Raw genomic sequence first — 57,060 nt, 5'->3', positions numbered from 1 at the left:
GCGGTGTCGACCGTGACCGCGGGGCCGGTCAGCGCCAGCTGGTAGGCGATCCGCCCGGACATCACACTGGGCGTGGTGCCGGTCAGCACGTGGCCCTCGACGCTCTGCGGAGCGTCGGCCATGCGCGGCCCGTAGTCGCCGGCCGTCGCGCCGACGAACACGCCCGTACGGCTGCCGCCCAGCGACCGCGGGTCGATGCCGGCCCGCTCCACCGCCTCCCACGCGGTCTCGAGCAGCAGCCGCTGCTGCGGGTCCATCGACAGCGCCTCGCGCGGCGAGATGCCGAAGAAGTCCGCGTCGAACTCCGCGGCCTCGTGCAGGAATCCGCCCTCGCGCACGGCGCTCTTGCCCGAGCGCTCGGGATCGCCGTCGTACAGGTCGGTGTCCCAGCCCCGGTCCGTGGGGAAGCCGGATATCGCGTCACGGCCCTCGCTCACCAGCCGCCACAGGTCCTCGGGCGAGAACACCCCGCCCGGGTAGCGGGCGGCCATCCCGATGATCGCGACGGGCTCGTCCGACGCCGTGACGCTCACGTCCTCCGCCCGCGCCGCCGGCCCGGACTCCGCCAGCCGCGCGCGCAGGTGGTCGACGAGCGCGGCGGGCGTCGGATGGTCGAACAGCAGACCGCTGGAGAGCGAGAGGCCCGTCGCCGCACCGAGGGCGTCCCGCAGTTCCACGGCCATCAGGGAGTCGAAGCCCAGGTCCTTGAACGCGGCCCGGAAGTCGACCCGGCGGCCCGGCGCGTACTCCAGGACCGCGGCCACGTGGGCCGCCACCAGGTCGTCGACGTCGAGGCCGGACCCGCCGGCCGGAGCGGGCGCACCGGCCGCGCGCGGCGCGGCGCCGTCGCGGTCGGCCGCACCGGACGCGAGCGCCGCCGGGACGCCGCGCAGGGTGTGGTCGATCCAGTGCCGCTCACGCTGGAACGGATAGGTGGGCAGGTGCGTGCGCCCGCCCCCGCCGGCCGCGTCGTACACCGCCGGCCAGTCCACCGCCGTACCGCGGACGTACGCCGCCGACAGCGCGGCGAGCGCGGTGCGCACCTCGTCCCGGCCGGCCCGCAGCAGCGACACGGCGCTCACCGCGCCCGGGTCGAGCACGGAGGCGGCCGCCATCGCCGAGCAGACCCCGTCCGGCCCGAGTTCGAGGAAGGTGGTGACCCCCTCGGCCTCCATGGCGCGGGCCGCGTCGAGGAAGCGGACCGGCTCGCGGACCTGGTCCACCCAGTACTCCGGCGAGGACCACTCGTCGGTGACCGGACGGCCGGTGACGGTGGAGACCACCGTCAAGCTCGGGGCACGGAAGGTGAGTTCGCGCAGCACCTCCCGGAACGCGTCCCGCATGGGCTCCATCAGCGGCGAATGGAAGGGGTGGCTGACGTCGAGCCGCTTCGTCCTGCGGCCCTCCCGCGCCGCCTCGCCGGCGACCGCGCGGACGGCCTCCTCCTCACCTGCCACGACCACCGCGCGCGGTCCGTTCACCGCGGCCACGCCGACCCGCTCCCGGTGTCCGTCCAGGAGCGGCTCGACCTCCTCCGGCGACGCCTCGACGGCGACCATCGCGCCGCCGGCGGGCAGCGCCGCCATGAGCCGGCCGCGCGCCGCGACCAGACGCGCCGCGTCGGGCAGCGACAGCACCCCGGCCACATGGGCGGCCGCGACCTCCCCGATCGAATGCCCGGCCAGGACGTCGGCCCGCACGCCGAACGACTCCACCAGCCGGTACAGCGCCACCTCGACCGCGAACAGCGCCGGCTGGGTGCGGTCGGTCCGCTCCAGCCCCTCGCCCGAGGCGATGACCTCGCCCAGCGGCACGTCCAGGAGCGGGTCGAGGTGACGGCACACCTCGTCGAAGGCCTCCCGGAACGCCGGGAACGCCTCGTAGAGCTCCCGGCCCATCCCGGTGCGCTGCGCTCCCTGCCCGGTGAACAGCAGGCCCAGCTTCCCGGGCCGCGCCTCACCGGACACCACGCCGGCCGCGGGCGTCCCCCCGGCCAGCGCGTCCAGGCCCGCGAGCAGCTCCTCGCGGCCCGCGCCCAGGACGACGGCGCGGTGCTCGAACGCGGTGCGCGTCGCGGCCAGGGACCAGCCGACGTCCGCCGGGCGGGCGGCGTCGGCGGCCGCGGCGAACGTACGCAGCTGCCGCGCCTGGGCGCGCAGCGCGGCCGGGGAGCGCCCCGACAGCACCCAGGGGAGCACCGGGTGCGCGGAGCCGTCCCGCACCCGGCCCGGCCCGGTGTCCTCACCGGCGCCGGCCCACTCGCCCAGGACGACATGGCAGTTGGTGCCGCCCATGCCGAACGAGCTCACACCGGCGACCAGCGGCCGCTCCGGCCGCGGCCAGCCGGTCAGCTCCCGCTGCACGGCGAGACCGAGGCGCTCCAGGGGGATGAGCGGATGCGGCGACTCGAAGTTGAGGGAGGGCGGCAGCTGGCGGTGCCGCATGCTCAGCAGCACCTTGAGCAGTCCGACGATGCCCGCCGCGCCTTCGAGATGCCCGATGTTGGTCTTCACCGATCCGACCCGCACCGCCGCATCGGCGTCCACCTGCCCGGCGTCCACCTCCCCGGTGCTCTCCGCCCCGGCGCCCGCCGCCTCGTCGCGCCCGGCGGCGTCCCGTCCTCCGGCGGCGAGCGCGGCGCCCAGAGCGGCGGCCTCGGTCGGATCGCCCACCGGCGTGCCCGTGCCGTGCAGTTCGACGTACTGCAGCTCCCCGGCCGTGACGCCGGCCCGCTCCCACGCCGCGCGCAGCACCCGCTCCTGGGCGTGGGCACTCGGCACCGTCAGGCCGGGGGTGGCGCCGTCGTTGTTGACGGCGCTGCCCCGGATGACCCCGTACACGCGGTCGCCGTCCGCGAGCGCCCTCCGCAGCGGCTTGAGGATCAGCACGGCACCGCCCTCACCGGGCACGAAGCCGTTGGCGCGGGCGTCGAAGGTGTAGCTGCGCCCGTCGGGGGACAGGGCGCCGAACCGCTCCTCCGTGAGGGCGTTCTCGGTGAGGATGTTCAGGTTCACACCCGCGGCGATCGCGGTCTCCGACTCGCCCGACCGCAGACTCTCGCAGGCCAGGTGCACGGCCACCAGCGAAGAGGACTGCGCGGCGTCCACGGTCAGGCTGGGGCCGCGCAGACCCAGGTGGTACGAGACCCGGTTGGCGATCACGCCCCGGTTCAGACCGGTCATGGTGTGCTGGGTGACGGCCGCGGCACCGTGCTGGTACAGCAGGGCGGCGTAGTCGTCGCGCAGCGAGCCGACGAACATCGCGGTGCTGCTGTCCCTGAGACGCTCGGGCAGCACGCCCGCGTCCTCGAGCGCCTCCCATACCAGTTCGAGCACCAGCCGCTGCTGCGGGTCCATGGTGGCGGCCTCCCGCGGCGAGACACCGAAGAAGGCGGCGTCGAACGCGTCGACCGCGTCGATGAACCCACCCCGCCGGCCGGCCCGTTCCGCCTCGGACAGCCCTTCCCAGCGGCCTTCGGGAATCGCGGTCACACCACTGGAACCGCTGCGCAGCAACTCCCAGAAATCAGCGGTGCTGTTCGCCTTCGGGAGTCGGCAGGACATTCCGACAACAGCGATTTCTTCAACCCGCTCGTCGATTTCCACGGAGTCGCGTTCGCCTGCCATCACGATCGGCTGCCCCTTCATTTCTGACCCCATCGGGCCCCGTTGTCCGCACGGCTGTCGAATTCGCCCGTCGCGTGCAATCCATGTGTCGGGCAGTCATGTTAGGGAGATTCCGCACTGGCTCTTCAGCGGCCGGTAACGGCCGGGCAACCCGCCGTCTCGGGCAGGCCACGACCAGGGGATTACCGGACGGTTCGCGGATGGTTCGCGGGCGGTTCCGGTGCTGCGCATAACGTGCTCAGCGGTCGCCGCCGGCAGGCCGCGCGACATCCGTACAGGCCCCAGCTCCCGGAGGTTTTCCCGCATGACCGAGACCACGCACACGACCGTCCACGCCGGTGGGGTGGCCGAGCACCTCGAGAACTTCGTGCGCACCTTCAATTCCGGTGACTTCGACGCGACGAACGCGCTCTACGCGGAGGACGCCATCTCCGTGTGGGAGCCGGGAAATCCGCTCAGCGGGCAGGACCGTAAGGACGCGCTCGAGCAGTTCATCGCGATCCGGCCGGTGCTGAACGCGAAGATCCGCGAATCGTACGTGACGGCCGACACCGCCCTGCTCATCACCGACTGGACCCTCGACGTCCCCAACGAGGACGGCGGCGTGGACCACCTGGAGGGCATCGGCACCGACGTCATGCGGCGCGACCCCGCCGGCAAGTGGCGCTACGTCGTGGACGAGCCCTTCGGCGACCCCCGCAACAAGTAACGCGACGCCGTCCCTTTCCGCCCCTCCGTACCCCCCGCCGATCACAAAGGACCCCTCATGACAACTGGCCAGATAGCCGCAGACGACGTCGTCAAGGCGGTGGCCGACATCGTTCCGGTGCTCCGTGACAACGGCCCGAAGGCCGAGCAGCAGCGCTGGATCCCGGACGAGAACATCGCGCTCCTGGAGAAGGCCGACGTCTTCCGCATCGCGACGCCGGCCCGGTTCGGCGGGCTCGACCTGCCGCTGGCCGACCAGGCGAGGGTCCTCGCGGAGATCTCCCGCGGCTGCCCCTCCACCGGATGGCTCGCGATGGTGTGGGCGTCGAACGCCTGGTGCGCCACGCTGTACCCGGACCGCACCCAGGAGGAGGTCTTCGCCGACCCCTCGGTGCGCATCTCCGGCGGGTTCACCCCCTCGGGAACCCTGACCCCGCACGGCGACGGATATCTGCTCAACGGCAGCTGGCGTTTCAACTCCGGCTGCCGCGGCGCCGACTGGAACATCGCCGCGGCGATCCTGGAGCTCCCTGACGGCACGCACGACGAGGTCGTCGCCATCGTGCCCATGTCCGAGTTCACCGTCGCCGACGACTGGCACACCTCCTCCGCCGAGGCCACCGGCAGCTCCACGACCACGGCGCGGAACGTGGCGGTGCCCGCGCACCGCGTCATCAGCTTCGGCGACGCCATCCTCAACAGCACCGCCGGCCGTACGCAGCAGCCGACGCCCGGCCGAGGCTACGGCCTGTTCAGCTTCGTGGTCGCCGAGTGCGCGGCGACGTTCCTGGGCATGGCGCGCGGCGCGTACGAACTGTTCCTGGAGCGGGTTCCGGGACGGCCGATCACGTACACCTCGTGGACCGACCAGCGCGAGCACCCGCTGACCCAGATCCAGGTCGCCACGGCCGCCAACAAGATCGCCGCCGCCGAGGGCCTCGCCGCGACCTGGTGGCCGCTGCTGCAGGGCCGCGCCGACGCCGGCGAGCAGCCGACCGACGAGGAGAAGGCCCTCGTGCGCGGCCAGAGCGCCTACGTCATCCAGCTGGCCAAGGAGGCGGTGGAGATCCTCTACAACGCCAGCGGTGCCTCGGCCATCCAGCGCAGCGTGCCCATCCAGCGCTTCTTCCGCGACACGCAGGGCTTCTCGCTCCACGCGCTGCTGCTGCTCAGCACCAACCTCGAGGTCCAGGGGCGGGTCCTGCTCGGCCTCGACCCCGACACCCCCCTGCTCTGACCCTCTCACCGCCCTGCACGAGCCGACCCGATTCCCGAGGAAGACATGAACCCTGGCACGGCATCGTTCCCCACTGATCCGGAACGGCGGATCGACCGCCGCGGCGTGCTGAAGGCGGCCGCCGCCACGGCGCTGACCGCCGGGGCCGTCGCGGCCGCGACGCCGGTCGCCGCGGCCTCCGCCGACCGTGCGTCCAGCACGCCGCGCGCGGTCGACGCGGTCGTCATCGGAGCCGGATACGCCGGCGTCACCGCTGCTCGGGAGCTCGCGGCCAGGGGGCTGCGCCCCGTCGTGCTGGAGGCCCGCGACCGGATCGGCGGCCGGACCTGGACCTCGCGGTTCGCCGGTGAGCAGATCGAGCTCGGCGGCGCGTGGGTGAGTGAGCTGCACCCGCACGTCATGACCGAGCTCAAGCGCTACGGGATCAGGACGGTCGCCGGCGGCGGCCCGCCCGAGCGCTCCTTCTACCCGACGCCCGCCGGCCCGCGGGTGTTCGACGCCGAGGAGGCCGGCGCACGGCTCGGCGGCCTGATGACAAAGCTCTTCGAGGGCTCCGAGCAGTACTTCGAGCGGCCGTACGAGCCGCTCTACCGCAAGGACCTCCTGGAGACGGTGGACCGTCTGTCGCTGCGCGACCGGCTGACGCAGCTGCGCCTCTCCGCCCAGGACGAGCTCTGGCTGAGCGGCGTGACCGCCTCGCAGTCCGGCGGCTCCAGCTCCTACGGGGCGCTGACGGCGCTCGCACAGTGGTGGGCCCTGTCGGGCTGGACCATGGCGGGCTGGGACGGCCTGGTCCAATACCGCCCCGAGGGCGGCATGGTCCGGCTCTTGGAGGCGATCCTGGGCGACGCCCACGCCGAGCTGCGGCTCGGTTCCCCGGTGGCCCGCGTCGCCGACGAGGGCCGCCGCGTGGTCGTCACCACCAGGTCGGGGGAGCGGTTCTCCGCCGCCACCGTCGTGGTGGCCGTGCCGGTCAACTCCTGGCGGACCATCGACTTCCGGCCCGGTCTGCCGAAGGTGCACCGGCAGGCGACCACGCAGCGCGTGGGCGTGCCCTACGCCACCAAGCTGTGGGTCCGTCTGGACGGCAGCGTCGGGCGGGTCTACGCGGCCGGGGCCGAGGGCTATCCCTTCTCCACCGTGATCCCCCACACCGAACTGCCCGGCGGCGACCAGTTGGTGATCGCCTTCTCGCACGATCCGCTCCTCGATCCGACCAGCAAGCGGCAGGTCGAGACGGGGCTGCGGCAGCTGATCCCCGACGCGAAGGTGGTGGACCTGGTCTCCCAGGACTGGGGCCGCGACCCCTTCTCGCAGGGCGCCTGGGGCATGCGTCAGCCCGGCCAGCTCCTGACACAGCTGCCCGACATCCAGCAGCCGCAGGGCCGCGTCGCGTTCGCCACCGGTGACATCGCGACCGGCTGGAACGGCGGCTTCATCGACGGCGCCATCGAATCCGGGCTGCTGGCGGCCCAGCAGGCGGCCGACGCGGCCTGACGCGTGGGTGACCGGGCCGCACCCGGTGCGGTCACCCCTCCCGTTCCCACACCAAGGGGGTGAGCCATGAGGGACGAGGCATTCGACTACGTGATCGTGGGCGCCGGCTCGGCGGGCTGTGTTCTCGCCGCCCGGCTCTCCGCGTCACCCGGCACGAGGGTCGCGCTCGTCGAAGCGGGCGGAGAGGACGAGGGCGAGGACTTCACGATCCCCTTCGGAGCGGTGAACCTGCTGGGTTCGCCGAGCGACTGGGGCTACAGCACGGTGGAACAGCCCGGGCTGACGGGCCGCAGCGTGTACTGGCCGCGCGGGAAGGTGCTCGGCGGGTCGTCGTCGACCAACTTCCAGATGTGGGTCCCCGGCCACCGCCGGGACTACGCGGCGTGGGAGGAGGCGGCGGGACCGGACTGGTCCTGGGAGGCGGTCCGCCCGTACTACCGCCGGACGGAACGCTGGAGCGGACGCCCGGAGCAGGGGCGGGCGTACGGAACCGGCGGGCCGCTGTGGATATCACCGCCCCGCGACCCCGATCCGTCGACGGCCCGCTTCCTCGAGGCCTGCGCGGAGCTCGGCCTGCCGCCGATCACCGGCGGTCTGGACGGCACCGACGACGCCGGCGCCACGCTCACGCCGCTCAACCAGCTCCGGGGAGCACGCTGGAGCGCCGCCGACGGCTATCTTCGTCCGGCCCGGGACCGCGAGAACCTGAGCGTGTTCACCGGGGAGACCGTCCACCGGGTCCTCCTGGAAGGCGGCCGGGCCACCGGCGTCCAGCTGTCCGACCGGCGCCTCACGGCCCACCGCGAGGTGATCCTCTGCGCCGGCACGGTGGGTTCCCCCCAGCTCCTGATGCTCTCGGGCATCGGCGACCCCGACGAGCTGCGCGGCGCCGGCGTCGAGCCCCGCGTCGCCCTGAGCGGGGTGGGCCGGAACCTGCACGATCACGTCGGTCTGGACGTCGTCGTGAAGGCGGCCCGACCGATGCGCCTGGCGGACGCGGACACCCCCGCCCACCGGCGGATGTACGAGGAGGACAGGCTCGGCCCGCTCACGTCGAACATGACCGAGGCCGTGGCGTTCCTCCGGGCCGACGGCGCGGACGGTCCGCCCGACCTGGAACTCATCTGGGCCCCGGTCGCCTTCACCGACGACAGCCCGCACGGCACGGACGGGCTCACCGTCGCCGTCGTGCTCCTGCAGCCGGACAGCCGCGGCCGCATCACGCTGAACGACGCCGACCCGTCGGGCCCGCCCCTGATCGACCCCGGCTACCTGACGGCACAGGCCGACCTGGACACCTTCGTGGCCGGAGTCCGCTTCGCCGAAAGGCTCTTCGAGACGCGGGCCCTGCGGCCGCTGGTCGACGGCCCGCCGGACACGCTCGACGCCGCCGCGCCGGCCCGCACCGTACGGGAGCGGGCGCAGACGCTGTTCCACCCGGTAGGCACCTGCCGGATGGGCCGCGCCGACGAGGGCGCGGTGGTCGACAGCCGCCTGAGGGTGCACGGAGTCGAGGGCCTGCGCGTGGCCGACGCCTCCGTCATCCCGCGCGTCACCCGCGGCCACACCCACGCGCCGGCCGTGATGATCGGCGAGCGGGCGGCGGAGTTCGTGATGCGGGACGCCCTTTCCCAGCCGTCGCACGGATCCGTGCGCATCCCACCCCTTCCGGAGGACTGAACAAGTGACGAAGTACGCAGGCAAGAAGGCCGTGATCTCCGGCGGGACGCACGGCATGGGGCTGGCGGTCGCCCAGGCGCTCGTCGCGGCCGGCGCCGAGGTGATCGTCACCGGGCGCGACGAGGCGAACCTGGCCGCCGCGCGGGACCTGCTCGGGGCGGGCGCCCACGCCGTACGGTGCGACGTGACGGACCTGGCCGAGATCGAGGCCCTCGGCGGGGTCGTCGAGGAGCGCCTCGGCGGCGTCGACTTCCTCTTCGTCAACGCAGGTTACGCCAAGCTGGAGCCGTTCGAGCTGGTCACCGAGGCGGTCTACGACCGGATCTTCGCCGTCAACACCAAGGGCGCCTACTTCACCGTGCAGCGGCTGGCCCCGCTGCTGCGCGAGGGGGGCGCGGTCGTCCTCACCACGTCGATCGCCCACCACTCCGGCACCGCCGGCATGAGCGCGTACGCCGGGGCCAAGGCGGCCGTCCGGTCCTTCTCGCAGGTGCTCGCCGCCGAGCTGCTCCCGCGGGGGATCCGGGTCAACACGGTCAGCCCCGGCTTCATCAAGACGCCCACCATGGGTGTCGAGGCCTCGGCGGAGGAGCGCGCCGTCTTCGAGAAGATCGGCGACGAGATCACGCCGATGAAGCGGCACGGGTCGGTCGAGGAGATCTCCCGGGCCGTGCTCTTCCTCGCCTTCGAGGCCACGTTCACCACCGGCACCGAGATCACCGTCGACGGCGGTCTCACCGAAGTGCTGAGTCTGCCCGCCCAGTAGCCGTCGCGGCACCGTCGACGCACACCCGCTTCCGGGGCTGCCCGGCCGGATCACCGGCCGGACGGCCCCGGGCCCCCACCGCTGGCCTTGGAGGGCCGATGACAGAGACCCAGTGCCCCTACCGCATGGACCTTTCGGGCCGTGACGTCCACGGCGAGGCCGAGCTGCTGCGCAAGCGCGGCCGGGCCACCCAGGTGGAGCTCCCCGACGGCGTCGTCGTCTGGAACGTCACCGACTACGCGCTGGCCAAACAGCTGCTGACGGACCCCCGGGTGTCGCGGGACGCCTACCAGCACTGGCCGGCCTGGGAGAACGGGGAGGGGGAGCTGGCCGAGAGCTGGCCGCTGGCGATCTGGGTGGCCGACCGGAACATGATGGCCGCCTACGGGGCGGAGCACACCCGGCTGCGCAAGCTCGTGGCGAAGGCCTTCACCGCCCGGCGCTCGGCCGCGCTCCGGCCGCGCATCGAGGCGATCGCGTCCGAGCTCCTGGACGGCCTCGGGGCGACGCCCGCCGGTGAACCGGTCGACCTGCGCGAGCAGTTCGCCTACCCGCTGCCCACGCGGGTGATCTCCGAGCTCCTCGGCATGCCCGACGACGTACGGGACTCCATGCTCGTCTTCGTGCACAAGATCTTCGACACCCAGGCCTCGACCGAGGAGGCCCGGGCCAACGAGGAGGGGCTGTACGCGCTCCTGGCCGAACTCGTCGCCACCAAGCGGGAGTCACCGGCCGACGACCTGATCACCGGCCTGATCCAGGCACGGGACACGGACGACGGCGCGGGTCTGAGCGAGCGGGAACTCGTCGACACCATCCTGCTGATGTTCACCGCCGGCCACGAGACCACGGTGAACCTGCTCGACCACGCGGTGCACTCGCTGCTGCGCCATCCGGAGCAGCTGGCCCGGGTCCGCGGGGGCGACAGCAGCTGGGAAGACGTCATCGAGGAGACGCTCCGCCTGGAGGCGCCCCTGGCCAACATGCCGCTGCGGTTCGCGGTGGAGACCATCGAACTCGAGGACGTGACGATCCCCGCGGGCGACGCGATGATCATCTCCTTCGCGGGGGCCGGCCGGGATCCCCGGCAGCACGGCGACACCGCGGGCGCGTTCGACATCACGCGGGACACGCGCCGGGACCACCTCGCCTTCGGCCACGGCGTCCACCACTGCCTCGGCGCCCCGCTGGCCCGCCTGGAGGCGTCGATCGCGCTGTCCGCCCTGTTCGACCGCTTCCCCGGGCTCGAACTGGCCGTTCCCCCGCAGGAGATCGTTCCGCTCGGATCCTTCATCTCCAACGGGCACGCGTCGCTGCCCGTCCGGCTCGGCGCGTGAGGTGTCCCGGCGGCGATCCCCGGCGGCTGTCGTCGGGGATCGCCGGGGGAGGCGGGTCCAGGTCGTTTCGCCGCCCGCGCGAGGTCAGGTCAGCTGGGCCAGTACGGCGTCGAGCAGGCCGGGAAAACGCGCGTCGAGGTCCTTGCGCCGCAGGCTGACGTAGCGAGTCCGGCCCTCGATCTCGGTCCAGGTCACCCCTGACTCGCGCAGCACCCGGTAGTGATGGGACATCGTCGTCCGGTGGACGTCGATGCTCTCGCCCACCGCGGAACAGCTGTCCCGGCCCTTGTCCGCCAGCTGGGCCACGATCTGCAGGCGCACCGGGTCCGCGAGCGCGTGAAAGACCTCGACGAGCCTGATCTCCTCGGTCGCCGGCTGCGTCACCTCGCGCATCGCCGGTCCCTCCATGACGTCATGCCGCCACCGTAGCTCACGATTGGATACGTGGACAACCATCCACGTATTTGCTACGTTGCCACTCCCGAAGCCATCCCCACACCCCTCAGCAGCGGAAAGAGTGGATCGTGTACAAGCGGTTATTCCCCCTGGCGCTCGCGACGTTCGCCGTCGGCACCGACGGCTTCGTCATCGCCGGCCTGCTCCCCTCCATCGCCGAAGACCTGAACGTCAGCATTCCCGCGGCGGGCCAGCTGGTGACCGCCTTCGCGCTGACCCTCGCCGTCGCCGCCCCCGTCCTCGGCTGGGCCACCAGCTCCATGGACCGCCGCAAGGCCCTGATGATGGCCCTGATCGTCTTCTCGATCGGCAACATCGTCACGGCGGTCGGCACCACCTACGCCGTCGTCCTGGCCGCCCGCATCATCACCGCGGCCGGCGCGGGCATCATCACCTCCACCTCCTCCAGCGCGGCGGCCGTGATCAGCAAGCCCGAACAGCGTGGCCGGGCCCTGGCCTTCGTGCTCGGCGGTCTCACCCTCTCCAGCGCCATCGGCCTGCCGCTCGGCACCCTCATCGGCAGCAGCGACTGGCACGTGACCCTGTGGGCCGTCGCCGGACTGGGCGTCGTGGCCGCGCTCGGCGTCGCCTTCGCCCTGCCGAAGATCATGCTCCCGGCCACGACCTTCCGGGCCCGCCTGGAGCCCCTCAAGGAGCGCTGGGTGCTCGGCACCCTGGCCGTCACCATGCTGGCCCTCACCGGCGCCTACCTGCTGTACACGTACATCGGGGCGGCCCTCGACGACACGGTCGGCGGCTCCGAGACCACGCTGACCTGGGTGCTCTTCGTCTACGGCATCGGCGTCCTGGCGGGCAACCTGCTGGCCGGACGCCTCTCCGACCGCTACCCGGCCGAGCGGCTGCTGCTGGGCGCCCTGGTCGTCTTCACCATCGTCCTGCTCCTCGCCCGCCCCGCCTTCGGGAACCTCGCCACCGCCTTCGTCTGGGCCGCCGTGTGGGGCGTCCTGGTGGGCGTGCCCACCGTGCTCCAGCAGCACCGCCTCGTCGCCCACGCACCCGCCGCCACGCCGGTGCTGCTCGGCCTGAACTCCTCGGCGATCTACCTCGGCGTCGCCCTGGGCGGTGCGCTCGGCGGACTCTTCCAGAACTGGGTCTCGCCGGTGTGGCTGGGCCTCCCTGCGGCCGGGGTCACCGTCCTGGCGTTCCTGCTCACGCTGGTGAGCGCGCAGAGTCGCAAGCGCGTGGCCGCCAAGGAGCCGGGCCTGGTCGCCGGCTGACCGGCCCTGGGCACCGAGCCGGGCCCCGTCCGGCCCCGAACCCGGCACCCCGGGCGTCGGGCCGGACGGGCCCGGCTCGTCGTCGTCACGGCGCCGGAACCCGTATCGGGCCCGCGCCGGAACCCGTACCCGCCCGGCGCAGGACCGTACCCGGCTCCCCCTCGTACACCCGACGCGACCGCACCCGTCGCCCACATCCCCGGAGGACATCCCTTGACCGAGTTCACCATGACGATCGCCGGCGAGCCGGCGGCGTCGGCGAGCACCTTCGGCGTCGTCGACCCCGCCACCGGCCGCACCTTCGCCCAAGCGCCCGACTGCACCCCCGGACAGCTCGACGCCGCCATGACGGCGGCCTCCAGAGCACAGCCCGCCTGGGGCCGCGACGAGCGCGGCCGCCGCGACGCGTTGCGGGAGGCCGCCGACCTCCTCGAGGCGCACACCGACCGGCTGGCCGAGCTGATCACCGCCGAACAGGGCAAGCCCCTCGACCAGGCGCGCGACGAGGTGACGGCCTCCGCCGTCTGGCTGCGCCACTACGCCGGGATGGAGCTGCCGCACGAGATCGTGCAGGACGACGACCAGGGCCGCGCCGAGATCGTGGCCTGCCCGCTGGGCGTCGTGGCCGCCATCGCTCCATGGAACTTCCCCGTCGTCCTCGCCGTGTGGAAGATCGCCCCCGCCCTGCTCGCCGGCAACACCATGGTCCTCAAGCCCTCCCCGTACACCCCGCTCGCCACCCTGTACATGGGCGAACTCCTCCGTAACTGCCTGCCCGCCGGCGTCCTCAACGTCATCAGCGGACAGGATCCGCTGGGGGCCTCGATGGCGGCCCACCCGATACCGCGGAAGATCAGCTTCACCGGCTCGACCGCGACCGGCCGCCGGGTCGCCGCCACCGCGGCCGGCGATCTCAAGCGCGTCACCCTCGAACTCGGCGGCAACGACCCCGCCATCGTGCTCCCGGACGCCGAACCGGAGGAGTTCGCCGCCCCCATAGTCCAGAGCGCGTTCGTCAACAGCGGCCAGGTCTGCTTCGCCGTCAAGCGGCTCTACGTGCCCGCCCGCCGGCACGACGCCTGGGTGCAGGCCCTGGCCACCGAGGCGGCAGCCCTGCGCGTGGGAGCCGGACACGACGACGGGGTCCAGATGGGACCGCTCAGCAACCGGGCCCAGTTCGAGCGCGTGAGCGCCCTGGTGGACGACGCCCGGAGCCGTGGCGCGCTCGTCGCCACCGGGGGCGCCGCCCTCCCGCGTGAGGGGTACTTCTACGCACCGACCGTCCTGGCTTCGGCCGCCGACGGCATGGCCGTCGTCGACGAGGAGCAGTTCGGCCCCGTCCTGCCCGTCGTTCCGTACGGCGAGCCGTCCGACGCGGCCGCCGCCGCCAACGCCTCCGAGTACGGCCTCACCGCCTCCGTGTGGTCGCCCGACACCGATCGCGCCGATGACCTCGCCCGCTCCCTGGAATGCGGCCAGGTCTCGATCAACGCCCACGGCACGGGCGTGCGCCCCGACCTTCCCTTCGGCGGCTTCAAAGCCAGCGGAATAGGGATGGAGAACGGCCGGTGGGGCCTCGAGGAATTCACCCGGCTCCAGGTCTTCACCCGTCCGCCGAAGGAATGAGAAGAGCCTCCCGCGTCGGCGATTACCGGTCAGTGGATATCGAATGGGCCACCCTCCCTACGATGACCGCATGACCACAGAGAACACCCTGGCAGACCTGGATCTGACCCTCACCGACGACCCCATTCAGCAGAGCGACGTGTTCCTGCGCGCCTTCAACACCCATGACGGCGCCATATTCGACCGGCTTTACCGGGACGACTCCATTTCCAATCTCTCCGGCAAGCCGCTGAGCGGGCCCGAGCGCACCGAGGCGATCACCGAACTGCTCGCCCAGAAGCCGCGCATGAAGGCCACCTACAAGCGCTCGTACACCACGAGCGACACGATGCTCGTCGTCGCCGACTACGAGATCGAGGTCCCGACCCCGGACGGCGGTCACACCACCCTGGTCGGCTCCTGCACGGACGTCATGACCAAGGACGCGGACGGCAGGTGGTTCGTGGCGATCGACCGCCCGGTCAACGCCGAGCCGGCCGCCTGACCGACACCACACCCCCGTCCGGAAACGGAAGAAGAGCCATCGTGCGGAGGTCACACGATGGCTCTTCGTCCGTTTCCCGGTGCCGTTACGACACCTGCTGCCGCACTCCCCGGGCATAGCGCCCCGAGAAGAAGACGAGACCGTCCTGCTGCCCCGATCCCAGGCTCGAACCCAGCACTCCGGCCAGGAAGATCGAGTGGTCACCCGACTCGTACGCCCCGGCGATCTCGCACTCCAGCCAGCCGAGCGCCCCCGAGAGCAGCGGCACGCCCGTCCTCGGCCCGGGGAAGGTGTCGACCCCCTCGAACTGCTCGGGGCCCAGCGGACGGTTCTTGTCGGCGAAATACCGCGCGACCTCCTCCTGGCCGGCCTCCATCACCGACACCCCGAACCGGCCCGCCGCGGTGATCGCACCGTGCATGACGGCGCCGTGGGAGACACAGCACAGAACCGTCGGCGGATCCAGCGACACCGACGTGAACGCGTTCGCGGTCATGCCGTGCATCCGCTCACCGCCCACCGTCAGCACGATGACGCCCGTCGCGAACCGCGACATCACCTCCCGCAGCCCGGCCGGCTGCACCGGAGCGTCGACCAGCCCGGAGGGCGATCGCCTGGAACTCGACATGCCAATTCTCCCGTCAAAAGCCCAATTGTCGTCACCCCAAGCTATTCACCCGCCCCTATCCGTCGGCCATGCCGCGGTCACGGGGCGGTAATCGCGCCGGGCCGAAGGTGATTGACGCGCGATTACCCGAGCCGGAAATCCGGTGAACACGCGTCGCTACGATGGCGGCGCATTCAGCCTTCCGTGAAAGGACCAGCATGACTGCCGGGGAAAACGAACTGGAACTCGCCGAACCGCACCTGCGTCAGGTGCTCGCCTCGGTGGGGCTCGACATCGGATACGAATCGGCCGAAGGGGACGTCCTCCACTGCCGGGACGAGAACGGCCGGCGTATACCCGTCCTCGATCTGGTGGGCGGATTCGGATCACTGATCCTGGGACACAACCACCCGGAAATCAACTCCTACGCCAAGGAACTCCTCGACCTCCACACCCCCGTTCACGCGCAGTTCTCCCGCCACCCGCACGCCAACGAGCTCGCCGCCGCCCTCACGCGGATCGTCCAGCGGGAATTCGGCACCGACGAGCCCTACTACGCGATATTCGCGAACAGCGGCGCCGAGGCGATCGAGATCGCCCTCAAGCACGCCGAGCTCGACCGCTCGGCCCGCCTCGCCGCACTGTCCGCGGACCTCACCGCACACCTCGGCACCGCACGCGAACTGGTCCGCGCCGGAAAGGCGGTCGTCTCCCGGGACGCCTACGGCGCCGCCGGCCTCGCACAGGCCGGCGACCCGGGCCCCGGGGCCGGCGGCGACGCCGCACCCGCGGGCGACTCCCGGACGGGCGCCGAGGCCGCCTTCGAGCGGCTGGCCGCCGCCGTCGAGCGCCGCAACACCGAACTGCTGGCGAAGCCCCCGCTGTTCCTCGCCCCCGAGGGCTCCTTCCACGGCAAGCTGGTCGGCAGCGTCCAGCTCACCCACAACCCCGCCGTCCGCACCCCCTTCGCGTCCCTGGCCGCGCAGGCCCGGTTCGTCCCCCTGGACGACCCCGGCGCCATCCGCAAGACCGTCGAGCAGGAACAGCCGGAGCCCCTGCTCGCCCTCACCGTCGTCGACGGCGTCGTCACCGTCACCGAACGCCCCCTGCCGCTCTTCGCCGCGTTCGTCCTCGAACCCCTGCAGGGCGAAGGCGGAATCCGCCCCGTCACCCGGGAGTTCGCCGAAGAGATCCGCCGCGTCGCCGACGAACTCGGCTGCCCGGTGGTCGTCGACGAGATCCAGAGCGGCATGGGCCGCACCGGCGCCTTCTTCGCCGGCTCCCACATCGGCCTGCACGGCGACTACATCACCCTCGCCAAGAGCCTGGGCGGCGGCCTCGCCAAGATCTCCGCCACGCTCATCCGCGCCTCCCGCTACCGCCAGGAGTTCGAGATCGTCCACAGCTCCACCTTCGCCAAGGACGGCTTCTCCACCCTCATCGCGCTCAAGACCCTCAGCCTCCTCGAGGCCGGCGACGGCGCGGCCTACCGCACCGCCGAGGAGCGGGGCACCCGGCTCAAGACGATGCTGCTCGGCATCCAGGCCGACTACCCCGACGTCGTCAAGGAGGTACGGGGCCGAGGCCTGATGCTCGGCGTCGAGTTCCACGACCAGTCCGGGTCCACGTCCGAGGCCCTCCAGGCCACCGCCCGCGCCGGCTTCTTCGGCTTCACGCTCGCCGGCTACCTCCTGCGGGCCCACCAGGTCCGCGCGTTCCCCACCGCCAGCGCCGTCAACACCCTCCGGCTCGAGCCGTCCATCGGCCTCACCGACGCCCAGATCGACCAGGTGGAGACCGCGTTCAGGGCCGCGTGCGCGCTCCTGCGCGCCCAGGACGGCCACCGCCTCACCCAGGGCTGAGGCCGCCCCACGGGAAAGGACCCTGAGGGAACCGGGACCGACGGTCCCCCCTCAGGGTCCTCTCCGCGTTCACGGCGCGCCGCGGTCACGGCCCGCGCCCCCTCCGGGACGGCGCGGGCCGCACCGCCGCCCTACCCGGCGTACGCGTAGAAACCGCGCCCGGACTTCTTCCCCAGCATGCCGCCCTCCACCATCCGGACCAGCAGGGACGGGGGAGCGTACAGCTGCTCCTTGAACTCCTCGTACAGGCAGCGGGCGATCGACTCCACGACGTCCAGGCCGATGTGGTCCACCAGCCGCAGCGGCCCCATCGGGTGCGAGCACCCCTCCCGCATCCCCTGGTCGATGACGTCGGGGGAGGCGAAGCCGGACTCCACCATGCGGACGGCCGACAGCAGGTACGGGATGAGCAGCGCGTTCACGACGAAGCCCGTCCGGTCGGGGGAGCGGATCGCCTGCTTGCCGAGGACGTCGGTCACGAACCGTTCGACGTGCGAGGCGACCGCCTCGTCGGTGAGCAGCGACGCGGTGACCTCCACGAGGGGGAGGACCGGCGCCGGGCTGAAGAAGTGGACGCCGACGACCCGCTCCGGCCGCGTGGTGCGGCGGGCCAGCCGCATGATCGGTATGGAGGAGGTGTTGGACGCGAGCACGGCCAGCGGATCCTCGACGATCTTGTCCAGGCGCTCGAACAGCTCGGTCTTGGCGACCTCGTCCTCACGGACGGACTCGATCACGAGCTGCCGGTCCGCCAGGTCGTCCAGCTCGGCCGTCAGCGTCACCCGGCCGAGGACGGCTTCCGCCTCGGCCTCGGTCAGCTTCCCCTTGGCGACGGCCCGCCCCAGCGAGCGGGCGATGCGGTCCCGGCCCGCTGCGACGGACTCGGGCCGGGACACGACCACCGTCACCTCCAGACCCGCCTTCGCGCACACCTCGGCGATGCCCGACCCCATCAGGCCGCAGCCGACCACACCGACCCGGCGGATCTCGGGCATGGCGTCGTTCCCTGTCGTGATCATGCGGCAGCTCCCCAGCGAATCAGACCGGCCCCCAGAGACATCCCGCCGCCGAAACCGGCGAGGAGCACGAGGTCGCCGTCATGGATACGTCCCTGTCGGTGCGCGGCGTCGAGGGTCACCGCGACCGACGCGCTCCCCGTGTTCCCGTACCGTTCCAACGTGCGGTGCGTCCGAGCCCGGCCGAGGCCGCACTCCTCGACGAGCCGCGAGAGCATCACGCCGTTGGGCTGGTGCGGCACGAAGTGGTCGATCTCCGCCATGGCGACACCGGAGCGCACGCACAGCTTGTCCAGGAACGCGGGCAGCTCGGCCATCACGAAGTCCCGTACGCCCCGGCCCTCCATGCGGAAGAAGTGAGCGCCCTCCTCCACCGTCGCCGCCGACGCCGGACGCCGGCTGCCGCCGGCCTCGACCCGGATCAGATGGTGGGCGTCGCCGCGCGACCCCAGCTCGAAGTCCAGGAAGCCGAGGCCGGGCCGGACCTCGCCGACCACGGCCGCGCCGGCCCCGTCGCCGAGCAGCACCGCCGTGCGGCGGTCGGAGAAGTCGAGGCTGCGCGAGTACAGGTCGGCGCCGATGACCAGGGCGTGGCTGCCCGGCCGCTGGGCGACCAGCGCCCGTGCCAGCGACAGTGCGTAGACGAACCCGCTGCACACCACGTTGACGTCGAGACAGGCGGCGCCGAACGCGCCCAGCCCACGCTGGACGTGGTACGCCGTCGGGGGCTGCGGCGAATCCGGGGTCGACGTCGACACGATCAGGTAGTCGATCTGTCCGGGCGTCAGACCGGCCTGCTCCAGGGCCGCCGCGGCCGCCCGTACGGCGAGGTCCGACGTCGCCTCGTCCTCGGCCGCGTAGCGCCGGCCGAGGATCTGCGTCCGGCTCTCGATCCACTCCTCGGTGGTGCCCGTCCGGGCGGCCACCTCCGCGTTCGTCACCTCCCGCGCCGGCAGGTAGGACCCCGTCCCGAGGATGCCGATGTCCGCCTCGCCCATCACAGGCCCCGGAGCGGATTCAGGGCGGCGGTGCCGATCTTCTCCCGCAGCACCGGGTCGGTGACGCCCAGCCCCTCGGTCGGGGCCTGGCACAGCACCGCGACCTTGCCGATGTGCTGGTTCGTCTGCACCAGACGGGCCGCCTCACCCACGTCGTCGAGCCCGTAGACGCTCGACATCACCGGATGGATCCGGCCCTGCGCCACGAGCCGGTTCAGCTCGGACTGCTCCTGCAGGTTGGCGGCGTGACTGCCCACGATGCGCTTGGAGTTCATCCAGAGGTAGCGGTTGTCGTAGAGGTGCTGGTAGCCGGTGCTGGACCCGCAGGTCACCACCGTGCCGCCACGGCGTACGACGAACACCGACAGGCCGAAGGTGGCACGCCCCACGTAGTCGAACGCGACGTGCGGGTCCTCGCCCACCTCCCGCCGGATCGCCCGGCCCAGCCGCTTGCCCTGCTCGATGACGTCGTCCGGCGTCTCCGGTTCCGTCAGCCCGAGCTCCTCCCGGTTGACGATCACGTCGCAGCCCAGCGCCTGCAGGGCCTTCGCCTTGCGCTCCGAACCGACCACACCCACGGGTATCCCGCCCGCCTCGCGCACCAGCTGCACCGCGAACGCCCCGAGGCCGCCGGTGGCGCCCCAGATCAGGACGACGTCGCCCAGCTTGATCCGGGCACCCTTGTCGCTGATCAGCATCCGGTACGAGGTGGCGGCGGTGAGCATGACGCTCGCCGACTCCTCCCACGTCAGGTGGGCGGGCTTCGGGAGCACCTGACTGGCCTTCACCACGGCGTAGTGCGCGAGGCCGCCGAAGTTCGTCTCGTATCCCCAGGCGCGCTGCTCGGCGCCGAGCATGGCGTCCGCGTGCGTGGCGGGCTCGTGGTCGTCCACCTGGATGCAGCTGACGACGACGTGGTCGCCCGTCTTCCACCGCGAGACGCCGGCGCCGGCCCGCACCACGACACCGGAGGCGTCGGAGCCCACCACGTGGTGCGGCTGGTCGTGCCGGGCGGCGAATCCGCCCCGGCGGCCGTAGCGCCGCAGGAAGCCGAACGTGGGCAGCGGCTCGAACGTGGCCGACCAGATGGTGTTGTAGTTGATGGAGCTGGCCATCACGGCCACCAGCACCTCGTCCGGCGCGAGCTCCGGCATCGGCACCTTCCCGACCCGAAGCGACCTGCGCACGTCCTTGTCGTCGACGCCCTCGAACATTCCGACGTCCTGGGCCCGCAGATGCGCGGCGGTGTACTCCTGCGGGACATCGCCCCGCGCCACCTCGGTCGCGCCGGACAGGACAGCCTCGGTCAGAGAATCCATCGTGATCCATTCTCGTTTCGATCGGGGCCGACCCGATGCGCGAACGGCCCGAGAAAAGGGGCGAATTCGACGCCGACAACGGAATGGATTCGACGGTTTCCGCATTCTTGAAAGGTCATCCGTAAGGCGACGAAATCGCCCCCACAACCTAACGAGACGACCCCACCGCCCGGTCATCGCCGAACCCGCGGACGCCGGGGAACGCGCGATGACCGCCCTGTTACCGCCGGACAGCTCCGAAGCGCCGTCCGGTGCGGCCGAGGGTCTCAGGCGGCGTGTGCCGCGCCGTGTCCGGAAGCCATGGACGGGAGGGGCAGCCACTGGGCGGGGACGTCGCGCATGACCAGGGCGCAGTCCAGGGTCGCGGTGCCCGGGGGGAAGCGGTCGGGGTCGTCGAAGAAGGACGACGCGGCGGCGCGCACCCGGCCGGCTTCCACGTGCCAGGCGTCGGTGTGGAGTCTCATGCCGTCCAGGTGGCGTCCGGAGCCGGTGGCCGAGAATCCCTTGGCCCCGCTCTGGAAGAAACGGGAGGCCTCGGCGAGATCGGCGAAGAGCTCGCTGCCGCGCAGTTCGTCCGCCGGCTCGACGGTGACGTCCACGCGGGTGCCGCCGTCCCGGGTCGTGAGTGCGACGCGCAGCCGGTCGGGCGTCTCGGCCACGTCGAAGTCGGCCCGGCCGTGCTCGCCGGGGAAGATCCGCCCGCCGGCCCACGTGTTGAGCAGGGAGGCGGTGTCGCGCCGCGGGATGTAGACGCCGGTCTCGACGCCGTCCGGCCCGTCCCATTCGACGGCGATCCGATGCGCCGCGTTCTCGCTGCGCAGCCCGAACGCCTCGGGTGCCCAGGTGGGCCGCACACCTCCCAGGCGCAGCAGGCAGATGCCCGCCACCGCGTGCCCGCGCACGAGTTGCGGGCGCAGCCGGTCCGGGAGGAGACGCGCCGCGACCTCCGGGTCGACGCGGTAGTTCACCAGCAGCCGCCGCTCGATGACACTGGCCAGACGTGGCTGCCTCATGATCCCTCGCTCTGTGCTCCGGGGCGCCACTTGGTGTGGCGCAGGACGATCTGCTCGGGGCAGACGGCGCTGAGGAAGCGGCCGATGGAGGTGGCCAGGCGGTCCTCGGCCAGCGCGTAGAAGATCCGGTTGCCCTCCCGTCGCTCGGTGACCAGTCCGGCTCCCTTGAGCACGCCGAGATGCCGTGAGATGGAGGGCGCGCTGATCGCGAACCTGGCCGCGATCTCGCCGGCCGCGAGCTCACCGCCCCTGAGGTCCTCGAGGATCTGGCGCCGCGTCGGATCGGCGAGCGCCCGGAAGGCCCCCGCCTCGTCCTGAGCTTCTGTCATGCCCGATGTTTAGCACATTAGCTAATTAGCTAACAACCGAGCTTCGCCCCGGGTGCACCACCTGTGACGGTGCCCCGGCGGGTCCGTTCAGGACCTCCGGGGCACCGTCGCCGTTCGGTCGGTCAGCGCAGGTCGAAGCGGTCTAGGTTCATCACCTTGGTCCAGGCAGCCACGAAGTCGCGGACGAACTTCTCGTGGGCGTCCGCGGCGGCGTAGACCTCGGCGAGGGCGCGCAGTTGGGAGTGCGAGCCGAAGACGAGGTCGACGGCGGTGGCCGTGCCCTTCGGCTCTCCCGTCACCCGGTCCCGGCCCTCGAAGACGTTCTCGTCCGACTCCGACGTCTTCCACTCCGTGCCCATGTCGAGCAGGTTCACGAAGAAGTCCGTGGTCAGCGTCTCGGGGCGCTTGGTGAAGACGCCGTGCGGGGAGTTCCGGTAGCCGGCGTTCAGCACCCGCATGCCGCCCACCAGGACCGTCATCTCGGGCGGCGTCAGCGTCAGCAGGTTCGCCCGGTCCAGCAGCAGGGTCTCCGGCGACAGCTTCTCGCCGCCCCGCAGGTAGTTGCGGAAGCCGTCCGCCCGCGGTTCGAGCACGGCGAACGACTCCACGTCGGTCTGCTCCTGCGAGGCGTCCGTACGCCCCGGCGTGAAGGGGACCGTGACGGGGTGTCCGGCGTTCCGGGCCGCCCGCTCGACCGCCGCGCAGCCGCCCAGCACGATCAGGTCGGCGAGCGAGATCTTCTTGCCGCCGGCCTCCGCACCCCCGAAGTCCCGCTGGATCTCCTCCAGCCGCCGCACCGTCTCGGTCACCTCGGGGACGTCGTTGGCCTCCCAGTCCTTCTGCGGCGCCAGCCGGATCCGCGCCCCGTTGGCGCCACCGCGCTTGTCGGTGCCGCGGAAGCTCGCCGCCGCCGCCCAGGCCGTCGTGACCAGCTGCGGGATGCTCAGCCCCGAGTCGAGGATCCGGTCCTTGAGGGCGGCGATGTCCTCGTCCGCGACCAGTTCGTGGTCGACCTCCGGGACCGGGTCCTGCCACAGCTGCGGCTCGGGCACCCACGGGCCGAGGTAACGGGACACCGGGCCCATGTCGCGGTGCAGCAGCTTGTACCAGGCCTTGGCGAACGCCTCGGCGAGCTGGTCGGGGTTCTCGTGGAAGCGCCGGCAGATCGGCCCGTAGACCGGGTCCTCCCGGAGCGCCAGGTCGGTCGTCAGCATCATCGGGGCGTGCCGCTTCGACGGGTCGTGCGCGTCCGGCACGGTGTCCTGCGCCGCGGGGTCGGTGGGCTTCCACTGGTGGGCCCCGGCCGGGCTGGTGGTCAGCTCCCACTCGTACCGGAACAGGTTGTCCAGGTAGCCGTTGTCCCACTTCGTCGGCTCGTTGGTCCACGCGCCCTCGAGCCCGCTGGTGATCGTGTGGACGCCCTTGCCGGTGCCGTACCTGTTGTGCCAGCCCAGACCCTGCTGCTCCAGCGGAGCGGCCTCCGGTTCCGGGCCGACGTGCTGCGGGTCGACGGCGCCGTGGCACTTGCCGAAGGTGTGGCCGCCGACGATGAGCGCGACCGTCTCCTCGTCGTTCATGGCCATCCGCCCGAAGGTCTCCCGGATGTCGCGGGCGGCGGACAGCGGGTCCGGATTGCCGTTCGGGCCCTCCGGGTTGACGTAGATCAGTCCCATCTGCACGGCGCCGAACGGTTTGGCGAGCTCGCGGTCGCCGCTGTAGCGCTCGTCGCCGAGCCAGGTGTCCTCGGGACCCCAGAAGATCTCCTCGGGCTCCCAGATGTCCTCGCGCCCGAAGCCGAAGCCGAACGTCCGGAACCCCATGGACTCCATGGCGCAGTTGCCGGCGAACACCAGGAGGTCGGCCCAGGAGATCTTCCGGCCGTACTTCTGCTTGACCGGCCACAGCAGCCGCCGCGCCTTGTCCAGGCTCGCGTTGTCCGGCCAGCTGTTGAGCGGCGCGAAGCGCTGGGCGCCGCTGCCGCCGCCGCCCCGGCCGTCCGCGATCCGGTACGTGCCGGCGGCGTGCCAGCTCATCCGGATGAACAGCGGTCCGTAGTGGCCGTAGTCGGCGGGCCACCAGTCCTGCGACTTCGTCATCAGCTCGATGACGTCCCGCTTCAGCGCGTCGACGTCGAGGGTGGCGAACTCCGCCGCGTAGTCGAAGTCCTCGTCCATCGGATCGAAACGGGGCGAGTGCTGGGCCAGCACCTGGAGGTCCAGCTGGTTGGGCCACCAGTCCCGGTTGCTCCTGGGGCGGGACGGCGTGGGGGTGGGGGAGGGGATTGCTGGGTTCTCGCTCTCGCTGCCGGACACGTCCGCCCCTTCTTCCTTACTAGGCTTTTCCAACCTTTCGTCCGTATGGTCCCGCACCGTGGCACCGCACGGCGCGAAGAACACGCAGAACGTCGTCGCTCGCGGTGCGGCTCACGGGGCCCACGGAGAGCTGGTCCGGGGCCGTCCCCGGTCATTCCGGGGTCGGCGTCAGGACGACGAAGTCGGCGCTGGACGGGTCGAGACAGACGGCGAGGCGGCCCACGCCCTCGGCGTCGTCCGGGCCCATCTGGACGCTGCCGCCGTTCTCCGTGACCTTGGCGATCGCGGCGTCGCAGTCCACGACGTCGAACACGGGGTGCCAGTACGGGCGGCCGCCCGCGAGGGCGAGGTGCTCCGCGGGAAGCTCCATCAAACCGCCCTGCATGCGCTCCTGGGGCAGACCGGCGGGGGTGATCAGGGTGTACGTGCCTCCGCCGCCGGGCATCTCCATGTCGGAGTACTGCCAGCCGAAGACGCTGCCGTAGAAGTCCCGGGCGGCCGCGGCGTCGGTCGTGTAGAGCTCCGTCCAGGACAGCGAGCCGGGCGCGTCCACCAGGTCGACGCCCTTGTTGCCGCCGGGCTGCCAGACGGCGAACTGGCCTCCCAGCGGGTCGCTGTACTGGGCCATGCGTCCCCACTCCTCGAGGTCCCTCGGCGCGACCCGCACGGTGCCCCCGGCGCGTTCGACGGCCTCGGTCGTGGCGTCCGCGTCGGCGACGCTGTAGTAGATCATCCAGGCGGACCGGGCGCCCTCCTCGGTCAGCTTGCCCAGGCCGGCGACGATCTTGCCGTCCTTGCGGAACATGCCGCCTTCCATGTCCTCCCCGCCGCCGGTCATGGGCTCGTAGTCCCAGCCGAGGACAGCGCCGTAGAAGGCCGCCGCGGCCGGGACGTCGGGAGCACCGAGGTCGAGCCAGCAGGGGGAGCCGGGGGCGAAGTCGGTGGTGATCATGGATAGTCCCTTTCGCAGATCCCGTACCGGCCCAGCCTCCCACCGGGGACGGGCCTGCGCCCCTCGGCCGCGCGGGAGGTCGCGCGGGGCGCCCGCGCGAAGCGGGGGGCAGGGATCAGCGAAGGCCCGCGGTCAGCGGGGGCCGGCGATCAGCGAGGGCGCCAGGGTCAGCGACGGCGCGGGCGGTCAGCGACGGCGCGGGCGGCCCGGCCCGTCCACCGGGCTCCTCGGGGGCAGCCGGTGCAGGACGACTTCTCCGAGTACGCCGTTCGAGACGTCCACGGTCATGTAGGTGCAGTGGGGCTGACGGCGGCGGTCGGTGGGTGAGCCGGGATTGAGCAGGCGCAGCCCGCCGGGGGCCGTGGAGTCCCAGGGGATGTGGCTGTGGCCGAACACGAGGACGTCGAGGTCGGGGAAGCGGCGGGCGCAGCGCTGCTCCCGGCCCGCCGCCGCCCCCGTCTCGTGCACCACCCCGAACAGCAGCCCGCCCAGTTCCGCTCGGGCGACCTCGGTGAGCCTCCGCCTCAGGGCCGGGCCGTCGTTGTTCCCGTACACCCCGATCAGGCGGCGGGCGCGGCCCTCCAGCAGGTCCAGGGCGGCCTCGTCGGTCCAGTCCCCGGCGTGGATGACGGCGTCGGCCCGGTCGACGGCCGCGAGCAACTCCTCCGGCAGCTGCCTGGCACGCGACGGGAGATGGGTGTCCGAGGTCAGCAGCAGCCGCATGACGTCACGATAGGCGCCTTCGGACCGGGCGGCAGGTGGCGGAGGACGGCTGCGGGTGGCACAGGCAGGGCGGAAGGAGGCGGGGGAGGCGGCACGGCGGCGGAAAGATGCCCGGCCCTCGCGCGGCAGGACCGTCAGTGGCGGGGGAGGCGGCAAGGCGGGGGAGGGATGCCCGGCCGTCGTGCGGCAGGAACTTCAGTGGCGGGCGAGCGGCCCCCAGGAGCCCTTCTGCCGCGCGACCTCCTCCTCCGCCTGGGCGATGACCTGCTCGTCGACCCAGCCGAGAGGCCGGACGTCCGTCAGGAGCGGTTCGTTGTCGGGACCCCGGCCCGTCTCCGTGCCGGACAGCAGCCACGGACGGACCTGGCCGTCCCTGATGTGCGGCAGGTGCGAGTAGTCGTACAGGCGGCGCGCCGCCCAGGTGCGCAGGGACCGCTCGCCCCACCAGTCCTCGACGTCCAGCGGGTTCGCGGACAGGCCGGGCAGCTCGACGCCGGTCAGTCCGTCCCGGCTCGTGGGGGCCGAGAGGTCCGTCTGCGGGCCGAGCGACCACCGCAGGTACAGGTGGCGCCGTTTGGCGATCAGTTCGGTCAGCTCGTCCAGGGATCGGATCGTGGTCGCCATCCCGGCCTGGCCCTGGTTCTCGTGCATGTCGGCCGACTACCCCGGTCCTGCCGGACCCACGCGGGGACGAGGGAGCGGCATGAGAAGCGGCGCCTCCCGTCCCGCGACTGAATGCGGGCGGGACGGGTAGCGGCGGGGAATCGGTACGTCCCGACGGACGCGGGGAGGCGCGGCATGGTGACCGGATCGGAGCCGGGGCGGCTGCCGCGTGCCGTCCTCGGCGGCGTGAGCCGTCTCGTCGAGTGGGGAGCCGCCCACCGCGGCGCACCGGCGCTGCATCCCCACGGCGTCAGCTGTGACGCGCTGCTGCGGATACGGCCCGAGGCGGGGCGCCCGTGGGGCGTGCCGTGGCTCGACGGGGGTGCCGACCACCCGGTGCGGATGAGGTGGTCGCGCGCGCTCGGCCTGCCCGGGAGCCTGCCCGACGGCCTGGGCATCGCGCTGCGGGTCCGCGACGCCGGAGGGCCGGACCGCCCCCTGGACCTGCTGTTCACCAGCAGCGGCCGGGGCCGCCGTACCCGGCACCTGCCGCTGCTGCGCCGGGACGCGCTCGGGGGCCCGTACTCGTCCCTGCTCTCCTACCGGGTCGGCGAGCGGACCGTCCTGCTGACCCTGTGGCCCGAACCGGCGCGCACGCGTCTGCCGGGCCGTCCCGAAGCACTACGGCGGGCCCTGGCGGCCGGCCCGATCGCCTTCACCCTCTGCGCGGCCGAGCCCGGCCGCGTCACGCCGCGCCCGCTGGGCACCCTGACCACGGGACCGCCGCAGGCTCCGGCGCCCCAGGACCGCGAGGCGTACGACCCCTACCGGCACCGCCTCCCGGACCTGCACCCGACCGCTCGTCTGAGCCGGCTGCGTGAGGTCGCGTACACGGCCTCCCGGGCGGGGCGGGGAGCCGCCGCCGAGGCCGGGACCGCCGCTCCCGCGGCCGAGGAGCCCGTCACCGGGCGGCGAAGCCCCTGAGGACGGCCTGTTCACGTCGGTGACACCCGAGCGGCGGAGTTTGCGGCCGGAAGGACGGGACAGTCGCGGGGTGCGCCCCGGCGCACGCGGTGCGAGCCGCCGCGACGCACACCTCCCCGCTCCGCACGCCGACCGCCCCGAAAGGTGATCATGATCGAATCCGTGTCCGTCTCCGTGTCCGCGGCCGCCCCCGTGCTGGCGTCCTCCGGATCCAACGCCGTGATCTTCGCGATCGTCATCGGCGCGGTGATCGTCGCCGTACTCCTCGCCGCGTTCTGGTGGGGCAGCCGACGCGTCGCACGGCGGCGCCGTCCTGTCGGCGACCCCACCCAGGCCCACGGCCGCCACCGGCGCGACGACTCCTGGAGCACCCCGGACGAGCCCCGCGGCTGACGGCGCCCGCGGCCAGGACGAGCACCGCGACCGTCGGCCAGGTACCCAGGCCGGCGGCCGTCAGCGCGACGTGCCGACCACTCCACCTCGCCGCTCAGTCGCGCGCTCACTCGCGCGCTCAGTCCCGCGAGGCCTCAGGGTCGCCCGCTCGGCGCCGCGCGTCCTTTGGGGCACTGGGGTCGCCCGCTCGGCGCCGTGCGTCCTCCTGGGCGCTCTCGCTCGGCGTGAGGGCGTCGGTCGCCGGGGTGCGGCCGGGCGAGTCGCCGTCGTCCCGGACGTCCGTCTCCGCCTCCTCGACCTCGTGCAGGACCTCCTCCACGGCGGTGTCGGGGTGCTCCCCGCTCTTGCCGGACTCGTGCTGGTGCCGGGACATCGTGTGCTCCTCCTCGTGGACGTCTCAGGTACGCACTCCCGCTACCCCCGGTCGCGCGCTTCACCCGCGCCGGCGCACCTCCACGACGACCGCCCCCACGGCCGGTCCGCGCGACGTACCGCGGGGCACGCACCCATACTGAGGAGGGACGGCAGCCCGTCCAGGGGTGGGCGGCTACGGGAATCGCGGTGGCGATGCAGCAGGTGCCCTTCGACGAAGTGACCACCAGTGCCGCCCGGGACGCGGGCGGATGGCTGGGGGCGCTGCCGGTCGCCGTGGTCGCCACCAGCGCGGACGGGGCGATCGTCCGCTGGGACCACGCCGCGGAGGACCTGCTCGGCTACACCCCGCACGAGGTGCTCGGCCTGCACATCGCCGATCTGCTCCACCCGGGCGCCGACCGCAGCCTCGGCCGGTCGCTGTGGGAGGGCGCGGCCACCGGCCGAGGGGTCATGGGCACGGTGACCGTCTGGCACAAGGAGGGGCGCCCGCTGGACCTGGAGATCTGGGCGTGCCCGGTCCCGGCCCGGCACCGGGGCGGGACGACGGTGCTGGTGTTCGCCGCCGAGGCGCAGGCCGCACGACGGATCCGCGGTTCCTCGGCGGTGTGGGACGGACTGTTCTCCCGCTCCCCGGTCGGCATCGCGATCCTGGACACCCAGCTGCGGTTCCTCCGCGTCAATCCCGCCCTGGAGGCCATGAACGGCCTCCCGCAGGCCGCTCACATCGGGCGCCGCCTGGTCGAGATCCTGCCCGACGTCAACGCCGCGGAGATGGAGCGCTCGATGCGCCGGGCCCTGGACGAGGGCAGACCCGTCCTGGACTCCCGCCGCACGGGCCGCACGCCGGCCGACCCGGACCGCGACCACGTGTGGTCGGGGTCGTACGTCCGGCTGGAGGACGCCGACGGACGCCCGATCGGCCTGGCCGCCACCCTGATCGACATCACCGCACAGCAGCAGGCGCAGCTCGAGGCCGACGCGAGCAGGCGCCACCTGGCCCTCGTCAACGAGGCCACCCTCAAGATAGGCACCAGCCTGGACCTGGAACGCACGGCACAGGAACTCGCCGACGTCGCCGTGCCCGACCTCGCGGACGCCGTCACCGTCGACGTCCTGGAGACCCTCGCCGCCGGGGGCGACCTCGGCGCCGGCCTGGTCGGCGGCACCACCCTGCGCCGGCTGGCCAAGGCGCCGCTGACCGGATCGCCCATCACCAGCGCCCTCGCCCCGTTGGGCCGCACGCTGATCTTCCCCGCCAACGCGCCCTACACCCGGGCGCTCGGCGCGCGCCGCCCGTTCGTCGTCCCGGAGTTCGACGAGGAGGCCATCGCCCCCGCGGCCGCCCACTCCACCGCCCCCGCAGCGGTGCTCGGCCTGGGGGTGCACTCGTTCATGATGACCCCGCTGCTCGCCCGGGGCGTGGTGCTCGGCCTGGCCACCTTCTACCGGACCCGCCCCATGGGCCCCTTCACCGAAGACGACGTCGCGCTCGCCGGTGAACTGGCGGCCCGCGCCGCGGTGTGTGTCGACAACGCACGCCTCTACCGGCGTGAACACGACACCGCCGCCGTGCTGCAGCGCAGCATGCTGCCGCAGCACATCAGCCCGCCGCCGGGGATCGAGGTCGCCCACCGCTACCTCCCGGCCAGCGACGTGAACGAGGTCGGCGGCGACTGGTACGACGTCATCGCCCTCGACGGCGGCCGGGCCGCCCTCGTCATCGGCGACGTCATGGGCCACGGAACCGCGGCCGCGGCGGTGATGGGCCGGCTCTCCGCGAGCGTCAGGGCCCTCGCCCGGCTGGACCTCTCTCCCGAGGAGTTGCTGTATCAGCTGGAGGAGGCGCTGCACGACCTCGCCGAGCCCATGCTCGCGACGTTCCTGTGCGTCGTCGTCGACCCGGCGACCGGCCTCTGCCGCGTCACCCGGGCAGGACACCCGCCCCCGGCGGCCGTCACCCCCGACGGCGTCGTCCGCCTGCTCGACGTACCGCCGGCCTTGCCGCTGGGCGTCGGTGGAGTCCCCTTCACGACCACCGATCTCACCCTGCCCCAGGGCAGTCTGCTCGTCCTGTACACCGACGGCCTCGTGGAGGCCCGCAACAGCGACATCGACGCGCGCCTCGGCGAACTGACCGAGCTGCTCGCCAAGCCCGTTCCGTCGCTGTCCGCCCTCTGCGACCGGCTGCTCACCCACCTCGTCCCGGCCTCCTCGGACGACGACATCGCTCTCCTCATCGCCCGTGTCGGCAGCGGCACCTGAGCCGCCGTCACCGGCGCGGAGAGGGAGGACTCCCGCACCCGCGTCGGAGGGAGGACGGCGTTCTCCCCACGACGCGGTCGGGTCGGCTCGGGTCGGGTCGGCTCGGGTCGGGTCGGGTTCGGCGTCCGTCAGCCGGCGACGGTGACGACCTGCGAGGCGGCCAGGGTCTCCAGGACCTCCAGCACGTCGCTCGTGGCCGTCTCCGCGTCGATGTCGTACGTCTCGGCGAGCTTCCGGCCGATCTCCGCGACCGTGCGCCTGCCGTCCAGCAGGGTCCAGATCTCGGCGGCGGTCTCGGTCAGTTCGAAGGCCTGGTCCGGGCCCGCGATCAGCATGCCCGTGCGCGTACGGCGGGTGCGCGCGTCCAGGCGGCGGCTCGGCACCGAAGCCTCCGAGAGGGGCGCGGCGGTCTGTTCCGTGGTCATCAGATGGACACCTCCAGGGAGATTCGCTGGCAGATCTCAAGGGCTTCCTCCACCCACGCACGCGGGTTCGAGGGGTCGTAGCGGTGCATGTTCTCGACGGACCAGTACTCCTCGAAGGTGAGCAGTCCGGGCGCCGCGGCGCGGAAGCGGCGGGCCCGCCACTTCGGGTTCAGGCCGTACTCACCCGCCGCGGCGACCAGCGCGTCGACGGCGTGCCCGAACGCGATCTTGGTCGACAGGACCGCGCTCTCCACGTCCCCGGCCTCGAGCTGGCCGATGACGTCCTGGGTGTACGTGTCCGCGTTGTTGAGGGAGCGCGCCACGAGGACGGACCGCATGGCCGACTTCTCCAGCTGCTCCTTGCGCGCCCGCAGCCAGTCGTCGCCGGAGACGGCGGCGGCGTACGACAGGCGCTCCAGGAAGTACAGCTCGTCGGAGGACAGCCGGTTGCCGGCGGCCTTCGAGCCGTCGAGCACCGACCAGTCGACCTTCGCGAGGACCTGGTCGATCTGGGTCTCGCGCCAGTACTCGATGTCCCAGCGCCGCCCGTCGACGTAGCGGATCTCCACCGGGAGGGTGTCGGGTTCCAGGGCGACGTGCCCCTGTTCGGCGGTCGGGCTGCTCCAGTCCTCGTCCGTGATGACGTACACGTCGACGTCGCTGAGCGCGTTGCCCCAGCCGCGCACCAGCGAGCCGCTCAGGTAGACGCAGTGGTGCGAGGAGGGCAGGGCACCCTGGTCGCGCAGTGCCGCGAGGGACACTCCGTGGATCTCTGTCATGGTTCCTTCCTTTCGGCGGGCCGCTCCCGCTGGAGCTCGAAGACGACGGACGGGGCGTTGTTGAGCGCGTGGGCCAGCAGGGCGGGCCAGACGGACCCGGAGGCGGCGACCAGCGCGAGGAGGAGACCGGCGGCGGTGACCTCGGCCAGCAGGGCACGGGAGGAACCACGGCGGTTCTGACCGGCCGGCAGGTGGTGGCGGGCCACGAAGGCGATCGCCGCGAGCAGGCCGAGGGGCCAGGCCGCGCCCCCGGCGCCCGTGCCGCCGGCGGCGGCCGCGGCGAGGACGACTCCTCGGAAGACGACCTCCTCGCCCAGCGGGGAGACGGTGCTCGCCGTCACCCGCGCCAGCGCGTGGGACCGCGGCGTGGGACCGTACACGAAGGCGAGGTCGCCCGAGACGAGCGCCTTGAGGTTCATCCCGCCGGTCAGCACCAGCACCGCCCCCACGGCGACGGCGACCGCGTACCACCACCAGGCGGCCGCCCCGGTGCCCCAGTCGAGGCCGCCGAGGAGGGCCGCGACGCCCGCACCCGCGGGCACGGCGATCCCGCACAGCGTCTCCGCCCAGAAGCTCGGTCCGCTCCGGCCCGCGCGCGGAGTCCGCCAGGGCAGCGCCGCGAGCAGCCCGTCGAGAACGAGGGCCGCCGCGACCCACCGGGCGGCGCCGCCCTGCGCGAACAGCGCCGCGCAGAAGGCCAGGACGCAGGCCGCGGCCGTGGTGCGCTCCCGGTCCAGCGACCACGCGGACCCGTCGAACGATCCGGCGGCGAGCCGGCGCAACGGGGTGCCGCGGGAGCCTGCCACGGCGGTGACGGGGACCGCGCTCACCCGGCTGCCGGCTGCCGCATCGGTGGTCGCCGTAGCGCCGCCGGCGGCTGCGGCTCCGTTGGTTGCCGTAGCGCCCTGGCCGGCTGCCGCTTCGGTGGTCGCCGCAGCCCCGCTGCCCGCCGTCACCCCCGTGGTCCCCCCGGTCTCCGCGGGGCCGGCGCCCCCCGCCGTCACCGGTCGGCGTTCCGGCGCGCTCGTCATGCCGGCTCCGTCACGGGCGCGGCGCCGGTCGCCGCCGCGGCGCCCGTGGCGTCCGCGGCGGCCGGTGTGAGGGTGACGAGCCCGCTGCCGATGACGTCGAGCAGGACGTCCCGTACCGCCTCCAGGGGCCGGCCGGCCCGGTCCAGGACCTCCTTCAGGCGCCGTCCCTCGCCCATCGACCGTACGAAGGCGAGCCACGCGGGATCCTCCTCCTCGTCCAGGACGTACTCCACGGCGCCGTCGACCAGGAGCAGCCAGGGCGTGTCGAGGGCCGCCGCGTGGACGAGCAGGACGTCCTCCCGGAACGCCGGGACGAGGTCCAGGTCGAGCGACGGGCGGGGCGCGACCCGTTCGGCGATCTCCTCGGCCGCCGCGTCCCAGTCCGCGACGGACACCGTCTCGGGAAGCGCGAGCTCCGGCGGACGGAGCGGCGCGGGCCGGAACTCCGCGGCCATCGTCTCCAGCAGGCCCAGATTCACCAGCCGGAGCAGGAACTCCACGTGGGTCGCCTCGGGATCGGCCTCCAGCGCCCGCAGGGTCGCCCGCGCGGCGTCGGCGTCGAGCAACTCGCGGGCGCCCGGCGCCGCGAGGGCCTCCTCCAGGAGGGCGTCGCCGTCGTGGGCGAGCGCCGCGATCACGGTACGGAAGGCGTGCCGACGGCCCTCGCCGTGGAAGAAGGGCACCTTGGGGCGTTCGGCGATGTCGGGGGCGAGGATGCCGGAGGCGGCCGCGCGCAGGATCCGCTTGTCGGTCAGCAGCGGTTCGCGCAGTCCGGCCGGGATCCGCGCCAGGAGTTCGACGATCCGGTGGTCCAGGAAGGGCACCCGGGTCTCCGTGCCGCTGCCGGCCGCCGTCCGGTCCTCGTGCCAGCAGTTGTACTGCTGGAGGTCGCGGTACTTTCCGCGCACGTATCCGGCGTACGGGTCGGCGAACAGACCGGGGACGGCGTCGCCGAGGACGTGGGGCGAGAGCAGGGGCGGGCCGCCGTGCTCCCACCAGGCGCCGAGCGCCGGCCGGGCCTGCAGCGCGCGCCGCCGCGCCATCTGGTCGAGGCCCCCGAGGAAGTCCTGCCAGTCCCCGCCGCCGATGCCCACCGAGTAGCCGCCGTTGAACTCGTCGCTGCCCTGCCCGACCAGAATCACCTTCAGATCGGGGTGGGTGGCGCGGGCGTAGCGGTGGAGCTCGGCCTTGTACCACTGCTCGGGACCGCACAGCGGCGTCTCGGTGAGCCACAGCAGGCGCTTCCACTCCTCGGCGTCCGGGACCCGCTCGGGGCCGAACACGACCTGGTGGTGCGGGAGCCCGAGCCGGCCGGCGACCCGGTGGGCGTGCTCGGCGTCGCCGTTGGCGAGCGTGCTGCCGCTGAGCACGGTGAACGTGTGCACGGGCGAGGTGCGGGCGGCGATCGCCGCCACCAGGGCCGAGTCGATGCCGCCGCTGAGGAACACGCCCACCTCGGCGTCCGCGGCCATGCACTCGGTGACCGAGGACTCCAGCAGCTCGCGGTAGCCGGCGACGAGCGCGGCGGGATCGTGTTCCACCGCGTCCGCGTCCGCTCCGGGCTCGGGCAGGCTCCAGTAGCGGTGCTCGCGGACCTCGCCGCTCGCCGGGACGATCTCGACGAGGGTGCCCGGGGCGACCTGCTCGATGTCCCGGAACCAGCTGGTGGGCGGCGCGTCGGTGAGGACGGGCGTCGCCGACAGGAGGGGGTCGGCGAGCGCGCCGTACCAGTCGACCGAGCGGGGCGTGGCCGGATCGACGAACAGCGCCTTCAGTTCGGAGGCGAAGGCGATCCGCTCGCCGTCGCGGTGGAGGAAGAGGGGCTTGACGCCGAACCGGTCGCGGCCCAGCAGCACCCGGCCGCGCCGCCGGTCCCACAGGGCCAGGGCGAACATGCCGCGGACGTCCTCGAGGAACCGCGTGCCGTGGGCCCGGTAGAGGTGCAGCAGCACCTCGCAGTCCGAGCGGGCGCGCGACCGGACCCCGGGCAGGCGCGCGGCGAGCTCCCGGTGGTTGTAGATCTCCCCGTTGACGACGAGGACGAGGTCGCCGTCCTCGCTGACCAGAGGTTGGGCACCGGTCGCCGGCTCGACGACCGCGAGGCGCCGGAAGGCGAACCCGACCGGGCCGAGCAGGGCGAGGCGCTCGTCGTCGGGACCCCGGTGGGCGAGCACCGCGGCCATGTCACCCAGGACGACGGACGCGCCGGGGGCCAGGTCGGAGCCGTTCGTACGCACGAGTCCGGCGATGCCGCACATGGGAAAACCTCTCTGTCGTGCCAGGGCCTTGCCGTGGGCCGGGTCGAAGGGGCGGGGGCGCGCCTGCCGGGCGCGGGGCGGGCGCCTCAGTCGCCGTCGTCGGCGGTGGCCGTGCGCACCGGGCTGAGCCCCGCGAGGAGGAAGACGAGGAGGGAACCGGCGCTCCCGACGAACAGCGCGGTCTGGGCCGAGGTGGCCCCGGCCAGGAGGCCGCCGCCGAGCCCGCCGAGGACACCGCCGCTGAAGGACGCGGTGCGCAGCGCGCTGCGCAGGCGGCCGAGCATGTCGGCCGGGGTGCGGCTCTGCCGGAGCGTGGTCGCCGCGGTGTTGTAGACCACCTCGCCGGCTCCGATGGAGAAGAAGGCGAAGCCCGCGCAGAGGACCGCGACCGCGCCGTGCCCCCACGGCACGGCGAGCCCGCCGGTGAGGGCGAGGGTGGGGAAGGTCCACAGGCTGGTGCCGAGCGTCTTCCCGCCGAGCCGGCCGACGAGCACCGCGCCCACCACCCCGCCGAGTCCGGCGGCGGCGAAGACCAGGCCGACGGCGGTGGAGTCGAGGCCCCGGTCACGGACGAGGTGGGGGACGAGGGCGGCGAGGACGACGGTCGCGAAGACGTTGTACAGGCAGGACAGGACCGAGAGGTGGAGCAGCAGCCGCTCGCCGCGCAGGAAACGCAGCCCGTCGAGGATGTCCCGGCGCATGGGCCGGCGGGGCTGCCCGTCGGCGGCGCGGGGCCTCGGCTCCTCCCGCACGGGGACGAGGCGCACGCCCAGCGCGCTGACGAGGTAGCCGACCGCGCTGATGGCGAGCGCGACCGGGGCGCCGGTGAACCGGATCAGGGCACCGGCCGCTGCGGGCCCGGCGGCCCGCGCCACCGAATCCGTCCCGTTCAGGCGGGAGTTGCCCCAGGTGAGCAGCGCCCGGGGCAGGACGAGCGGGACGAAGGCGAAGAGGGCCAGGTCGAAGACCATGGTGAGCGCGGCGAGCGCGAAGGAGAGCGCGATGAGCAGCGGCATGCTCAGGACGTCGAGGGCGAGCGTGACCGGGATGAGCGCGAGCAGTGCCGCCCTCGCCAGGCTGGTGGCGACGAGCACCGGCCGGCGCCGTCGGCGGTCCACCCAGGCCCCGGCGTGCAGGCCGAGCAGCAGATAGCAGGCCCCTTCGGTGGCGACCATGGCGCCGACCTGCCAGTCGGGCGCGTTCAGGGTGTTCACGGCGAGGATCGGGACGGCGACGGTGGTGATGCGGGCGCCGACGGCGCTGACCCCCTCGCCGATCCACATGCTGGTGAAGCGGCGCTTGGCGGTGGCGTGTTCGGTGGAGCGCTCGATGGCGGACCCGGCGGATCCGGCGGATCCCGTGGTGTCTGCGGACCCGGCGATGTCGGCGGACCCGGCGGTGCTGGCCGCCTGCCCCGTACCCGTACCCGTACCGCCGCCCGTACGCGTACCCGTCACGGCACCCGTCGTTTCATCGGCGCCCGTCACGGAACCCGTCGTCCCCGCGTCCGTCCCGGCGTCAGCCGTCCCCGCTCCCGTCCCGGCGTCCGCGTTCACGCGAGGCACTCCGTCCGCAGCGGGCCGAAGGCCGTCCGGAGTCCGTCCCGTTCGTCGGGCGCGATGGCGCAGCCGGCGCCGGACGGCACGGCATGAGGTGCGGCGTTCGGCGCGAGGACGGCGCAGGCGAGGTCGGCCACCTCCGTGGCGATCCGGGCCACCGGTGCGGCGGCCGTGACGCCCGTCCAGCCGAGCTCGGCCCCCCAGACGTCCAACCGGTCGGCGATCGCGCGCTGATGGGTGAGGAACGCGGCGCGGCTCGTCGACGGGTCCATGCCGCACTCGTACGGCACCAGGTCGCCCTGCTTGCGCGCCCAGGCGTCCTCCAGCGGGAGGCGCAGGCGGACGGTGACGTCCGGTACCGGCAGGGCCGAGACCACCTCCCGGACCCACGACTCGTCCAGACCGTAGGCGGTCTCGGCCGCCGCGTGCTTCATCCAGTAACCGTCGAGGACGAGCACCTCGTCGCCGGCGGCGGGCCGGCCGGCCTGGAGCGCCATGCCCATGGACCACATGAGGAAGAGGAAACGGGGGACGACCGGCATGTCGGCCACGCGGGAGCGGATGCCGGGTACGTCGTCGGGAAGGAAGGAGGCGGAGGGGAAGTCCGGGCCGGCGACGATGTCCCAGCGATCCACCACACGGGCGCGGTACCCTCGGGCGCGCAGGGTGGAGACGACCGCTCGGGTGACCGTGGACTTGCCTGTCCCGTCGGTACCGGTCAGTGCGAGCAACACGGTGGGGGTTTCCTTTCCGCCTCGGACATGAGCCGGTGCCGTGCCCGGAACACTGGTCGTTTCGGGCACGGCACCCTTGGACTGCTCGCGGTCATACGTCTCAGAGGACGTTCGCGAGGACGGCGCCGAAGCTGACCTTCTTCGCCTGCGGCTTGATGTACTTCTTCATGGTGATCCACCTCCTTTCGTCGGGGAATTTCCGGGTCCGGCTCACTCGGCCGAGTGTCGTGCGGTCCCGAAGTATTTCGCGGGGAGATCGCTGCGATCTCGCTCCGCCGAGAACTCTAGGGGATTCTTCGGGGGCCTGGTCAATGCTTTTTCCGGAGAAATTCGAAGAATTGTCTCCGACTGTTTCCGGGCATGCCGGAAAAGCCTTTGTGCTTTTCGTGCGAGAAAGCTTTTCCGGCGAATGAGGCCGGGGCGGGTCAGCCGGCCGGCGCCGCGACGGCGTCGCGCTGCTCGATCGCCGGGTAGAGCACCTCGACGACATGGCGGTAGTCCTCCGGGAAGTCGCACTCGGAGAACAGCAGCCGGCCGGAGAGCCGCGCCACCCCGAGCCGCCGCAGCCCGAACAGGTACTGCCACACCTCCTCGTGCTCCGACAGCCGCCGGCTGTAGCCGTACGGGGGCGCGGCCGGCGGGTCCCCGACGATCCACCGGGTCAGCGCGGCACAGGCGCGCAGGTCCGCGGCGGCGACATGGATGATCCCCAGGCTCTCGCCGAGCAGTTCCAGCCCGTGGGACACCTCGCCGCCCATGCCCTTGCCGATGAGCGCGGGCGTCCCGTCCGGCGCGCCGTAGACCCGGACCTCCTCGCCGTCGCCGGTGACCCGGTCCACGGTGAACAGCCGGGAGGCGTCGCAGCGCGCGACCACCTGCTCCAGCAGGGCCCGTTCGTACACCACGTCGGCGTCGGTCACGAGCGTGTCGGCGCCGTCGGGATGGTGCCGCAGGACGGCGTCGAGGCCGGCCAGCATGCTGACGCTCGACCCGCTCGGGGCGCCGTCGTCCGCGACCACCACGAGTTCCACCCCGTCGTCCGCGTACGGGGCGAAATGACGGGCCGTCGCCGCGCTCACCACGACGAGCACGCGATCCGCTCCGGTGGCCCGGAACAATGCGACGGCGCGGCCCAGAAAGGTGGGCGATTCCTTTTCCTCCGGGGAGAGCGGCAGCAGCGCTTTCGGTACGGGAGTGAAATCGCCCATACGTCGATTGGCGCCGGCGGCCAGAATGACGACGGACCGGGTCATGTGAGCACCTCGCTCGGTCGGGCGGAATCCAGCGGCCGGCCGGAGCGGACCGCCCAGGACTTCCAGAAATCGTCGAGCCAGGTCAGCACGTCCTGCATGACGTGATGGTCCTGGTGCGGCCGGAGCGCGCCCAGCTGGAAGAACATGACGCCCTCGGACGGCGGGCCGAGGACGGTGATCCGCTCCTCGGTCGTGCCGTCGCCGCGCACCGGGTGGAAGCGGGCCGTCAGGTCGAGCCCGCCCGGCGCGAACGACGAACCGTCGTCGGCGTCGTTCCGCCACAGCCGCACGAGCCCGCCGGCCAGCAGGTTCCGGTAGAGCGGCAGCACGTCACGGTGGGGCGAGAAGGCGTGGACGCGGGCGTCCACCAGGGTGTCGACCAGCGCGACGGAGCCCGTCGCCGGGCCCTCCACGCGGAAGCGTTCGCGTGCGGCGTCCGGTTCCACCCGGGCGCCGGGCCCGGTGCCCACGTCCAGCAGCCCGTGCTCCACGAGCGCCCGCATCTTCTCCATCACCTCCAGGGCGGCGCCGTTCGCGAGCTTGTTGTGGTGGCGCATGTAGCGGTCGAGGAACAGCCGGTGGGAGTCCGGCGTCAGCCCCGCGTGGTCGATCGCCCGGCCGATCACCCCGCGCAGGTCGCGCCACACGCCGTCGGCCGCGGCCTTGTGCGGGTTGTCGAGGTTGCCCTGGGCGGCCCACAGGTGGTCGCGGGCCATGAACTCCAGGACTGCCGCGCGGTACGAGGAACGGTCCCGGTAGGTGCCGGCCGGGACCGGGTCGATCAGGGCCTCCCAGCTGAAGACGTTGCCGTGCGGGGTGGTGTCCAGCAGCCAGGGGGAGGTCCGGTCCCGCAACGCCGCGGCGAGTGCCCCGGGCGTGTCCACCAGGCCCGCCGCCTCGGCGGCGGCCTCGGGTCCGTGGACCACGTGGATCCAGCGCAGCAGGGTGTCGCGCACCGGCCACGGCCGCTCGCCGACCGCCTCGGGGCCCTTCGCCAGGGCGGCCTCCAGACCGTCGGCGATCTCCCGGACCGCCGCGCGCAGCGGGGCGAGCAGCGGCTCGTCGTCCTCGCGCGGCCGGCCGTGGACGAAGTCCCGCCAGGCGGGCTCGGCGCAGGCGGCCAGGTAGGCCGCCGCCCCCGGCCCGTACAGCGTGGCGTAGTGCACGTAGGCCATCTCCAGGACGACGACCGGCAGAACGTGCCGTTCGAAGTCGAGCTGGTGACGGGGGGATCCGTGCAGCCGGGCCGGGACGCCCACGGAGGCGCGGAGCCGGTCCACGGCCTCCTCCGTGAGGAACACCCCGCGGTGCTCCAGCCGTTCCGGATCCCGCTCCTTGTGGTTGTGCGGCCGGGCGTAGGTGAACAGACCGGTGTCGCTGAAGGCCACGACGAGCAGCGGTTCGCGGCCGCTCGGCCGGTAGCGGGTCCGGCCGTCCGGATCCGTGTGGAAGACTCCGCCCCGGCCCTCGGTGAGATGCAGGATCTCGTCGATCGCGGTGAGTCCGAGGCCGGCGCAGCCCACGACCGAGTCCGGCCCCGAGACCGTCGCCGGCAGCGTGGCGTCGAGCGGATAGGCGTACGGCACGTACGTGGCCCGCGTCCGCTCGGCGAAGGCGGCGAGCCGCTTCGTCCGCGGGTCGCTGTCGGCCCGGTTGTGCGAGTGGCCGGTCAGCAGCAGCACATGGTCGGCCGGGAAGCGGGCGCCGTCGGCGGTGACGGCCTCCAGGGCGTCACCGGACCGCCGGACGTCGGTGACCTCGGCGGCGTGCAGACTGACGCTGACCCCGGGGTGGGCGCGCAGCTCGGCCACGTACGACGCGAACATCTCCTGGAGCGCCAGGCCGTGGACGTAGCGTTTGGGCCAGTCCTCGGGGCGCAGGTCGAAGTCCGGGTCGCCGGTCTCCTCGTACTTGCGCCGGCACCACTCGTACAGCGTGGGGCGGGCCGCGCGCTCGCGCAGCGGACCGGCGCCGGTCACCGACTCGTCGGCCGCGAAGGCGACCTGGCCGGTGATGCGGTTGAGGAAGCTGGTGGCCGGCTGCGACCAGCTGTGCACCCGGCCGGCCCCGAACTCGCCGCCCCGCTCGAAGACATGGACGTCGAGCCGGCCGTCGGCGCCGAGTCGGCCCACCGTCGCGGAGAGCCGTTCCAGGCAGTACGTGGCACTGGGCCCGCCGCCGACCACGACGAGGCGGAAGGGTGCCTCCGACGATCCCGGAGGGCCGGCCGGGTCGCCACCGGGGGTCTCAGGAAGGAACAACGTCGCCCGCCTCGATGATCTTGGAGGTGATGGCCGAGGCGCGTCCCACGCAGATCCTCGCCATGCGCTCGCGGTGTTCGGCGTACTTGCGCTCCCACGCCTCGGGGTCACGCCGGTAGATGGCCTTGTTGTAGCGCGCCAGGAAGTCCTCCACGAGCGTCTCCAGGCGGTCGGGCGCGATCGACGCGAGGCGCAGCGTGGAGCGCGCCGTGTCGATGTGCAGGGCGCCCTCGTAGGTGATGGTCCCGTTGCTCACCGCCCGCTCGAACAGCTCCGAGCCGGGGATGGCCTGGGCGATGAAGACGTTGATCGAGTGGAAGGGCAGCGACTCCACGTAGGCGAAGCCCTCCTGGATCTGCTCCTCCGTCTCCCCGGGCATGCCCACCACCAGGGTGCCGTGCATGAGGACGTCCAGGTCCTTGACGTACGCCATCAGGTCGGGGACGCGGGTGAGGTCGACGGGCTTGCGGTGGTGCTGCCGGAGGGTCTCGGCGCTGCCGCTGTCGAGGGACAGCGTGATCTGGTAGAGACCGGACTCGACCATCCTGTCCACGAGGGGCGGACTGAGGGTGTTCACCATGATCCCGTTGGGCGTGCACCACGGAAGCCCCAACGGGACCATCCGCTCGAAGAGTTCGGTGGCCCGCTTCTTGTCGAAGGTCAGGTTGTCGTCCGCGAACTGGATCTCGTCGGCGCCGTACACGTCCTTGTAGTGCTGCATCTCCGCGATGACGTTGTCGACCGAGCGGGCGATGTACGCCTTCGAGAAGTTGGTGCTGGAGCAGAAGGTGCACCCGACCGGGCAGCCCCGCGAGGTGTAGATCTGCATGACCCGCTTGCCCCGCGGATACGGCGAGAAGGGCACGTTGTGCGCGAAGTACCGCTCCATCGGCACCTTGTGGTACGCGGGGAACGGCAGGGCGTCGAGGTCCGTGATCCGGGCGAGCTGCGGGTTGGTGAAGATCTTCCCCTCGTGGCGGCCGGCCAGGCCGTCGGCGTTGCGGTCGAACCGCCCCTCGCCCAGGTGCCGGAGGAACTCGCCGAGCCGGATCTCGCCCTCCCCGCGCAGCACGAAGTCGATGGTGGGCACCCCGTCGGCGACCGCGTCCTCGAGGAAGCGGCGGGCGTAGATGCTGGCGTGCAGCCCGCCGGCGACGACCACGGTCTCGGGGCGCACCTCCTTGACGATCCGCGCGTAGTCGTACAGGTTCTGCAGATCGGAGGAGTAGATCATGGTGAAGCCGACGACGTCGTACTCGTGCTCGGCGATGTGGGCGCGGAACCGCTCCTCGGACATGCCGAGACGCCATACGCCCTCGGCGACCGGCACCTCCTCGTCGATGCCCTCGACGATGCAGTCAAGGATGTCGACGTCGATGCCCTCCTGCTCCAGGGCGGCGGCGATGTAGCACAGGCCCAGGGGCGGGATCACCCGCTTGACGGCTCCCTCGTACACGCACATCGGCGGCTGGACCAGCAGCGTGCGGGGCGTCCTGCCCAGTGGCGCGCGGAAGTCGACGAGCGAGGGTCCCTTGCGGTCCCGCTTCACACGGGCGGTCTCGTCCTTCTTCGCCAGGTACAGGCGCAGATCGCTGTCGAGCGGCAGGTTGTCGTCCAACTTGTTCTGGCGGACGCGCAGTTCGGGCCGGTCCTGGCGGGACGGCTCCGGCGGTGAGGTCTGCTCGGGTCGCTCGGGTCGCTCGGGCGGCTCACGTCGCTCGGTCTGCTCAGATCGCTCTGTCTGCTCTGTCTGCTCGGTCCGCTCTGCCTGTTCGGGTCGCTCGGGTCGGCCGTCGGCCGTGGGCCGGCTCATCGGGTGCCTCCTTCACGCTCGCGTGCGGCGACGGCCGGCACCCGGGCCAGCGCGTCGAGGAATCCGCTGATGTCCTCGGTGGTCAGGGCACCCAGGGTGGAAAGCCGGAAGTGACGGTCCGCCAGGGCGCCCTGGGCGGCGTAGATGACGAAGCCCGCGGCCTTGAGCGGGCCGTGCAGCTGCTCGTACGAGATCCCGTCCGGCAGTACGACCGCGGTCAGGCCCACCGCGCGGTGCTCCGGCGGCAGCAGCAGGGCGAAGCCGAGGTCCGTGAGACCCGCGCGCAGCTGGGCGGCCAGCCGCCCGTACCGGGCCGCCCGCCCCGCGACGCCCTCCGCCAGCGCGAGTTCCAGCGCCGCGTCGAAGGCGTAGAAGGCGGGCACGGCCGGCGTGAACGCCGGCACCCGCGCCGTCTCCTGGGCGGCGAAGTGCCGGCCGAGGTCGAGGGAGTACGAGCGCGGCGGGCGCCCCGTGATCCGCGCGAACGCCGCCCGCCGCGCGGTGACGAAGCTCAGGCCCGGCATGCCCTCCAGACACTTGTTGGCGGAGCCGGCGAGCCAGTCGACCCCGTCCCGCTCGACGTCGACGTCCTCCGCGCCGACGCTGCTGACCGCGTCCACGACGACCTCGCGGCCGTGCCGGTGGGCGATCCGGGCGACCGCGGCGATGTCGTTGAGCATGCCGGTGCTCGTCTCGTGGTGGACGACCGCGACATGGCTGAGGGCCGGGTCCGCGACGAGGGCGCGCTCCACGGCGGCGAGGTCCAGGGGGGTGCCCCAGCCGAACGCCAGGCGCTGCCGGCGCAGCCCGTAGGTACCCGCGATCTCGTACATCCGCTCGCCGTAGTGCCCGTTGTCGACGGCCAGCAGACCGCCGTCGGCGGGGACGGCGGAGGCGATCGTCGCCTCCACGGCCGCCGTGCCCGACCCGGTGAGGACCAGGGACGTGTGCTCGGGGCCCCCGCCGCAGATCCGGGTCACCCGGTCGCGCACCCGGGTCATCAAGGCCGTGAACTCCGGCTCCCGGTGGCACAGGTCGGGCCCGCCGAGCGCGGCGCGCACCCGCTCGTCGGCCACCACCGGGCCCGGGTTCATCAGCACCACCCGTGGCGGCGCCACGGGCCCGGCTGCCGCCACGGACGGACGGAGGGTTGGGGTCATCGGGCGAGCTCCTTCTGGAAACGGACGGCCGACTCCGGCGGGCGGAGGGCGGGACGGCCCAGGCGGGGGTCGGAGCCCGGCGCGATGCGCATCCGGACCAGCCGCGGACCGTCGGCGGCGGCCAGTGCCGCCGCGACGGCGCCGCGCAGCCCCGGACCGTCGTCCACGTCCTCGGCGGCGCGGTAGCCGCAGGCCAGGGCGATCCGGGCGAAGTCCACGCCGGGCGAGGAGGTCGGTTGTCCGCCCGTCGACTCGTACGCGGCGTTGTCGAGCACGACGTGCAGCAGCCGGGCGGGGGAGTGGTGGCCGATGCCCGCGATCGCCTCCAGGCGCATCAGGGCCGCGCCGTCCCCGTCCAGGACCACGACGGGGCGGTCCGGCGGCGCGTGGAGGGCGACACCGAGGGCGACGCTGGACGCGCAGCCCATCGAGCCGACGACGTACAGATTGCCCGGTCGGTCCCAGTCACGCTCCAGCTCACGGGCGGTCTTTCCGGTCGTCGCGACGACCAGCGCGCGGTCGTCGAGCACCCGCATGACCTCCCCGATCGCCGCCGCGCGCGACAGGAGACCCAAGTCCCGGGCCCCCTCGCCGGCCGCGTCCCCGATCCCGTCGCTCGCCGCGTCCCCGAGCCCCTCGCCGACCGCGTCCCCGATCCCCTCGCCGGCTGCGTGCTCCCTCCCGGCGCCGGCCGCGTCGCCGGCCGCGTCGCCGACCGGCTTCCGGCCGGCCGGACCGGCGTACGGCGCCACGGCACGCTGGGGTACGACGAAGGCGAACGACAGCCCCGTGCGGTCCATGTGCTCCGCGGCGACCGCCAGCCGCGCGCGGAGTCGGGCGGGGTCGGCCGGCAGCGGCTCGTGCCGGACCTCCATCTCGTCCAGCAGCCGCGGTGTGATCCGGCCCATCAGCTCGTGCTGGGGCTCGTCGGGGCGACCGGGTCGGCCTCGCCAGGTGACGAGGAGCAGCACCGGGACGCGCAGGGTGTGGCTCAGCGACGTCAGCGGGTTGACCGTGTTGCCGAGCCCGGAGTTCTGGAGGATGACGACGGGCCGACGGCCCGCCAGCCGTGCGCCGGTGGCGAGGGCCACCGCCTCGCCCTCGTTGTTCGCGAGCAGGTACGACTCCGGATGCTCCTGCTCCAGGCAGCTGATGACCGGTCCGAGGAAGGAGCACGGCACCCCGGTGAAGGGGCCGAAGCCCGCGTCCCGGAAGGCGTCCACCACGTCCGCCGGGTCGAGTCCGCAGGCGCTCGCGGGACCGGCGGCCGACCCGCTCACGCGTCGGCTCCCGCGCGCTGCGGGGCCCTCGCACCGGTGACCTCCCGCGCCGCCGTGCGCGTGCCCGGCGACGTCGCCGTCCCCGAAGTCGCCCCTGCGGGCCGGGAGGACGGGCGCGGCACCGCCGCCCCGCCACTCCCGTCCGTGGCCTCGGCTCCCCCGCTGTCCTCCGTTCCCTCCGCGGCCTCGACGACCGTCCAGCCGAGCCCCCGCAGGTCCTCGACGAGCACGGCGAGCGAGGTGTCCGGGCGCCCGTCGGCGATCCGCTTGGCGGCGGCCTCGCGCAGCGCCGCGTACGCGTCGGGGGAGAAGACGGCGCAGCAGGCGCCGGGTCGACCGTCCACGACGGCGATCTCGTCCCTCCCGGCGAGCGCGGCGCGCAGACGCCGGTCGTCGGGTGCTCCCGCGCCGCCGAGCACCACCGTGCGCGACGCGCCGGGGTCGGCCCCCAGCAGCGCGTGGGCGTCGTGGCCCGGCTCGCCGGACGGGAGCAGCACCGTGCCCACGCGCGCGGCGCGGACGGCCCGTACCCGGGGATCGGCGCCGGGACCCGTGCGCTCCGGCGAGGGCGGCGCGACCGGGGCCGGCAGGACGACCGCGCTGTGCCGCCCGGCCGACTCCGGGACGAAGCGCGCCTCGTCCGCCTTGAGACGGTCCATGCCCTGCAGGTCGAAGACGGTCGCGAGCGGCGCGATCCGGTCCTCGAAGCCGGTGGTGCGGCCCTCGCTGAGGATCGCCTCGAACACCTCGCTGACCGCGGAGATCCCCGCGCGCAGACCGTGGTTGGCGTAGATCACCAACTTGGCTCCGGCCGCGCGCAGTTCGTCGAAGGTGATGGTGTGGTACGTGGTCGGCACCACGACCACCGGGAGCCGGCCCCGCCAGCGCTCCAGGAACTCGAGCACCGGGTCGGGCGAGGCGCCCTTGGCGTGGATGAGCACGGCGTCGGCGCCGGCCGCCGCGTAGGCGTCGGCCCGCAGCAGCGCCTCGTCCATGCCCCAGCCGGCGATCAGCGACTCCGTACGGGCGATCACCATGAGGTCCGGGTCGCGCTGGGCGGCCTTCGCCGCGGCGATCTTCCCGGCGAACACCTCCACCGGTTCCAGCTCCTGACGCCCCGGCACGAAGCTGTTCACCTTGGGGAACCGCTTGTCCTCGACGCAGACCGCGGCCACCCCGGCGGCCTCGTAACGCCGCACCATGTGCATCACGTTGAGCGCGTTGCCGTAGCCCGCGTCGCAGTCCGCGACCACCGGGACGTCCACGGCCGCCGCCATGGAGCCGGCCACCGCGAGCAGCTCACTCATCGTCAGCAGGTCGGTGTCGGGCATGCCCTGGGAGGCCGAGACCTCCAGACCGCTGGACCAGACCCCGTCGAAGCCCGCGCGTTCGGCGAGGCGGGCGCCGAGGGGGTTGTGGGCGCCGACGATCCGCAGCGCCCCGGGCCGGTCGAACAGCGCTCTCAGCCGCGCGGAACCGGTCGGCCTTTCCACGTTCCGGAAATCCGGAGCGGTCGCGGAAGCATTCCGGAATTCCCGCTCGGCGAATTCCTCGGCCGTGTCTTCGATGACGCCCACACGAACTCCCCGGAGGTCGAGGGTGGCAGATACCAGCATGCCGCCTTTGGCCGGCCGGTCGAGATGTCGAGGTGCCGCGTCGCCCTTTCCGCAGAGGTGCGGAGGGCTTTCTTTCCGCGGCTCCTGAGGGACGATAGACGTCCTCTTCCACGGGGCACCAGGAAATGTCTCACGTGGTGCCGGGGCCGCCCCCGGCACTCCCTCAGGCGGGCACGCCGTCCGCGACGACCGTGGTGCGGGGCAGGGCCTCCGGCCACCGCGACAAGGGCTCCAGCAGGAAGGGCGCGGCCGCCTCGGCGCGGGCGCCGTTGAGGATCACGCACTCCGCCCCGTCGCCCGCGTGGCCGAGCAGCGCCTTCAGCTTGCCCACCATGCTGCCCGTCGTGTCCCATCGCGGGGCCTCGCGCAGCACGCCCAGGGCGGAGCCGGCCGTCGCCGGGGTGAGGCGCGGAACGACCGCGGGCCCGTCCATGACGCCGTCCACGTCCGTGAGCATGACGATCCGGGTGGCCCGCGGGGCCAGAGCGATCAGGGCGCCCGGGACCAGGTCGCTGCCCACCACGACCAGCCGGCCGCCGTGCCCCGGCAGGCAGTCGCCGCTGAGCACCGGCAGGATCCCCGTGGCGAGCAGCCGCGGCACGGCCTCGCCGCACAAGGCGGGCGTCCCGTCGGCGCCCAGGACCGCCGTCGCGGCGAACTGCACGGGGAAGGCGGGCACACCCGCCTCGCGCAGGGCCTCGGTCCACACCCAGCGCAGCTCCGCGTTGACTCCCGTCAGCGGCAGCGCGGCGAACGGGTCGGCGGGGTCGAGGTCCCGGACCGCGCCGTGGCCGTACGACCCGCCGCCGGAGACCAGGACCACCCGCCCCGGCGCCGTCCGGTGCAGCGCGGCCGCCACCCGCGCGTAGTGCCGCACCGCGGCCCCGTCCAGGTGCCGGTCACGGCGCTTGTCGGAGAAGAGACTGCCGCCGATCTTCAGCACGAGCAGGCGCGGTCCGTCGGGCGTCGGCATCGTTCACACCGTTCTCTCGGCGGCGCGCCGCGCGGCGCGCCGGTGATGGGCCCGCACCCGCGCGGCCGAGGCGTCGAGCGATCGCCGCCGCGCGGGGTCGGGAGCGAGGTCGTGCAGCTCGCCCGGATCGGCGACCCGGTCGAACAGGAGCGGGGGGAGCGTCGGGAACTCGACGTACGTGTGCGCGGCGTCCCGGACGACGGTGAGCCGGCAGGTGCCGGCGGTCAGCCCGAGCGCGTCGCGCTGCGCGCCGGACAGGGCGGCGTGGAAGTCGTACTCGCACACGGCGTGGGTCCGGGGCCAGGGGTCCGGAGCGCCGTCCAGGAGCGGGCCCAGCGAACGGCCGTCGAGGTGCGGCAGGGGAGGCGCGCCGAGCCGGTCGAGGAGCGTGGGCAGGACGTCGACCGACTCGGTGAAGCGGCGGATCCGCCGCGGTCCCGGCCGGCGCGCCCCGTGGGCCGCGCCGGCGGGCCCGGGCGGGCGGGTCGGGTCGGCGACGATCAGCGGCACGCGGTAGGCGGTCGCGGCGAAACCGCCGGTGCCCAGGGTCCAGTGGTCGCCCAGGGCGTCCCCGTGGTCGGCGGTGAACACGACCAGCGTGTCCTCGGCCTGCCCCGTCGCGGCCAGTGCTGCCAGGATCCGCCCGACGTGGTGGTCGACCTCGGTGACGAGCCCGGCGTAGACGGCGCGCGCCCGGGCGACGGCCTCCCCGGTCAGGGACTCCGGGACGGTGTCGAGCCCCGGGCGCCGGGCCCACTGGAGGAGGAACGGATGCGCCGCCCCGTGCTGCTCCCGGGTGGGGGCGCGCCGGGGCGGCGCCATGGCGGCCGGGGCGTGCAGCGTGTCGTACGGGGCCGGGGCGACCCACGGGGGGTGCGGCCGGAGGAACGTGGCGAGGATCAGCCAGGGTTCGTCGCGGTGCTCGGTCAGACAGTCGATCGTGCGGTCGGCGACGTAGGCGGTGTCGCTGTCGGCGGCGCCGTAGCGCGCCCGGTGCGCGGTCCCGGCGGCCGGCGCGAAGACGTCCATGGGCCGCTCGGGCACCGGGTGGCCGCGGGCCCGCAGCACGTCGAGCCAGCCGCGCAGGCCGTGGTCGTTGAGGTTGAAGTGGGTGTGCCACCGGAAGCCCGGCAGCAGGCCCTCGACACCGCCGACGTACGGCTCCGCCACGCTGTCCGTGTAGCCCACGACATGGCTCGGGATGCCGGCGCCCCGCAGCGCGGTGGCGAGATTGGGCCGCGAGGTGTCGGCGGGCGTGGTGTTGGACCGTACGCCGTGCGACGACTGGTACAGGCCGGTCAGCAGCGACGTACGGGCCGGTCCGCAGGGCGCCGTCGCGGAGTAGTGCTCCTCGAAGAGGGTGCCGCGGGCCGCGAGGGCGTCGAGGTGCGGCGTGAGCGCGGCCGGGGCGCCGTACGCGCCGAGGGCGTCGGCCCGTAACTGGTCGGCGACGACGAGCAGGACCTTGCGGGGCCGCTCGTTCCCCTCGGACGCGCGCGTTCCGCTCAGGGCCACAGCAGCTCGTGGCGCCAGGGAGCGCCGGCGGCGTCCCTGCGGTAGACCACGCGGTGATGGACCCGGTCGGTGCTGGCCTCCCAGAACTCGACCTCGGTGGGGGCGAGGGCGTACAGGGTCCAGCTGGGCGGGCACGGCACCTCGTCCGGGTGGACCGTGCCGAGCCGCTCGAACTCGTCGAGCGCGGCCTGCCGTCCGGGCAGCGGCCCCGGGCGGTGCAGATGGGCCGAGAGCCGGGATCCCCGTCCGCGCTCGGCGAAGTCGCTCTCGGAGGCGGCCCGGCCCTGGTCGACGGCGACGCCGACCAGCCGGACCTGGCGGCCGACCGCGGGCCAGTAGAAGTGCGCGGCCACCCGCGGATCGGCGGCGATCTCCAGTCCCTTGCGGCTGTCCGCCGGCGTCGCGAAGAAGAGGGCGTCCTCGTCGACGTCCTTGACGAGCAGGACCCGGCTGGACGGCGTGCCGTCGGCCGAGACCGTGCAGATGCTCATGGCGTGGGGCTCCGGCTGACCGGCGGCCTCGGCCGAGAGAATCCATTCCGCGATCCGCGGCACGGGATTCTCCGGAAGGTCTTTCTCGGTGAACGCCGCCGTGCCGACGTTCGCGAATACCGGAATCGACCTGAGTCTGTCGCGCATTGTCTCGTTCACTTTCCCGAACCTACCCGTCCCGCGTCTTCTCTCCAAGAAGACGTCCACGCTTCAAGACCCCGCCCGCCGCGGGCGCATGCCTTTTCGGGCGTGCGCGGCACACGCCGGGCGATTTCGCGCCGAATCGCCGCGCGTGACGCCGCGTCACGCCTCCCGGTCCCCGTACGCGGAGAGGGCGGCGAGCCACCGGGCGACCGCGGTCGCCCCGGGATCGGGGTGCCCGAGCGCCCGTTCCCCGAGGTAGGAGGAGCGTCCCAGCCGTGGCGTCAGCGAGGCCGTCGCGGCCGCGCCCTTCTCGGCCGCCTCCGCCGCGAGCCGCAGTGCGGACCAGGGCGGCGTTCCCGCGGTCAGGGCGGTACGGAAGGCCTCCGCCGCCGGCACCAGCGCGTCCAGCATCGTGCGGTCGCCCAAGGACGCCCCGCCGAGCCGCCCGACCTCCGCCGCGCCCTCGGTGAGCGCCCGCGCCCACACCCGGGCCGGGGGCCGTGCCGAACCGCCGGCCTCCCGCTCCAGCACGGCGGCCGCCCGGAGCAGCAGCACCGCGTACAGCGGCCCGGACGTGCCCCCCACGGCCGTGCGTACGGAGGCGGCCATGCCGCGCAGCACCTCGGCCGGGGCCGCTCCGTACCCCGGGTGGTCACGCCGTATCGCCTCGGCGGCGCGCAGCAGGCTCTGCCCGAGGTCGCCGTCGCCCACGGCGGCGTCCTGTGCGGTGAGTTCGGGCTCGGCGGCTACCAGGGCACGGCACACCGCCTCGACGGGCTGGCCCAGCGCCGGCGGGGAACCGGGACCGGCTCCGGTGCCGGACGTCCCAACATCGGACGCCCCGACGTCGGACGACTCGAGGTCGGACGACTCGAGGTCGGACGTACCGGTGTCGGACGTCCCGGCGCCGGACGACCCGGCGCCGGACGACCCCGCGCCGGTCGCCGGCCGACTCACCCGGCGGATCTCGCCGGCGGGGCGGCCCAGGTGCGCGGCGGGCCAGGCCGGCGCGAGGGCAGGGGCGTCGAGCCTGTCGAGCGTGGCGTCGTCGACCCGTAGCAGCGACACCGAACACCCGGGCATCTCCAGCGCGGTGAGGAACGCGCCCGTCCACAGCCGCTCGAGCACGAACCCCTCGGCGGCGAGCCACCGCACGCAGGCGCGCGTGACGATCGACAGCTCCATCGGGGGCGTCCCGCCCAGGCCGTTGACCAGGAGGGCGACCCGGTCGCCACGGGTGAGACCGCGGTCGGCGACGACGTGTTCGAGCAGCTTGCGGGCCAGCTCGTCGGCGGATTCCAGCGGCGCCCGGCGGATGCCCGGCTCCCCGTGGATGCCGAGGCCCCACTCGATCTCGCCGTCGCCGAGCTCGAAGGTGGGGCGGCCGTTGGCCGGTACGGTGCACGATCCGAGCGCCACGCCCATGGTCCCGACGGCCTGCGCGACGGCACCGGCCTCCGCCGCCACCTCGTCGAGGGAGGCCCCCGCCTCGGCGGCGGCTCCGGCGACCTTGTGGACCAGGACCGTGCCCGCGAGGCCCCGGCGGCCGGTGGCCGTGGGGCCGGCGCCGAGGGCGACGTCGTCGGCCACCAGGACGGTCCGGGTCTCGATGCCCTCGGCCCGGGCGAGCTCCGACGCCAGGCCGAAGTTGAGCCTGTCACCGGTGTAGTTCTTGACGATCAGCAGCGTCCCGGCGTCGGTGCGCGTCGCGCGCAGGGCGTCCAGCACGGCGTCGACGGACGGCGAGGTGAAGGTGTCGCCGCACACCGCGGCCGTGAGCATGCCCGGGCCGACGTAGCCGGCGTGCGCGGGCTCGTGCCCCGACCCTCCGCCGGACACCACGGCGACCCGGTCCGGCCGGCGGCCGTCACGGACCACCGTGGTGGAGCCGTCGAGGAGGGCGAGGCCGGGATGGGACAGGGCGAGGCCCTCCACCATGTCGTGAACGGCGTTCCGCGGTTGGTTGATCAGCTTCTTCATCGGGGCCTCCGTCGCTCTGGGGGCTCGTGGGAACAGGCGTCATCCTGCCCCGAGGCCCTGTCCGCGGAGCCGGATCGCGGGGGTCGCCTTTCCGCAAGGCGGATATGCGAGGGGTATCTCACTCCTTCCCGTCCCGATTTGCCCTTGCCTGACAGGAGCGTTCGGCCACTATGCTCGCCATCCCGGAACACGGTTCGACATGAGCGAATAGAGGCACGCGGATGGTCCAGGCGGTGCATCGTGCGATGCGTACACTCCGGGAACTCATGGGCAACCCCCGGGGGCTCGGCGTCACGGAACTCGCCGACCGCCTCGGCATGGCCAAGCCCACCGTCCACGCCCTGCTCCGGACGCTGGAGGCCGAACAGGCCGTCACCCAGGACGCGGAGAGCGGCAAGTACCGGCTGGGGCCCGTCCTGGTGGCGCTCGGCAACTCCTATCTGGACTCCCACGAGTTGCGCAACCGGGCGCACACCTGGGCCAACCTGCTCGCCGACCGCACCGGCGAGGCCGTGTGGGTCGGCGTGCTGGTGGACCGTCAGGTCCTCGTCGTGCACCACGCGTTCCGGCCCGGCGGCATCGCGCGCGTCCGGGAGGCCGGCGCCACGCTGCCGTGGAACGCGACCGCCCTGGGCAAGGCCATCGCGGCCTTCAGCCAGGAGGAGGTGCGTGCCGGGCTGCTGGCCGGCGCGCATCCGGCGCCGACCGGCCGCACCGTCACGGAGGCCGGGGAGCTCGCCCGGCAGCTCGACCGGGTACGCGAGACCGGTCATGCCACCGAGGAGCACGAACTCACCCTGGGCGACGCCGGCATCGCCGCTCCCGTGCTCGACCAGGCGGGCCGGCCCCTGGGGGCCGTCGGCGTCGTGGGGCCGGTCGAACGGCTCTGCGCCGTCGAGCGCGCGGCGGAACTGGCCATCTCCGTACGGGAGACGGCGCGTTCCGTCTCCTTCGAGTTCGGGGCCTTCCGCACCGTCCTGCGCTGAGGCCCCGCGGTCTTCGCGCACTTCGCTCACCCGCGCGCCCGCCTGCACCTCTGAGCCCCAACGGCCGCTCCCCGAGCGGCCGTTGGGGCTTCGTGCGACCTTTCCGTGACCGGTGCGTCATCTCCTTGACACGTCATGGCTCTGCCGTCGTAGGGTGAAGTCGTTCAGTGATGCGGAACAGCGTTCCTGAATCCGGGCGCCGGCACTGATCCGATCCGTAGGAACCCGCGCACGCAATGACGCGAGCCGGGAGATTTCCTGTGCGACGGCATCGGTGCACCGACATTTCCAGGGAGTGTCAGTGGAAGGCGAGCTGGTCCTCGAGTGGATGCGACGGACGGCCGAGCGCGTGCAGCGTGAGGCGGCCCGGCTCGACACCCTCGACGGAGCCATCGGGGACGGAGACCACGGCAACAACGTGCGACGCGGCTTCACCTACGTCGCCGGCTGCCTGTCCTTCCCGACCGGTGAGCGCCCCGACCCGGGGCGACTGCTGAGCAGAACGGGGGATGTCTTGATCAACACTGTCGGCGGCGCGTCCGGTCCCTTGCTCGGGGGCGCCTTCCGCGCCATGGGCCACGAGTTGACCGCGGCCGGTGGCCGTCCCGAGGGGCTGGCGGCCGCGCTGGACGCGGGAGCCGCCGCGATCCAGCGGCTCGGTGCCGCCCGGCCGGGCGACAAGACCATGTACGACGCCTTCGTGGCCGCCGCGGCCTCGTGCGGGTCGGCCGTGGGCTCCGGGGCGGAGCTGCCCGAGGTGGCACGCGCCGTGGCGCGGGCCGCGCAGGAGGGAATGCGCGCCACCGTTCCCATGCAGGCCAGAAAGGGCCGGGCCTCCTATCTCGGGCTGCGCAGCGTGGGGCACCAGGACCCCGGCGCGACCACGATCTTCCTGATCTTCGACGCACTGAAGGAAGCGGTGGAACCGGCATGACCTTACGCAGCCCCCTGTTCCGCCCCGCGCAGCCGCGCGACGGCGCCGCCGGCCTCGTGCGCCCCGTGCCCGCCTCGGCGCCGTCCCCGACGGGCCGGTTCGCCTGGCTCACCCCCATGCTCCTGTGGCCGCTGGCCCGCCGGCACCTTCCCCGGCCGGCCGTACGGCCGCAGGGCGGCGGCACCCGGCGCTCCGACGACGAGGCGATGTTCGCCGCCATCGTCTACGTCCTCGTCAGCGGCGTCGCCTGGCGATCCCTGCCGAAGACCTTCGGCATCTCCTGGCAGACCGCGCACCGGCGCTTCACCCAGTGGAGCGAGGCGGGCCTGTGGCAGCGGCTCCACGAGGTCTCCGAGGCCCCCACCGTCCCGCCCCACGTGCGCAGATGGGCCTCCGAGATCGGCGTACGGGCGGAGGAACGCCGTGAGCCGGCTGCCTGAGGTGCTCCGTGACCTCCCCGCGCGCCCGGCCCCGGCGACGCGCCCGTCCGACCTCCTGCCGGGCCGCCCGGCGGGCGCGCCCGGGCTCAGCGGGACCGCCCGCCACCTGTACGGCCAGGCGCTCAGCCGCCCCGTACCCCTCGAACGGCTGCCTGCCAGGGCCGGGAGCCGGACCGCCGGAGACCCGCCGGAGTCCGCCGCCGACGAACCGTCCCAGCTCGCCGGACCACCACCTCACCCCGTCGAGGAACTGCTCCGGCTCGGCCTCATCCGTCCCTCCCCGCACGATCCCGCCGCCTTCACCGCCGTGCCGCCCGACACCGCACGGCTGCGCACCCTCGCCCCGGTGATCCGTGAACTGGAGCGCCTGCACCGGCAGCTCGACCGGGCCAATCGGGTGTACGACGACCTCGCCGCCGCCCACCGCCACGAACTGGCGGCGACGGCGCGCGGCGACGGGCCGGAGGCCCTGCACGGCGAACACGCCGTACGGACGGCCGTGTCCGAACTCCTCGAAGAGGGAGCGGGGGAGCTGCTCAGCTCCCAGCCCGGCGGAGCGCAGGGCGGCGACACCCTCTGGCAGGGCCTCTTCGACGCCGACGACCTGCGCGCCGGGGGCACGGCGGCGCGGATCCTGATCCAGCACACCGCCCGGTTCCATCCGGCCAGCGTGAGCCGCGCGCGACGCCTCACCCTCGGCGGCGCCGAGGTGCGCAGCCGTACCGACGCCTTCATGCCGGTGCTCGTCCTCGACGGCAGGGCCGCGCTCATCGAGCTGCGCGGCGGGCGCCGGGGCGCCCTCCTGATCCGGGACGAGACCGTCGTCGCCTTCGTCCGCGAGGCCTTCGAGCAGGCCTGGCTGCGGGCCGAGGCCTTCCCGGCGGAGTACGACCCCGAGTCGGTCGAGGCCTGCGTCGACGAGGTGAGGCGGGACATCGCCCGACTGCTCGTCGAAGGCGTCGAGGACAAGGTGATCGCCCGCCGGATGGGCCTCTCCCTGCGCACCTGTCAGCGTCACGTCTCCGACCTGATGCGCCGCATCGGCGCCCGCAACCGCCTGCACGCCGGCTACCTTTTGGCCCGCGCGGGCCTGTGAGGCAGGCCCGTGGTCCTGCGACGCCCCTGCGAGGTGCCGGGGAGTCGCCCTCGGCGACCGGGCCGACGCGGCCCCCCGGCCCCGCGATCAGGTGTTCAGGCGGCTGTTGGTGCCGTCGTGGTGGTCGGCCGTCTCGTCGTCGAACCAGTGGTCCCCGCCGGCGAGGTAGCGGAAGGCGTGGCTGGAGTGCGCCGGGAGGACGACCGTGGCGGCCCGGGTGCCGTCACCGCGCGGCGCCAGGGGGTGGGCGTACGGGTTCCAGTGGTTGAAGTCCCCGACGACGCTGACGGGCCCTTCCGGGGTGTGGTCCGGCAGTACGAAGGTGATCTGGGTACGGCCTTTGAGCTTCTTGCGTTCGAGCACGTCGAGACTCCCGTCGGAAGGGCACGGCTGTGGTGGACGCATCCTCGGCCGTGACGCCCCCGACCGGACGCGTACGCGCCCGACGTCCGTGCGCGGTCACCCGGTCCGGTGGCGGGGCGTCGGCTGTGTGGACGGACAGAACCCCGAGTGGTGATGCGCCGACCTCGCCACGCACATCTGCATCGGCGTGTCGGTCAGCACAGCTGGAAGGCGCGCCGGGCCGCCCGTTCGACGGGCCTGCCCGCATCCGCACGTGAAGCGGTCACCGGTACCTCCTGCACGGCGCTGACCGGACCGCCCGCGGGCTACGAAGTCGCGCTGTCACGCGGCGGCATCGTGCCGACAGAGACATGACAGCGGAAGGACATCGGCTCTCCGTAGCGTCGGCGTCACCTGGTCACGAGGGCCAGGAACGGTCACCCCAGTCACAGGAGAGACTCGTGCACCCGAACACCCCGACCCAGATCGGCCACCACCTGTCGGCAGCCGAGGCCCGCGTCATGTGGGACCTGGCCGAGCGGTCGGCGACCCGCCGGCCGGAGCACTCGACCGGCCTCGACCACAGCGACCTGCTGCTCGACATACCCGGCGAGCTGCGGAGCCGACTGCTCGACTTCGCCACCGGCACCTCGCGGGAGGGCTTCTTCCTGCTCCGCGGTCTGCCGGTCGGCGACCTGCCCGCCACGCCCGCCGCACACGGCGCCGGCGCCCTCCCGGAGCAGCACGGCACCGCCGGCCTGCTCACCCTGGTGGCGGACCTGCTCGGCACCCTCGTCGGCTACGAGGACGAGAAGGACGGCGCGCTGATCCACGAGGTCCACCCCGTGCCCGGCGAGGAGGAGCGCATCGAGAACAGCGGCTCGGTCGCCTTCGACTTCCACACCGAGAACGTCCACCACCCCCTCCGCCCGGACTTCCTCGGCCTGCTGTGCCTGCGCCAGGACCACGAGGGGACGGCCGCCACCCGGGTGGCCTCGGTGCGCGAGGCGTACGGGCTGCTGTCGGACAGCCACCGGGAGATCCTCGCCCAGCCCGTCTTCCGCAGCGCCTACCCGACCTCCTTCTCGCGGAACCTGGCCGGCCCGCGGCCCTCCTCCGGTGTCCACCCGGTGCTCTTCGGGGCCGAACCGTACGTCTTCATGCGCTTCAACTCGCACACCACGACCAGCGACGACCCGCGCGGGACCGAGGCGCTGCGGGCCCTGACGGAGGCGCTCGAGGAGACCTGCCACGAGGTGCTCCTGACCCCCGGCGACCTCGTCGTCGTGGACAACCACATCGCGGCGCACGGCCGGTCCGCGTTCACCCCGCGGTTCGACGGCAACGACCGGTGGCTGCGCCGGTGCTACTCGCTGCGCTCCGTGCCGCGCTGGGCCGAGAGCATGATGCCGCGGCCGCGCGTTCTGCCGGCGCTCTCGAAGATCACCGGGGTGCTCTGAGTGGACGTCGAGGTTGTCGCCGGTCTCCTCTTCGCGGCGGCCGCCGCGGGCTGGGTCGACGCCGTCGTCGGCGGGGGAGGGCTCATCCTCATCCCCGCCCTCCTGATGGCGTTCCCCCACCTGCCGC

General features: G+C 73.3%; 47 protein-coding genes and 1 pseudogene (1 of these 48 only partly in view). 18 read left to right on the top strand and 30 right to left on the bottom strand.

The genetic code is table 11. The features are described from left to right. Nucleotides 1-3,626: the 5' end (the start) of an SDR family NAD(P)-dependent oxidoreductase gene (locus tag ACIGXE_RS34240; RefSeq protein WP_399753768.1), read on the bottom strand. Its footprint begins 10,726 nt before the window's first position; 3,626 of the gene's 14,352 nt are visible here — the first part of the coding sequence; it begins with the start codon at nt 3,624-3,626; its stop codon lies beyond the left edge, outside the window. 304 nt (nt 3,627-3,930) lie between these two features. Between ACIGXE_RS34240 and ACIGXE_RS34235 the strand changes: the two genes are divergently transcribed. The 6 genes from ACIGXE_RS34235 to ACIGXE_RS34210 all read left to right on the top strand — a co-directional run bounded on the left by ACIGXE_RS34235 (nt 3,931) and on the right by ACIGXE_RS34210 (nt 10,851). Beyond that, nucleotides 3,931-4,335: a YybH family protein gene (locus tag ACIGXE_RS34235; RefSeq protein WP_399753765.1), complete on the top strand. Its 405-nt coding sequence runs from the start codon at nt 3,931-3,933 to the stop codon at nt 4,333-4,335. A gap of 57 nt (nt 4,336-4,392) precedes the next feature. Next, nucleotides 4,393-5,571 carry an acyl-CoA dehydrogenase family protein gene (locus tag ACIGXE_RS34230; protein ID WP_399753763.1) on the top strand — a complete coding sequence of 393 codons (1,179 nt, stop codon included), beginning with the start codon at nt 4,393-4,395 and terminating at the stop codon, nt 5,569-5,571. A 45-nt stretch (nt 5,572-5,616) separates the two neighbouring features. Then, a complete protein-coding gene (locus ACIGXE_RS34225; protein ID WP_399753761.1) occupies nt 5,617-7,068 on the top strand; it encodes a flavin monoamine oxidase family protein in 1,452 nt (483 codons plus the stop codon). 66 nt (nt 7,069-7,134) lie between these two features. Beyond that, a complete protein-coding gene (locus ACIGXE_RS34220) occupies nt 7,135-8,748 on the top strand; it encodes a GMC family oxidoreductase (protein ID WP_399753759.1) in 1,614 nt (537 codons plus the stop codon). 4 nt (nt 8,749-8,752) lie between these two features. Continuing rightward, nucleotides 8,753-9,514 (top strand): SDR family oxidoreductase, encoded by a 762-nt coding sequence (locus ACIGXE_RS34215; protein ID WP_399753757.1) that lies wholly within the window; start codon nt 8,753-8,755, stop codon nt 9,512-9,514. A 98-nt stretch (nt 9,515-9,612) separates the two neighbouring features. After that, nucleotides 9,613-10,851, top strand: a complete 1,239-nt coding sequence (locus tag ACIGXE_RS34210) for a cytochrome P450 (RefSeq protein ID WP_399753756.1) — start codon at nt 9,613-9,615, stop codon at nt 10,849-10,851. 84 nt (nt 10,852-10,935) lie between these two features. On the opposite strand, the gene ACIGXE_RS34205 is transcribed toward ACIGXE_RS34210, so the two are convergent. After that, a complete protein-coding gene (locus tag ACIGXE_RS34205; protein ID WP_399753754.1) occupies nt 10,936-11,244 on the bottom strand; it encodes an ArsR/SmtB family transcription factor in 309 nt (102 codons plus the stop codon). 131 nt (nt 11,245-11,375) lie between these two features. Between ACIGXE_RS34205 and ACIGXE_RS34200 the strand changes: the two genes are divergently transcribed. The 3 genes from ACIGXE_RS34200 (at nt 11,376) to ACIGXE_RS34190 (ending at nt 14,655) form a co-directional block, all read left to right on the top strand. Beyond that, nucleotides 11,376-12,545: an MFS transporter gene (locus tag ACIGXE_RS34200; protein ID WP_399753751.1), complete on the top strand. Its 1,170-nt coding sequence runs from the start codon at nt 11,376-11,378 to the stop codon at nt 12,543-12,545. A 213-nt stretch (nt 12,546-12,758) separates the two neighbouring features. Continuing rightward, nucleotides 12,759-14,171: an aldehyde dehydrogenase family protein gene (locus tag ACIGXE_RS34195; RefSeq protein WP_399753749.1), complete on the top strand. Its 1,413-nt coding sequence runs from the start codon at nt 12,759-12,761 to the stop codon at nt 14,169-14,171. Nucleotides 14,172-14,241: 70 nt separating this feature from the next. Further along, nucleotides 14,242-14,655, top strand: coding sequence for a YybH family protein (locus ACIGXE_RS34190; RefSeq protein ID WP_399753747.1), 414 nt, complete (start codon nt 14,242-14,244; stop codon nt 14,653-14,655). An 85-nt stretch (nt 14,656-14,740) separates the two neighbouring features. On the opposite strand, the gene ACIGXE_RS34185 is transcribed toward ACIGXE_RS34190, so the two are convergent. Beyond that, nucleotides 14,741-15,283 carry a flavin reductase family protein gene (locus tag ACIGXE_RS34185; protein ID WP_399753745.1) on the bottom strand — a complete coding sequence of 181 codons (543 nt, stop codon included), beginning with the start codon at nt 15,281-15,283 and terminating at the stop codon, nt 14,741-14,743. Between the two features lie 197 nt (nt 15,284-15,480). Here ACIGXE_RS34185 and ACIGXE_RS34180 point away from each other — a divergent pair, with 197 nt between their 5' ends. Beyond that, nucleotides 15,481-17,124, top strand: a complete 1,644-nt coding sequence (locus tag ACIGXE_RS34180) for an aspartate aminotransferase family protein (protein WP_399753743.1) — start codon at nt 15,481-15,483, stop codon at nt 17,122-17,124. Nucleotides 17,125-17,255: 131 nt separating this feature from the next. Here ACIGXE_RS34180 and ACIGXE_RS34175 read toward each other — a convergent pair whose 3' ends face one another. From ACIGXE_RS34175 to ACIGXE_RS34135, 9 genes are all read right to left on the bottom strand, one after another. Further along, nucleotides 17,256-18,143, bottom strand: a complete 888-nt coding sequence (locus tag ACIGXE_RS34175; protein ID WP_399753740.1) for a 3-hydroxybutyryl-CoA dehydrogenase — start codon at nt 18,141-18,143, stop codon at nt 17,256-17,258. Next, nucleotides 18,140-19,138 (bottom strand): 3-oxoacyl-ACP synthase III family protein, encoded by a 999-nt coding sequence (locus tag ACIGXE_RS34170; protein ID WP_399753739.1) that lies wholly within the window; start codon nt 19,136-19,138, stop codon nt 18,140-18,142. Before ACIGXE_RS34170 ends, ACIGXE_RS34175 begins: the two co-directional genes overlap by 4 nt. Further along, on the bottom strand, nt 19,138-20,457 hold the full coding sequence (gene ccrA / locus ACIGXE_RS34165; protein ID WP_399753737.1) for a crotonyl-CoA carboxylase/reductase: 1,320 nt from the start codon (nt 20,455-20,457) through the stop codon (nt 19,138-19,140). The genes ACIGXE_RS34170 and ccrA overlap by 1 nt, the downstream gene beginning before the upstream one ends. Before the next feature lie 266 nt (nt 20,458-20,723). Further along, nucleotides 20,724-21,470, bottom strand: coding sequence for a DUF2071 domain-containing protein (locus tag ACIGXE_RS34160; RefSeq protein WP_399753736.1), 747 nt, complete (start codon nt 21,468-21,470; stop codon nt 20,724-20,726). Then, nucleotides 21,467-21,799 (bottom strand): metalloregulator ArsR/SmtB family transcription factor, encoded by a 333-nt coding sequence (locus tag ACIGXE_RS34155; protein ID WP_358469597.1) that lies wholly within the window; start codon nt 21,797-21,799, stop codon nt 21,467-21,469. The genes ACIGXE_RS34160 and ACIGXE_RS34155 overlap by 4 nt, the downstream gene beginning before the upstream one ends. A gap of 122 nt (nt 21,800-21,921) precedes the next feature. Continuing rightward, nucleotides 21,922-24,111, bottom strand: coding sequence for a catalase/peroxidase HPI (katG, locus tag ACIGXE_RS34150; protein ID WP_399753734.1), 2,190 nt, complete (start codon nt 24,109-24,111; stop codon nt 21,922-21,924). Between the two features lie 151 nt (nt 24,112-24,262). Beyond that, nucleotides 24,263-25,063 (bottom strand): VOC family protein, encoded by an 801-nt coding sequence (locus ACIGXE_RS34145; RefSeq protein ID WP_399753732.1) that lies wholly within the window; start codon nt 25,061-25,063, stop codon nt 24,263-24,265. A gap of 186 nt (nt 25,064-25,249) precedes the next feature. Beyond that, a complete protein-coding gene (locus ACIGXE_RS34140; RefSeq protein ID WP_399753730.1) occupies nt 25,250-25,786 on the bottom strand; it encodes a metallophosphoesterase family protein in 537 nt (178 codons plus the stop codon). 195 nt (nt 25,787-25,981) lie between these two features. Continuing rightward, nucleotides 25,982-26,437, bottom strand: coding sequence for a DUF6098 family protein (locus tag ACIGXE_RS34135; RefSeq protein ID WP_399753727.1), 456 nt, complete (start codon nt 26,435-26,437; stop codon nt 25,982-25,984). A 147-nt stretch (nt 26,438-26,584) separates the two neighbouring features. Between ACIGXE_RS34135 and ACIGXE_RS34130 the strand changes: the two genes are divergently transcribed. Both ACIGXE_RS34130 and ACIGXE_RS34125 read left to right on the top strand, forming a co-directional pair. Further along, the gene (locus tag ACIGXE_RS34130; protein WP_399753725.1) at nt 26,585-27,373 is read left to right on the top strand and encodes a phosphodiesterase; all 789 of its coding nucleotides are present in this window, start codon (nt 26,585-26,587) and stop codon (nt 27,371-27,373) included. Between the two features lie 150 nt (nt 27,374-27,523). Continuing rightward, a complete protein-coding gene (locus ACIGXE_RS34125) occupies nt 27,524-27,766 on the top strand; it encodes a DUF6479 family protein (protein ID WP_399753722.1) in 243 nt (80 codons plus the stop codon). Between the two features lie 118 nt (nt 27,767-27,884). Here the strand turns inward: ACIGXE_RS34125 and ACIGXE_RS34120 are convergent, their stop codons facing one another. Continuing rightward, nucleotides 27,885-28,139 carry a hypothetical protein gene (locus ACIGXE_RS34120; RefSeq protein WP_399753719.1) on the bottom strand — a complete coding sequence of 85 codons (255 nt, stop codon included), beginning with the start codon at nt 28,137-28,139 and terminating at the stop codon, nt 27,885-27,887. Between the two features lie 194 nt (nt 28,140-28,333). Between ACIGXE_RS34120 and ACIGXE_RS34115 the strand changes: the two genes are divergently transcribed. Then, nucleotides 28,334-30,403 (top strand): SpoIIE family protein phosphatase, encoded by a 2,070-nt coding sequence (locus ACIGXE_RS34115; RefSeq protein WP_399753775.1) that lies wholly within the window; start codon nt 28,334-28,336, stop codon nt 30,401-30,403. Between the two features lie 128 nt (nt 30,404-30,531). Here the strand turns inward: ACIGXE_RS34115 and ACIGXE_RS34110 are convergent, their stop codons facing one another. The 16 genes from ACIGXE_RS34110 to ACIGXE_RS34035 form a co-directional block, all read right to left on the bottom strand. Next, the gene (locus ACIGXE_RS34110; protein WP_399753717.1) at nt 30,532-30,828 is read right to left on the bottom strand and encodes a PqqD family protein; all 297 of its coding nucleotides are present in this window, start codon (nt 30,826-30,828) and stop codon (nt 30,532-30,534) included. Further along, nucleotides 30,828-31,607, bottom strand: coding sequence for a hypothetical protein (locus tag ACIGXE_RS34105; protein WP_399753715.1), 780 nt, complete (start codon nt 31,605-31,607; stop codon nt 30,828-30,830). Before ACIGXE_RS34105 ends, ACIGXE_RS34110 begins: the two co-directional genes overlap by 1 nt. Further along, entirely contained in the window at nt 31,604-32,413 is an 810-nt protein-coding gene (locus ACIGXE_RS34100) for a type II CAAX prenyl endopeptidase Rce1 family protein (RefSeq protein WP_399753713.1), read from the bottom strand. The genes ACIGXE_RS34105 and ACIGXE_RS34100 overlap by 4 nt, the downstream gene beginning before the upstream one ends. A 221-nt stretch (nt 32,414-32,634) precedes the next feature. After that, on the bottom strand, nt 32,635-34,896 hold the full coding sequence (gene asnB / locus ACIGXE_RS34095) for an asparagine synthase (glutamine-hydrolyzing) (RefSeq protein WP_399753712.1): 2,262 nt from the start codon (nt 34,894-34,896) through the stop codon (nt 32,635-32,637). Between the two features lie 86 nt (nt 34,897-34,982). Further along, nucleotides 34,983-36,452, bottom strand: coding sequence for an MFS transporter (locus ACIGXE_RS34090; RefSeq protein WP_399753710.1), 1,470 nt, complete (start codon nt 36,450-36,452; stop codon nt 34,983-34,985). Continuing rightward, entirely contained in the window at nt 36,449-37,189 is a 741-nt protein-coding gene (locus ACIGXE_RS34085) for a thymidylate kinase (RefSeq protein WP_399753708.1), read from the bottom strand. Before ACIGXE_RS34085 ends, ACIGXE_RS34090 begins: the two co-directional genes overlap by 4 nt. 425 nt (nt 37,190-37,614) lie before the next feature. Continuing rightward, nucleotides 37,615-38,442 (bottom strand): Sden_1164 family protein, encoded by an 828-nt coding sequence (locus ACIGXE_RS34080; protein ID WP_399753706.1) that lies wholly within the window; start codon nt 38,440-38,442, stop codon nt 37,615-37,617. Further along, complete coding sequence (locus tag ACIGXE_RS34075) at nt 38,439-40,703, bottom strand: FAD/NAD(P)-binding protein (RefSeq protein WP_399753705.1); 2,265 nt, start codon at nt 40,701-40,703, stop codon at nt 38,439-38,441. The genes ACIGXE_RS34080 and ACIGXE_RS34075 overlap by 4 nt, the downstream gene beginning before the upstream one ends. Beyond that, entirely contained in the window at nt 40,690-42,516 is a 1,827-nt protein-coding gene (locus tag ACIGXE_RS34070) for an Sden_1168 family B12-binding radical SAM P-methyltransferase (protein WP_399753703.1), read from the bottom strand. Before ACIGXE_RS34070 ends, ACIGXE_RS34075 begins: the two co-directional genes overlap by 14 nt. Beyond that, entirely contained in the window at nt 42,513-43,676 is a 1,164-nt protein-coding gene (locus tag ACIGXE_RS34065; protein ID WP_399753701.1) for a pyridoxal-phosphate-dependent aminotransferase family protein, read from the bottom strand. Before ACIGXE_RS34065 ends, ACIGXE_RS34070 begins: the two co-directional genes overlap by 4 nt. Next, entirely contained in the window at nt 43,673-44,956 is a 1,284-nt protein-coding gene (gene aepY / locus ACIGXE_RS34060; RefSeq protein WP_399753699.1) for a phosphonopyruvate decarboxylase, read from the bottom strand. Before aepY ends, ACIGXE_RS34065 begins: the two co-directional genes overlap by 4 nt. Beyond that, nucleotides 44,953-46,533, bottom strand: coding sequence for an isocitrate lyase/phosphoenolpyruvate mutase family protein (locus ACIGXE_RS34055; RefSeq protein WP_399753697.1), 1,581 nt, complete (start codon nt 46,531-46,533; stop codon nt 44,953-44,955). The genes aepY and ACIGXE_RS34055 overlap by 4 nt, the downstream gene beginning before the upstream one ends. A gap of 202 nt (nt 46,534-46,735) precedes the next feature. Then, entirely contained in the window at nt 46,736-47,545 is an 810-nt protein-coding gene (locus ACIGXE_RS34050) for a hypothetical protein (protein ID WP_399753696.1), read from the bottom strand. Between the two features lie 3 nt (nt 47,546-47,548). Further along, nucleotides 47,549-49,060: a sulfatase-like hydrolase/transferase gene (locus tag ACIGXE_RS34045; RefSeq protein ID WP_399753693.1), complete on the bottom strand. Its 1,512-nt coding sequence runs from the start codon at nt 49,058-49,060 to the stop codon at nt 47,549-47,551. Continuing rightward, nucleotides 49,051-49,698: a pyridoxal 5'-phosphate synthase gene (locus tag ACIGXE_RS34040; RefSeq protein ID WP_399753772.1), complete on the bottom strand. Its 648-nt coding sequence runs from the start codon at nt 49,696-49,698 to the stop codon at nt 49,051-49,053. The genes ACIGXE_RS34045 and ACIGXE_RS34040 overlap by 10 nt, the downstream gene beginning before the upstream one ends. A 156-nt stretch (nt 49,699-49,854) precedes the next feature. After that, on the bottom strand, nt 49,855-51,675 hold the full coding sequence (locus ACIGXE_RS34035) for a dihydroxyacetone kinase family protein (protein ID WP_399753691.1): 1,821 nt from the start codon (nt 51,673-51,675) through the stop codon (nt 49,855-49,857). A 221-nt stretch (nt 51,676-51,896) separates the two neighbouring features. On the opposite strand from ACIGXE_RS34035, the gene ACIGXE_RS34030 reads away from it, so the two are divergent. The 4 genes and pseudogenes from ACIGXE_RS34030 (at nt 51,897) to ACIGXE_RS34015 (ending at nt 55,131) form a co-directional block, all read left to right on the top strand. After that, entirely contained in the window at nt 51,897-52,661 is a 765-nt protein-coding gene (locus tag ACIGXE_RS34030) for an IclR family transcriptional regulator (protein ID WP_399753689.1), read from the top strand. A gap of 328 nt (nt 52,662-52,989) precedes the next feature. Beyond that, nucleotides 52,990-53,595, top strand: a complete 606-nt coding sequence (gene dhaL, locus ACIGXE_RS34025; RefSeq protein WP_399753770.1) for a dihydroxyacetone kinase subunit DhaL — start codon at nt 52,990-52,992, stop codon at nt 53,593-53,595. A gap of 116 nt (nt 53,596-53,711) precedes the next feature. Continuing rightward, nucleotides 53,712-53,942 (top strand): annotated as a pseudogene (locus tag ACIGXE_RS34020) (transposase); the annotation flags it as partial. 76 nt (nt 53,943-54,018) lie between these two features. After that, nucleotides 54,019-55,131: a LuxR C-terminal-related transcriptional regulator gene (locus ACIGXE_RS34015; protein ID WP_399753687.1), complete on the top strand. Its 1,113-nt coding sequence runs from the start codon at nt 54,019-54,021 to the stop codon at nt 55,129-55,131. An 87-nt stretch (nt 55,132-55,218) separates the two neighbouring features. Here ACIGXE_RS34015 and ACIGXE_RS34010 read toward each other — a convergent pair whose 3' ends face one another. Further along, entirely contained in the window at nt 55,219-55,494 is a 276-nt protein-coding gene (locus tag ACIGXE_RS34010; RefSeq protein ID WP_399753685.1) for an isoamylase early set domain-containing protein, read from the bottom strand. Between the two features lie 440 nt (nt 55,495-55,934). Between ACIGXE_RS34010 and ACIGXE_RS34005 the strand changes: the two genes are divergently transcribed. Next, nucleotides 55,935-56,933, top strand: a complete 999-nt coding sequence (locus tag ACIGXE_RS34005; RefSeq protein WP_399753683.1) for a TauD/TfdA family dioxygenase — start codon at nt 55,935-55,937, stop codon at nt 56,931-56,933. Nucleotides 56,934-57,060: the final 127 nt, after the last annotated feature.

This window comes from Streptomyces sp. NPDC053431 (assembly GCF_044544925.1).
In the GTDB taxonomy this organism is placed as follows: domain Bacteria; phylum Actinomycetota; class Actinomycetes; order Streptomycetales; family Streptomycetaceae; genus Streptomyces.
This window is presented reverse-complemented; position numbering and strand designations above follow the sequence as displayed.

What these genes read in the sequence shown, in the direction of transcription:
- ACIGXE_RS34220 (WP_399753759.1), top strand. Translation starts at nt 7,135, where the DNA reads ATGAGGGACGAGGCATTCGACTACGTGATCGTGGGCGCCGGCTCGGCG.
- ACIGXE_RS34030 (WP_399753689.1), top strand. Translation starts at nt 51,897, where the DNA reads ATGGTCCAGGCGGTGCATCGTGCGATGCGTACACTCCGGGAACTCATG.
- ACIGXE_RS34145 (WP_399753732.1), bottom strand. Translation starts at nt 25,063, where the DNA reads ATGATCACCACCGACTTCGCCCCCGGCTCCCCCTGCTGGCTCGACCTC.
- ACIGXE_RS34155 (WP_358469597.1), bottom strand. Translation starts at nt 21,799, where the DNA reads ATGACAGAAGCTCAGGACGAGGCGGGGGCCTTCCGGGCGCTCGCCGAT.
- ACIGXE_RS34190 (WP_399753747.1), top strand. Translation starts at nt 14,242, where the DNA reads ATGACCACAGAGAACACCCTGGCAGACCTGGATCTGACCCTCACCGAC.
- ACIGXE_RS34115 (WP_399753775.1), top strand. Translation starts at nt 28,334, where the DNA reads ATGCAGCAGGTGCCCTTCGACGAAGTGACCACCAGTGCCGCCCGGGAC.
- ACIGXE_RS34185 (WP_399753745.1), bottom strand. Translation starts at nt 15,283, where the DNA reads ATGTCGAGTTCCAGGCGATCGCCCTCCGGGCTGGTCGACGCTCCGGTG.
- ACIGXE_RS34135 (WP_399753727.1), bottom strand. Translation starts at nt 26,437, where the DNA reads ATGCACGAGAACCAGGGCCAGGCCGGGATGGCGACCACGATCCGATCC.
- ACIGXE_RS34230 (WP_399753763.1), top strand. Translation starts at nt 4,393, where the DNA reads ATGACAACTGGCCAGATAGCCGCAGACGACGTCGTCAAGGCGGTGGCC.
- ACIGXE_RS34070 (WP_399753703.1), bottom strand. Translation starts at nt 42,516, where the DNA reads ATGAGCCGGCCCACGGCCGACGGCCGACCCGAGCGACCCGAACAGGCA.
- ACIGXE_RS34105 (WP_399753715.1), bottom strand. Translation starts at nt 31,607, where the DNA reads ATGACAGAGATCCACGGAGTGTCCCTCGCGGCACTGCGCGACCAGGGT.
- ACIGXE_RS34065 (WP_399753701.1), bottom strand. Translation starts at nt 43,676, where the DNA reads ATGACCCCAACCCTCCGTCCGTCCGTGGCGGCAGCCGGGCCCGTGGCG.
- ACIGXE_RS34110 (WP_399753717.1), bottom strand. Translation starts at nt 30,828, where the DNA reads ATGACCACGGAACAGACCGCCGCGCCCCTCTCGGAGGCTTCGGTGCCG.
- dhaL (WP_399753770.1), top strand. Translation starts at nt 52,990, where the DNA reads ATGCGACGGACGGCCGAGCGCGTGCAGCGTGAGGCGGCCCGGCTCGAC.
- ACIGXE_RS34125 (WP_399753722.1), top strand. Translation starts at nt 27,524, where the DNA reads ATGATCGAATCCGTGTCCGTCTCCGTGTCCGCGGCCGCCCCCGTGCTG.
- asnB (WP_399753712.1), bottom strand. Translation starts at nt 34,896, where the DNA reads ATGTGCGGCATCGCCGGACTCGTGCGTACGAACGGCTCCGACCTGGCC.
- ACIGXE_RS34140 (WP_399753730.1), bottom strand. Translation starts at nt 25,786, where the DNA reads ATGCGGCTGCTGCTGACCTCGGACACCCATCTCCCGTCGCGTGCCAGG.
- ccrA (WP_399753737.1), bottom strand. Translation starts at nt 20,457, where the DNA reads ATGGATTCTCTGACCGAGGCTGTCCTGTCCGGCGCGACCGAGGTGGCG.
- ACIGXE_RS34035 (WP_399753691.1), bottom strand. Translation starts at nt 51,675, where the DNA reads ATGAAGAAGCTGATCAACCAACCGCGGAACGCCGTTCACGACATGGTG.
- ACIGXE_RS34080 (WP_399753706.1), bottom strand. Translation starts at nt 38,442, where the DNA reads ATGACCCGGTCCGTCGTCATTCTGGCCGCCGGCGCCAATCGACGTATG.
- ACIGXE_RS34175 (WP_399753740.1), bottom strand. Translation starts at nt 18,143, where the DNA reads ATGATCACGACAGGGAACGACGCCATGCCCGAGATCCGCCGGGTCGGT.
- ACIGXE_RS34170 (WP_399753739.1), bottom strand. Translation starts at nt 19,138, where the DNA reads ATGGGCGAGGCGGACATCGGCATCCTCGGGACGGGGTCCTACCTGCCG.
- ACIGXE_RS34130 (WP_399753725.1), top strand. Translation starts at nt 26,585, where the DNA reads ATGGTGACCGGATCGGAGCCGGGGCGGCTGCCGCGTGCCGTCCTCGGC.
- ACIGXE_RS34040 (WP_399753772.1), bottom strand. Translation starts at nt 49,698, where the DNA reads ATGCGCGACAGACTCAGGTCGATTCCGGTATTCGCGAACGTCGGCACG.
- ACIGXE_RS34050 (WP_399753696.1), bottom strand. Translation starts at nt 47,545, where the DNA reads ATGCCGACGCCCGACGGACCGCGCCTGCTCGTGCTGAAGATCGGCGGC.
- ACIGXE_RS34205 (WP_399753754.1), bottom strand. Translation starts at nt 11,244, where the DNA reads ATGCGCGAGGTGACGCAGCCGGCGACCGAGGAGATCAGGCTCGTCGAG.
- ACIGXE_RS34160 (WP_399753736.1), bottom strand. Translation starts at nt 21,470, where the DNA reads ATGAGGCAGCCACGTCTGGCCAGTGTCATCGAGCGGCGGCTGCTGGTG.
- ACIGXE_RS34120 (WP_399753719.1), bottom strand. Translation starts at nt 28,139, where the DNA reads ATGTCCCGGCACCAGCACGAGTCCGGCAAGAGCGGGGAGCACCCCGAC.
- ACIGXE_RS34210 (WP_399753756.1), top strand. Translation starts at nt 9,613, where the DNA reads ATGACAGAGACCCAGTGCCCCTACCGCATGGACCTTTCGGGCCGTGAC.
- ACIGXE_RS34225 (WP_399753761.1), top strand. Translation starts at nt 5,617, where the DNA reads ATGAACCCTGGCACGGCATCGTTCCCCACTGATCCGGAACGGCGGATC.
- ACIGXE_RS34235 (WP_399753765.1), top strand. Translation starts at nt 3,931, where the DNA reads ATGACCGAGACCACGCACACGACCGTCCACGCCGGTGGGGTGGCCGAG.
- ACIGXE_RS34180 (WP_399753743.1), top strand. Translation starts at nt 15,481, where the DNA reads ATGACTGCCGGGGAAAACGAACTGGAACTCGCCGAACCGCACCTGCGT.